Below are 55,884 nucleotides of genomic sequence, written 5' to 3'. Positions count from 1 at the left end.
GTTAGGCCCTGCCTGCGATCTGAGATCGGCTGATATCCGCGCAATTCTATCGGCCAGATTGGTTTTCGTGTTTTCCCGACGCAGCTCTTCCTCGAGCGCCTGAATGACGGCGGTCGTCATCGTGATATTGCGCCTTTCCGCCAGCTTCCGCGCAAGTTCGCGGGCTCGGGCGTCGCGGATTTGAAGTGTCATGACCATGCTCCGTTCGTCCCTAGATCGTATCATTACAGGAACGGAAAGTCATCCATACAGCAAGGAGGACATATTGAACGTCACGGCGCCTTCGCAGCCGAAATCAGCACCTTGGCATCCTCACTGTCCCACGCCGCCGGACCGTTCATGGCCGAGATCAGGCAGCCTTCCCTGTCCATGATGAGCGTGACGGGCAGGCCGAAAGCAAGCCCTTCCTTCTTGAGCGCATTGAACACGCCCATGGAACTGTCGCGATAATAGCCCAGCGCATCGACGCCGGTTTCGGCGAGAAAAGCCTTCGGCTTTTCGTCGCTGCCGGTATCGATATTGACGGCGACCACTTCGAAATCTTCGCCGCCCATCTCCTTCTCGAGCGCGTTGAGCGCCGGCATCTCTTCCCGGCAGGGGCCGCACCAGGTGGCCCAGAGATTGAGGAGTACGGTCTTGCCCGCAAAGTCGGCGGTCTTGAGATCCTGGCCCTCCGGTCCCTTGAAGGAAAGCTCGAGCGGGCGGGGCGGCTCGGCGGCCACCATGGCGGCGACCTGCCCCTTGGCGAACTCCGAAACGGATTTCACCCTGGCGACCGCTCCTTCGCATATGCCTGCGGTTTGCGCCGAGGTGACCTCCTCGCCATTGCCAGACCCCATGCTCCTCACGTATACCGCCACGGCGCCGGCGAGCACTCCGGCTACGGCGGCGATCAAGATCAGTCTGGCGGAAGGAAGGCCGAAAGGTCTTTTGGTCGTCATCAACTACTCCAGGACAGGCATCATGGCAGACGGTACGAAGGACGCGGTTTCCTCCAACCAGATGTGGGGCGGTCGCTTCGCTTCCGGACCCGATGCGATCATGGAGGAGATAAATGCCTCGATCGGCTTCGACAAGAAGTTGTTCGCTCAGGATATCCGCGGCTCAATGGCGCATGCGACCATGCTGGCGGAAAAAGGCATCATTTCCGCCGAAGATAAAGACAAGATCTTATCCGGCCTGAACACGATCATGTCAGAGATCGAAAGCGGCGGGTTCGAGTTCTCCCGCAAGCTGGAAGACATTCATATGAATGTCGAGGCCCGCCTTGCCGCGCTGATCGGCCCGGCCGCCGGCCGGCTTCATACCGCCCGTTCGCGCAACGACCAGGTGGCGCTCGATTTCCGCCTCTGGGTCAAGGAGGAGCTCGCCAAGACGGAAGCGATGCTGACGGGCCTGATCGCGGCCTTCCTCGACCGCGCGGAAGAACACGCCGATACGGTGATGCCGGGCTTCACGCATCTCCAGACCGCTCAGCCGGTGACCTTCGGCCATCACTGCATGGCCTATGTGGAAATGTTCGGACGCGACCGGGCCCGCGTGCGCCACGCTATCGACCACCTCGACGAAAGCCCGATCGGCGCCGCCGCCCTTGCGGGCACGGGCTTTCCGATCGACCGCCACATGACAGCCAAGGCGCTCGGTTTCCGCGAGCCGACCCGCAATTCGATCGATACCGTCTCCGACCGCGATTTTGCGCTGGAATTCCTGTCCGTGGCAGCGATCTGCGCCGTGCATCTGTCGCGCCTGGCCGAAGAGATCGTCATCTGGTCGACGCCGCAATTCGGCTTCGTGCGCTTGTCCGACGCCTTCTCGACCGGCTCCTCCATCATGCCGCAGAAGAAGAATCCGGATGCGGCCGAACTGGTTCGCGCCAAGACCGGCCGCATCAACGGTTCGCTGGTCGCGCTGCTGACCGTCATGAAGGGCCTGCCGCTCGCCTATTCCAAGGACATGCAGGAAGACAAGGAACAGGTCTTCGACGCGGCGGAAAATCTGGAACTCGCCATCGCGGCCATGACCGGCATGATGCGCGACATGACCATCAACAAGGACAGGATGCGCGCCGCGGCCGGCTCCGGATACTCCACCGCGACCGATCTGGCCGATTGGCTGGTGCGCGAGGCGGGCCTTCCCTTCCGCGATGCCCATCACGTCACCGGCCGTGCCGTGGCGCTTGCCGAACAGAAGGGCTGCGACCTTGCGGAGCTTTCGCTCACGGAATTGCAGGCGATCAATTCCGCCATCACCGAGAGCGTGTTCGACGTGCTTTCCGTCGACGCCTCGGTCGCCAGCCGCACGAGCTTCGGCGGCACCGCGCCCACTGAAGTGAGAAAACAGATCGCCTGGTGGCGCGCCAGGAACTGATGGCGCGATTGATTCCGGAATAGTGACTGCACAAGCGGCCGGAACTTCGCTATGACAGAGCCGCCGCCCATGCCGGAGAAGGAAAGAATGTCGAAATCCCTGGTAAACCTTGCCCGCTTTGCTCTGGTGCTGAGCCTCACCGGCTTCGTAGCCGTCGGCTGTGGCCGCAAGGGCGACCTCGACCGGCCGAGCACGCCTGTGGAGCAGCAGAACAAACGCGGTGGACCTGCGAAGGCGCAGCCTGCGCAAGACCAGCCCTTCCTTCTCGACCCGCTTCTCTAGAGCATCGCCGTGAACCATTTTCATTATATCGACGGCGTGCTGCACGCCGAGAACGTACCTATCCCGGAGATCGCCAAGGCGGTCGGGACGCCGTTCTACGTCTATTCGACCGCGACGCTGGAGCGACACTACAAGGTCTTCGCCAAGGCCTTCGCCGATGTGGACACCATGGTCTGCTATGCCATGAAGGCGAATTCCAACCAGGCGGTGCTGAAGACGCTCGGGCGGCTGGGCGCCGGTGTCGACGTGGTTTCGGGCGGCGAACTCCGCCGCGCGCTTTCGGCCGGCATTCCGGCAAGCCGCATCATGTTCTCCGGCGTCGGCAAGACGGCCGGTGAGATGGACCTCGCTCTCGAAGCCGGCATCTACTGCTTCAACGTGGAATCCGAGCCGGAACTGGAAGTGCTGAACGCCCGCGCGGTAAAGGCGGGAAAGAAGGCGCATGTCTCCTTCCGCATCAATCCGGATGTCGATGCCGGAACCCATGCGAAGATTTCGACGGGCAAGAAGGAAAACAAGTTCGGCATCTCCTACGAGCGCGCACGTGACGTGTATGCCCATGCCGCGACCCTGCCCGGGATCGAGGTGACCGGCATCGACATGCATATCGGCAGCCAGATCACCGAGCTGCAGCCCTTCGAGGATGCCTTCCGGCTGCTCAGGGAACTCGTGGACACGCTACGCGGCGATGGCCACCGCATCGACCATGTGGATATCGGCGGCGGGCTGGGCATTCCCTACAAGGACGACAATACGCCGCCTCCGCTGCCGGATGCCTATGCGGATACGGTCAAGCGCCAGCTCCGCTCGCTGAATTGCAAGATCGTCACCGAGCCTGGCCGGCTGATCGTCGGCAATGCCGGAATTCTCGTCACCGAAGTCATCTATGTGAAGGATGCCGGCGAGAAGCACTTCGTGATCGTTGACGGCGCCATGAACGACCTCATTCGCCCGACGCTTTATGACGCCTACCACATGATCCGCCCTGTCGTTACACCGTCGACGGACACGCCGCGCATCAGGGGCGACGTGGTCGGCCCCGTCTGCGAAACCGGCGATTACCTGGCGCTGGACCGGGAGATGGCCGAACCGCAGCCCGGCGACCTGATCGCCATCGCTTCGGCGGGCGCCTATGGCGCGGTTCAGGCCGGAACCTACAACTCGCGCCTGCTGGTGCCGGAGGTTCTGGTGAAGGGCGGCGACTTCCATGTGGTGCGCCCGCGCGGCACCTATGAGCAGCTTATCGGCCTCGATTCCCTGCCCGCATGGCTCGACTGACCGGCTGACGCCGCGTTCACTTTTGCGGGAAACGGCGCAAATAATGGGAACGGAAAGCTCCCTGCCCTCGTCTTCGCCATAAAGATCGCTATCCTTAAGCTGGATTTGCGCCGCCACGATCGGAGACGGACCGCATGAGCTTAACCCGCAAAGGTGCATTCGAAACGCATCCCTTGCTTGCGCGCCGCGTGGCGCTGAAGCGCTCCTTTGCGCGGGTCGTGCTGTTCTTCGAGCGGCTTTTGCCGCGCCTCCTGCCGCCGCTCGGCATTGCCGCACTCTTTCTTTCCGTCGCCTGGTTCGGCATTTTCCGCTTCTCGCCGGATTGGCTTCGTTGGCTTCTGGCAGCCGGCTTCGGTATTGCCTTCCTCTACACGCTTCTTCCGCTGACCCGGCTGCGCTGGCCGGAGCCCCATGAGGCGGACCGACTTCTGGAGGAGCGTAACGACCTGCCGCACCAGCCGGTGGCGGTGCAGGAAGACGAGCCAGCCTTCGAAACGCCCTTCTCGCGGGCGCTCTGGAAGGAACACCAGATCCGCATGGCGGAGCGCATCGCCGCGCTCGATGCCGGCCTGCCGCAGCCGGATATAGCCCGGCATGACCGTTTCGCGCTGCGCGCCATTCCCGCCCTCGTGTTCGTGGTGGCGCTCGGCTATTCCTTCTCGAACGGCGGCGGCTCGCTCAGCGACATCTTCCGCGCCTCAGCGCCGGCTGCCAGCACCAATCCGGACCTGCGCATCGACGCCTGGCTGACGCCGCCCTCCTATACCGGCCGCGCACCGGTGTTTCTCACGGGGAACGACGTCGCCCAGAACAAAACCTTCTCGCTTCCGCAACACTCGGACCTGACGGTGAGATTGACCGGAGGTGATGGGCTCGAGGCAGTGGAATTTGCGCCAAGCGCGGGCGAAGGCCCGGTCGCGCTGGTAAGCCAGGAAGCTCTTGCCTTGCAGAAGAAGGCCCAGCAGGAAGGCGCCGAGAATGTCGACGCCGCCCCGGCAAAAGGGGAGGACGACGGCAAGCCGTTACCCCGCCGCACCTACTCCATGAAACTGGAAGAGAACGGAGAGCTGACGGTCAACGGCCAGCTTTGGACGTTTGAAGCCATCCCGGATCGTCCACCTGAGATCAGCTTCGACAAGCCCCCGCGCAGGGCAATCAATGGGGCGCTTGAAATTGGCTTCATCGGCAAGGACGACTACGGGATCCGTGAAGCTCACGCCGTCATCGAACCGATGGACGTCAACGATCCGACGGCAACGCCGCTTTATCCGCCCCCGACCTTTCCTTTGGAGCTTCCCCGTCGGAGCGGTTCCGAGGTCAAGGGACTGACCGGACGCGACTTGACCGATCATCCGCTGGCGGGACAGAGGGTCCGTGTAACGCTGGTGGCGAAGGACGGCGCGGGACAGACGGGTCAAAGCCCGCCTCAGGAGATAGTCCTACCGTCGCGGCCATTCTCCGAACCCCTGGCTGCGGCAGTCGCCGAAGAGCGCCAGGTCTTCGCGCTCGACACGCGTCAAATGCCCCGCGCCATCGAGCTCAATGAAGCGCTTGCGCTGCGCCCCGACGAGACGATCCCCAACCTGAAGCATTTTCTGCTGATCCGCTCGGCACTCGGCCGCATGCAGCAGGCTCGTGGCGAAGAACAATTGAAGGAGACTGCCGAATATCTCTGGCAGATCGCGCGGGGCATCGAGGATGGCGATCTTTCGGCGGCGGAGCAACGGTTGCGCGACGCGCAGAACGCACTCAACGAGGCGCTGAAAAACGGTGCCTCCGATCAGGAGATCGCGCGGCTGATGAAGGAGCTGCGCGATGCCATGCAGCAGTTCATGACCGAGCTTGCCCAGCGGCTGCAGAACAATCCGCAAGCCTCGCAGAACATGCAGGCCCAGAACATGCTTCGCCAACAGGACCTGCAGAACATGATGGACCAGATCGAGAATCTGGCCCGTTCGGGCAACCGCGATGCCGCCCAGCAACTCCTCTCCGAACTGCAGCGGATGATGAACAACCTTCAGGCAGGCCGCATGCAGCGAGGCCAACAGGGCCAGCAGCAGAACAGCCCGATGCGCGAACAGATCGACCGGCTCGGCGACATCATGCAGGAACAGCAGCGGCTCATGGATCAGACGTTCGGGCTGGACCAGGCTCTGCGCGACCGCATGCAGCGCGGCAATCCCGATCAACCCTATGAACAGGGGCAGCCCGGACAGCCACAGCAGGGCCAACAGGGCCAGCAGCAAGGGCAGCAACAGGGGCAGCAACAGGGGCAGCAAGGGCAGCAGCCCACCGATCAGATGACCGCCGAACAGTTGCGCGAGGCGCTGCGGAACCTGCGCGCCCAGCAGGAAGGCCTCGGCCAGAAGCTGCAGGAGCTCCAGAAAGCCCTTGAAGGGCTCGGCATGCAGCCCAGTGAAGGCTTCGGCCAGGCGGAGCGGGAAATGGGCAATGCCGGCCGCGCTCTCGGCCAGGGCCAGGGCGAGCAGGCCGTGCAGGGTCAGGGCAATGCGCTCAACGCGCTACGCCAGGGCGCCCAGAACATGATGCAGCAGATGATGCAGGCCATGCAGCAGAGCGGCGAGGGCCAAGGCCCCGAGCAGGGCATGGCGGGCCAAGGCGGACAGGACGACCGCGACCCTCTTGGCCGTCCGCGTGCAACAGACCCCGGGATTGACGGCGGAGGACCGAAAGTACCCGACGAGATCGACGTACAGCAAGCGCGGCGAATTCTCGACGCCATCCGTGAGAAGCTGGGCACGGCCATACAGGAAAGACTTATGAACCCCTCGGCAAGCGAAACCGAGCGGCAGTATCTGGAGCGTCTCCTGGAGATCCGCTGACGCCAGCCGCTGCGGCCGGCAAGACTATGGCCTCAGGCAGCAAGCGCCATGGCGACCGCCTTGCGGATATCAGGCAGCGCGAAGGGCTTTTGAACCACATCCACGATCTTCGACTGGAGATCGTCGGCGCGTTCGCGCTGCTCGGCATAGCCGGTCATCAGCAGGATCTTGAGGCCGGGAAACCGCTCCGCGGCCTGATGCGCCAGTTCGATGCCGTCCATCACCGGCATGCGGATATCGGAGAGCAGAAGATCGAAATCCGTTTCGCCGAGCCTCTCCAGCCCTTCGGCGCCATCGCCGGCCTCATAAGTCTCATGACCATCGAGGCGAAGCGCCCGGGCAACGAAGCTGCGCAGCGTATCCTCATCCTCGGTAATCAAGATCTTGGCCATAGCGATCATCGCTCCCTGTATGTGTCAAATCGGGAGCAACTCACCAGAGTTTTCTTGTCGAGGAGTAAACGCCGGGGCCCTCAGGACCGGCATGGTTAACACCTTACGACTTTTGCGCTTCCTCATCCACGTCGCCGGTGACGACGCCGACGAAGGGAAGCTCGCGAAAGGCATAGGCAACGTCCATGCCGTAGCCCACGACGAAATAGTCCGGACACTCGAACCCGACATAATCCGCCTCCAGCGCCTCCTTGCGCTTGACACTCTTGTCCAACAGGACGGCGACCGAGACGTTGCGCGCGCCGCGCTCGTAGAGAATTTCCTTGGCGAATTTGAGCGTGCGGCCGGATTCGAGGATGTCGTCGATCAGGAGTACGTCGCGATCCTTCACATCGCTGTCGATGTCCTTGACGATGCGCACCCCTTGCGAGACCGTGCCGCTGCCGTAGCTCGACAGCGTGATGAACTCGACTTCCGGAGCGAGCCCCGTTTCGTGCAAAGCACGAAGAAGATCGGCTGCGAAGATGAAGGAGCCCTTGAGGATGGCGATGACCAGGAGGTCCTTGGTCGGCCCATTGGCGATTTCGGCCGCTATGGTGCGATTGCGCTCGGCGATCTGTTCGGCGGTGAAAAGCGGCTCGATGATCTTGCCGCGCACGACGGGCATGACGTTCTCCTGCGTGTCCTAAAGATGCGCGCTTAGCACAACCGCGCAGCTTTAGGCACCCTGCGCCGCAAAGGAAAGGCGAAGATCAGGCAGTTTTCCACCGGGGTGAGGCACGCGGGCCGAAAAACCGTGGCTGCGTCCGCCTTCGATGGCGACAACGGGTGCGCCGATGAGAGTGCTCGTCAGCACCTTTTCATCGACCATCAATTCCGCCCGGATGGAGGGCATTGCAAGCCTTCCTTCCCCGCGGTTTTCCACGATACCGTTGATCAGGAGCACGCGCATGCCATCGGCATCCTGCGGCGTCAGGCTCACATGCGTTATGTCGAGGGCGGGGCCGGCATCGGCTTCGGCCGCCCCGCTGAACAGCGAGAAACCGCCGGCAAGCCCGAAGACCGCGACGAAGATCGCGGCCAGCACGGCCGAAAACATATCGGCCGAAAGCCGCATCAGCGCCGTCTCGATCCGATTGACGGCGCTAACGATGCCATCCCGGATCGGATTTCGGGCGATCTTGCGGCGGGGCATTGCCTTGCTATTGTCGTTCTGGAAGCCGTGGCGACCGCGCTGGCCCGCGCCAAGCGTCACGAACTCGGCATCGTCCGCATCCCGGCGCGGAGCAGGCCTACGGGCGGAACGGCTTGCCTGACGTTCCGGCGGCAGGATGTCCACGATCCTCACGACTTTCTCCTGCCGTGCGCCGGATGTGCTCATGGAGGCCTCCTTCTGCCGTTTTCCCGGGTTTCAGGGAAAACGGGGCATTGAAACGAACCCCTCCCAGTCGTAAATTCGAATGGTTAATGCTTCGCAAAAATGGCCCGAAAATCGCCCTTTTCCGCGCGCGATTTGCAATTCGTTTACCCGCGTCGTTAACAGATGGCGGGACTTGAAAAACCAGAGACTGGGTTCTCCGTTGATCCATTTCGAAAATGTCGGCCTGCGGTACGGGATGGGCCCGGAAATCCTCCGGGACATGACCTTCGACATACCGAAGCGATCGTTTCAGTTCCTCACCGGCCCTTCCGGCGCCGGCAAGACGACGCTGTTGCGCCTGATGCTGATGTCGCTGCATCCGACCCGCGGCCTGATCCACATGTTCGGGCGCGACCTTTCGCAAATCCCCCGCACCGAACTGCCGATGCTACGCCGCCGGGTCGGCATCGTCTTCCAGGATTTCCGCCTGCTCGACCACCTCACGACCTACGAGAATGTCGCTCTGCCGCTGAGGGTCCGCGGCAAGGACGAGGGTGCCTACCGAAACGATGTGATCGAGCTTCTGAAATGGGTGGGGCTCGGCGAGCGCATCAACGTGCTGCCGCCGGTGCTATCGGGCGGGGAAAAGCAGCGCGCCGCGATCGCCCGCGCGCTGATCGACCGGCCGGAAATCCTGCTGGCGGACGAGCCAACGGGCAATGTCGATCCTCCCATGGCAAGACGCCTGCTCAATCTCTTCCTCGAACTCAACCGGCTCGGGACCGCCGTCGTCATCGCCACGCATGACCTTGGCCTCATGGATCAGGTCAATGCCCGGCGGATGATCCTGACCGAAGGACGCCTCGATATATATGAATGAGCTGAGCCGCCTCAGAGCCCGCAAGGTCGGGAAGCCATCAGCCACGGAGCAGCAGCCGCGGCGGACGGAGATGCATGTGCGGCCGACCGCGCCCATCCTGCCGGCCTCCAACATCCAGGGCAATGCGCTGATGGTGGTGATCGCCATCATGGCCTTCCTCGCCTGCCTGACGCTCGGCGCCGTCAGCATGGTGCGCGCAACCGCCGCGAGCTGGCAGAGCCAGATTTCCCGCGAGATCACCATACAGATCAAACCCGAGGAAGGGCTGGACATGGATGCGACGCTCCAAAAGGCGCGCGAGCTGGCGCTGACCTTCGTCGGCACGCGTTCCGGCACGATCATGGACGACGACGCCACTGCGCGCCTGCTCGAACCCTGGCTCGGCACCGGCCTGGACCTGAGCGAGCTGCCGGTTCCCCGCCTCGTCATCATCACCATCGATGAGCAGAACCCACCGGATTTCGCAGCAATGCGCGACCTACTGGCGAGCGAGGTTCCGCAAGCCTTTCTCGACGACCATCGCACCTGGGTGGACCGGCTGGTCTCCATGGCGCATACCACAGTGCTGATCGGCATCGGCGTTCTCGTGCTGGTCTTCACGGCGATGATCCTGACCGTGATCTTCGCCACGCGCGGGGCGCTCTCCGGCAACCGCCACATCGTGGAAGTGCTGCATTTCGTCGGAGCCGAACGCTCATTCGTGGCGACCGAGTTTCAGAAGCATTTCCTGAAGATCAGCCTCAAGGGCTCGGCCGCGGGAAGCGCGCTTGCCGCCCTCTTGTTTGCCACGGCAAACCTCTGGCAATCGCGCTCGCTGGCGACCCCCGAGAGCGATCAGGCGACCGCCCTGTTCGGCACATTCACCATAGGGTTCGGGGGCTATCTCGGCATCTTTGCCACCATGATCGTGATCGCCCTGCTGACGACACTCACGGCGCGTTTCACCGTCATGCGCACGATCGACGAGATCGATTTCATCCGCTCCGATCCCGCACGCTCGGAAGGAGCACCGCCTTCCTGAACCCGTCCATCGTTTTGCTGCGAGGAAGCCCTGTTCTCGCCACGAATCTCCGGCTATGGACTTTGATATGAATTCGGGCCCGACCATGCGCAGGACACCGACGCCGCGCCCGCCCCAGGGGGGCTGGCTTTCGCGGGACGGCTGGTTGCGCTGGTCGGCGAGGCGGCTCATCATGGCATGCGTGCTGATAATCGCCGGCCTGTTCGGCGGCTTTCTCTGGTATGCCGATACCGTGACCTCGCTCAAGGCGCCGGATGGAGTCAAGGCGGACGCCATCGTCGTCCTGACCGGGGGCTACCAGCGCATCGAGCAGGCGCTCGGCCTTCTGCGGGACGGCGCCGGACACCGGCTCCTGATCTCCGGCGCCCATCCTTCCACCACGCCGGCGCAGATCCGCAAGGTGACCCAGGGCTCGGCAGATCTCTTCGATTGCTGCGTCGATATCGGGTACGATGCGATCGACACCATCGGCAATGCCAATGAGACCGCCCGCTGGATACACGATCACGGCTACAAGTCGGTGCTGGTCGTCACCAACAACTACCACATGATCCGCAGCCTTCATGAGCTGCGCCGCGCCGACCCCGAAACGGAATTCATTGGCTATCCGGTGATCAATTCCGACCTCAGCAGAAAAGCCTGGTTCACCGAGCCGGACGTGCTGCGCACCATGCTCAGCGAATACGGCAAGGTGGTCCTCGCAACTCTCCGCGACTGGATCGGGTTCCACCACGGCAGCGGGCTGCGCACCGGCGACACTTCGCAGCGGACGGCAAGCAGGACCTCTCCGGAAGATTGACGGAGCGCCTGGCGCGGAAGAAGAGCTTTTTTCATGCCGCGATCTCGTGTAGGCAACGCCTGTCCACTGGGAACTGTTTCTTCATGCTGCTGGCGCGCTCGATCCTTTTCAACATCGCCTTCTATACGAATCTCATCGTCCGGATGATCGTGCTGAGCCCGATCTATTTCCTGATGCCGCGCAGGGCCGCCTATCGGATTCCCAAGGCATGGGCCGCCTCCTCCAACTGGCTGATGGCGAAGATCGTCGGCGCCACATTCGAGATCGAGGGGATGGAGAACGTGCCGGAAGGCGGCTGTATCTTCGCGCCCAAGCATCAATCCGCCTGGGATACGATCGCCCTCCTGCCCTTTCAGAAGGACCCGGTCTATATCCTCAAGCGTGAACTGACGTGGATTCCGCTCTTCGGCTGGTACGCGATGAAGCAGCGGATGATACCCGTCAATCGCGGCGCCCGCGGCAAGGTCATGGTGGATGTCATGATCCGCACCAAGGAGGAGATGGCCAAGGGCCGCCAGCTCATCATCTATCCCGAGGGCACCCGCCATCCGCCCGGCGCCGAGCCCGAATACCGCTACGGAATTGCCCGCATCTATCGTGACGTGCAGGTGCCGGTGGTACCCATCGTCGGGCACTGGGGACTGTTCTGGGGCCGCCGCAAGCTGATCAAATATCCCGGCCATTTCAAGGTACGCATCCTGCCGCCGATCGAGCCGGGCCTCGATCCCGACATCTTTTTCCAGACGCTGAAAGACCGGATGGAGAAGGCGAGCGACGAGCTTCTGATCGAGACCGTGGAAGCCAATCCGCATCTGCCGTTGCCGCCGACGGCGGTGAAGCGGCTGGCGGAGCTGCGGGCTCAGAACGCCGCCTGAACTCCGCGAGCCGACGCGGCCACCCCGGCCCCGACCCCCTCAAGCCAGAGATCGCGTATGCCCATTTCCCGCAAATGGGCGAGCGTATTGAAAAGATAGGCATCGTTTGGCCCGGATTGACCGGAGGAGCGGCGCACGATTTCGGCAGCTTCCTCGATGCCGAGCGCCCCTGCATATTGCACATGCGACCGGTCGACGACGTAGCCCACCGCCTTCACGTAGCGGCCATCGCTGAGCATGACGGCAAGCATTCTTTCCTTGTAGACATTGGTGACCAGTTCCCGCTTGCGCAGGTATTCGAGAACCTCGCCGCGGTCTTCAAGGCTCACCCGGAACGCCATGCCGCGGCACGAGCCGCCGCGGTCGAGCCCAAGCACGAGACCGGGATTTTCAGGCGTGCCGCGATGCACGTAGGATCGGATGCAAAGCGAGCGGCGATAGCCGAAGGCGCGCGCGGCTTGCGTCTCCTCATGCGGGAAGCCGGGGTTCCACATGAGCGAGCCGTAGCCAAATACCCAAAATTCGTCCATATCCCAAGCCAAGCCGTATTCGAGATTCGCAGTCACCATTGGAGAACATCATGGCAGCGTCAAGCCGGTCCGGTGTCAGCCGAAAACTTTGGTTCCTGGCCAGCGCGGTGCTGGTCGTCATCGCGCTATATACCGCCGGATGGTTCTATGCCGCATCGGTGCTCAAAGAAAAGACGCTGGCCCTGCTCGGCAGCCAGGAGACGAAAGGCGTGAGCGCCGCCTGCGCGGACGCCGAATATCGCGGCTATCCCTTCCGTATCGGCCTCTTCTGCTCCCAGGTTGCGGTCGACGATCGCAACAACGGCATTTCCGCCACCTTCGGGCAATTGCGTTCCGCAGCCCAGATATACAATCCAGGCCATATTGTCTGGGAACTCGATTCACCGGCGGTGTTCCGTACTGGCCATGGGCTGACCGTATCCAGCACCTGGGAAAACTTCCAGTCGAGCCTGGTCACCAAGCTCAAAGGTGTCGAGCGGACCTCTGCCGTTCTCGACAATCTGAAAACCAGCATCGTCTCGGCGGCCACCGGCCAGTCTTTCGACATCAACGCCGCGCATACCGAAATCCATATGCGCCAGAACGGGCAGGATCTGGACGCCGCCCTTTCCATCCGCGACACCGATACGACGGCCAAGGGTATACCCGCGCTGCTGCCGAGGCTTTCCGCGACGCTCGACCTGACGCTCGTCGGCCGCGCCGGCATGATCGACGGGAGCGATCCGAACGGCATGGCGCTCTACGGGACGCAAGGCGAGATGCGGAGATTGACGGCCGATCTCGGCGAGGGGCGGCTGATCACCGTCACCGGGCCCTTCTCCTTTGATGGCGAGGGATATCTTTCCGGCCGGCTGAAGCTCCAGGTCGAAAAGATCGATGCCTGGCGCGACGGCCTGTCTCAGGCCTTTCCCGACATGGCTCGCACGATCGAAACCGCGACGAAAATGCTCTCGGCTCTCAGCGGTGGAGAAAACGCCTCGCTCGACCTGACGATCAATCGCGGCAAGGTTCTGGCAGGCGGCTTCATTCCGATCGGCGAGATTCCGCCGATCTGAGACTAACCGATCTGCTTTACAAAGAAGATTTCCCGAGCGGACTGGATGCCAGGAAACGTCAGGGACCCGGCTTCGACGAATCCATTGCGGCGATGCCACTCCTGCGGCTCGAACTCGTCCAACTCGCTTGAGGTCATCAGCAAGCGGACGCCGCGGGCGCGCATCTGATCTTCCCAGGCGCGGAAAAGTGCCGTGCCCGCACCCAATCGACGGCATCCAGGCTCCACCTTGATCATGTCCATGTAGGGGATGCGACCCCAGAAAAGCGAGAAACGGAGAAACCCGACGACTTCGCCCTCGCGACGCGCAAGCAGATACTCTCCAAGCTCAATGCAACGGAGCACCCATTGCGCATCCACATGCGGGTCGTGTCGAAGCAGCCAGTCGAAATCCTCCGGGCTCGCCTTCGCTACCTCCACCATAGCGGCGTACTATTTCTTGGCGTCCAGCGCGTGGCGGCCGAAGTCGGGCGCATCCACATCCTGGCCCGCCTGGACGATCGAGCGGCGGATCGCACGGGTGCGGGTGAAGAGCTCGAACAGCTTGTCGCCCTCCCCCCAGCGGATCGCCCGCTGCAGATAGGCGAGATCCTCCGAGAAGCGCGCCAGCATTTCCAGGATCGCATCCTTGTTATGCAGGCAGACGTCGCGCCACATGGTGGGATCGGATGCCGCAAGACGGGTGAAATCGCGGAAGCCCGATGCGGAATATTTGATGACTTCCGATTCCGTCACCGTCTCAAGGTCGTCGGCTGTGCCGACGATATTGTAGGCGATAATGTGCGGCAGGTGGGAGACGATCGCCAGCACCTTGTCATGATGCTCGGCATCCATCTCGTCGATCCTAGAACCGAGCGCGGTCCAGAAATCCTTCAGCCGCTGGAGAGCGTCCGCATCCGTGCCGGGCAAGGGCGTGAAGATGCACCAACGATCGCGGAAAAGCCCTGCAAATCCCGCATCGGGTCCCGACTTTTCCGTTCCCGCCAACGGATGGCCGGGAATGAAATGCACGCCTTTCGGCATATGCGGCGCCATCTGCGCGATGACCGAGGCCTTGGTGGAACCAACGTCGGTGACGATGGCGCCGGCTTTGAGCGCCGGAGCAATCTGCCTGGCGACCTCCTCGGAAGCGCCGACCGGCACGGAGACGATGACGAGATCGGCATCCCTCACCGCGTCCTCAGCAGACGCGACGTAATGCGTGCCGAGCGCAAGCTCCTCCGCGCGCTTCAGGGTCTCGGCGCTGCGGGTGGAAACCACCACATCGCGCGCCAGCTTGAGTTCCTTGACGTCGCGGGCGATGGAAGAGCCGATAAGGCCGATCCCGATCAGCGCGATCCGCTCGAAATGCGGTTCACTCATGCCGTTTTTCCCATGAATTCGCCGAGCGCTTCGATGACGCCGCGATTGGCCTCTTCCGGACCGACCGACATGCGCAGCGAATTGGCAAAGCCGTAGCCTTTCACGGCGCGCAGGATATAGCCGCGGCTGGTGAGGAAGGCATCCGCATCCGCCGCGCGCTTGCCTTCGACCTCGGGAAAGTGGATCAGCACGAAATTGGTGACCGACGGCGTAACCGCAAGACCGATCGCCTCGAAGGCCTGCGTCAGCTTGCCGATCCAGAGATTGTTATATTCGACCGCCTTTTCGATGAAGGCCTGGTCCTGGATCGCGGCAGCACCTGCAGCGATCGCGGGCGCGTTCATGTTGAAGGGGCCGCGCACGCGGTTCAGCGCGTCGAGTATGCCGGCGGGGCCGTACATCCAGCCGATGCGGAGTGCGGCAAGCCCATAGACCTTGGAAAAGGTGCGGGTCATGACGACGTTGCGGTTGCCCGAAACGAGCTCCAGCCCCGCCTCATAATCATTGCGGCGGACATATTCCGCATAGGCCGCATCCAGCACGAGGATGACGTGCTTCGGCAGGCCGGCATGCAGGCGGCGGATTTCCGAAACCGGCACATAGGTGCCCGTTGGGTTGCCCGGATTGGCGATGAAGACCATCTTGGTCCTGGGCGTGACCGCGGCAAGGATCGCATCGATATCGACCGTGCAATCCTTCTCCTTCACCGTGACCGGAGCGGCGCCGGCGGCCATGATCTGGATCTTGTAGACCAGAAAGCCATGTTCGGTGATGATCGCCTCGTCACCGGCACCGAGATAGACATGGCAAAGCAGACCGAGCAATTCATCCGATCCGTTGCCGCACATGATATTGGCGGGGTTGAGCCCGTGAACGGCGGCGATCGCCTCGCGCAGTTCGCTGGCCTGTCCGTCCGGATAAAGCTCCAGATGGTCGGCCGCATGCCGGAAGGCCTCACGCGCCTTCGGGCTCGGCCCGAGCGGCGTTTCGTTGGCGGAGAGCTTGAAGACGCGCGCCACGCCCGGCGCGTGGTCCTTACCCGGAACATAGGCGGCGATATCCAGGACACCCGGACGCGGAGCGGGCTCATTCATGACGATGCTCATCGATCGACCTTTTGGAATACCAGGACGGCAGTTGATCCAGTGGCATTAAAGCCGAAAGAACCCTTTGTCGAGGGTAGCCCGTTTATGGATGCGATCAGATTGTTTGAAGCGAAATTGTCGGAACGCAATCGCGCCAAACGTCTTCAACTTGTTCAAAACGTCAAGGGAGCAGAGCAATGAGCATTGGCGACTACGAGGATGTCAAAGCGCTGTTGGGAAATTGGGCGGAGGCCCTACGCACGAAAAATGCCGATGCGATCATCGGATGCCAGTCCGCGACGATCCGGCAATTCACCCTTGCCCCTCCCCTGGAGGAAAGCGGAAACGACAGGGCCGGCCTGCAGGCCTGGCTCGATACCTGGGAGGGCGACCTCGATTTCGAGATCACGAATACCGACCTGCGCGTCGGGGGCGACATCGGCTGGTGCAGCGCTCTCGCCAAGCTCGGCGGCCAAAAAATCGACCAGGGCAAGCAGAGCTTCTGGTTTCGCCTGACGGTCACCTTTGCCCGAGAGAACGGCCGCTGGCTGATCGTCCATACGCACGAATCGGTGCCCTTCGCCATGCACGGTCAGCCGCTCGGGATCTTCGATCTCGAGCCGTGATCAGCGGCTGCGAGTGGTCGGCACGCCCTGCGGCGCAAGTACCGGCACGAAGACCCGGCGCGAAGCGCGGGAGGCAACGGGCAGGCCTTGATAAAGCCGCTTCTGGGCTTCCACCACGATCACACCGGAAAAGACCGGCCAAAACCTGCGCCCCATCCTCTCGAAACCGTGCCGGAGCTTCAACACCGCGCGGATCTTCGAGGGAGGGAAGAACAGCGCCTCGGCGCTGGCGCCGGGCGTGAAGTTCGCCTCCCTGAGCAGGGAGGTGAGCTGCCCGCGCGAATAGGGCCGGCCGGAACCGAAGGGCGTGTGCTCCATGCGGGCCCATACACCGCGGCGGTTCGGCACGACGATGACGAGGCGTCCGCCGGGCGCTAGCACCCGCCAAACTTCCTTCAGCGTCTCACGAGGATTTTCGGCAAATTCCAGCGAATGCACCATCAGCACGCGGTCGATGGACGAGTCCGGCAACGGCAGCTCCTCATCGAAGACGAGGGCTGTTGAGGAAAGCTCGCCGACAGGCCAGTTCACCGCCCCCTGGCCTGCCGGCATGAAGGCGAAGCTGCGCTCCGTATCCGCACGGAACCGTTCGAGATAGGGAACCGCATAGCCGAGCCCCACCAGCCGCTCCTCCGGCAACCGCGCCCAGAGGGAGGAAAGCGCCATCAGGATCGACTGCTCGGCAAAGCGTCCGAGCTGCGAGTGGTAGAATTCACGGAGATCAACGATATCGGTGTGCATTGATAGGGTCTCTGTTTTCAATGCTATCAGAGAGTGGTTGGACTTCAAAGCGCAACCCCCTACATTGTTTCCAAACACATTTTCGGAAAATACGAGGCCTCTGATGAAACCTTTGGAAATCGAAGTCTTTTCATGTCGAAGCGATAACTATGGCGTCCTGGTGCATGACCCCGAAAGCGGGCTGACGGCCTCCATCGACGCTCCCGAGGAAAAACCCATTGTGGAGGCCGCGGACCGGCGCGGCTGGAAGATCACCCACATTTTCACCACCCATCACCACACCGATCATGTCGAGGCCAATCTCGCGCTGAAGGAAAGGTTCCATCTCGAAATCATCGGGCCGTTCAACGAGGCAGTCGCCATCCCCGGCCTCGACAAGACCATGGCCGATGGAGACGAGTTCCAGTTCGGCGAGCATCTGGTGAGGGTCATCGAGACGCCCGGGCATACCGCCGGCCATATCTGCTACCATTTTCCCGACGACAAGCTCCTGTTTGCTGCCGACACACTCTTTGCGCTTGGCTGCGGGCGGCTGTTCGAGCGCCCCGCCGCTGACATGTGGCATTCGCTGCAGAAGCTCGCCGTGCTGCCGGACGAGACGGCGATCTATTTCGGCCACGAATATACGCTTTCCAATGCCAGGTTCGCGCTCACCGTCGATCCCGGCAACGAACGCCTGAAGGCGCGGGCGGCGGAGATCGAGGCTCAGCGCGCCGAAGGCAAGTTCACCATCCCGACGATGATGGGGCTGGAGAAGGAAACCAATCCCTTCCTGCGGGCCAACGACCCGGCCATCCGCCGCAACCTTGTGATGGAATCGAAGACCAATGAAGAAGTCTTCGCCGAAATCCGCAAGCGCAAGGACAATTTCTAGGTCGTCTGCTCATCACAGGAAAACACCATGTCTCTTTCGAATTCGAAGGCCGAGGAGATCATCCGCACGCTTGGCTTGCAGCCTCATCCGGAAGGAGGCTGGTATGTGCAGACGTTTCGCGACGGGAATGGCACCGACCGAGGCCCTTCGACCGCAATCTACTATCTGCTGCAGGCCGGCGAACGATCCCACTGGCATCGCGTCTGGGACGCGGCGGAGGTCTGGCATTTTTATGCGGGCGATCCCTTGCTCCTGCGCATCTCCAGGGACGGGCGGAATATCGAAACGGTGACGCTCGGCATTGATCTGACGAAGGGCGAGCGCCCGCAGGCGGTCGTTCCGGCAGACGCATGGCAATCGGCGGAACCGGCGGGCAGTTTCACGCTGGTCGGCTGCACGGTGGCGCCCGGCTTCGAATTCTCGAGTTTCGAAATGGCCCCTCCCGGCTGGGAGCCGTCAGCCGGCGAGTAGAGGAAGGCCGGCGATCGCGAGCGTCAGGATCAATTGGGCGGCGTAATAGCTGCCCCAGATCAACGGCCTCAGCTTTCCCGCCGCAGGTGACTTTGGGCCGACAAGGAAGGTCTGGATCGCCAGCGCCATATCCGAAACGGTAAAAAGCGCCGCTCCGGCAAAAAGCGAGACCCCGCCCACCGCAAGCGCAGAGAGCGCCATGGCGATGATCGCCAGCGCGTATGCTGCGACCGGCGGAGCAAGCGCGCCCGCCGGCTTCCACAGTACGAAGAGCATCATGGAAAATACGATGACGAGCGTCCAGGCGGCGGCATAGCGCCAGGCCTCGGTGATGATGATTTCGGGTTCGAGCGCCGGCCAGAAGAGCCCGACATAAGCGAGATGGGCAAGAAGAAATGCCGCAAGGCCGCGGATGAAGGCGGGCTTACCGTCATAGGCGAGAAAGGCATCCCCAATGGCACCGAGCAGCAGGGCGGCGAGCAACAATGCGGGCGCACCCGAAAGGGCGGCATAGCCTGCGAGCAGGAGGACCGGAAGCGTCTTGAATATCGCGCGGTAATGGCTCGCCGGCCTTTCCAGCCAACGGAAATAACCGAGCGCAAGCACGATTGAGGCGGCAAGCACCGCCAGAGCCAGAAAATCCACGATGTCCCCCCAAACACATCCGCCCCCCGGATGCGCCCTATTCCACCAAGACTGTCTCCGCCCGCCTCGGCCGCAGCATGTCCCGCGCCGCCAGCACCGCGCCGCCGGTGATCAGCAGGCATGCGACCAGGATGCGCCAATCGGCCTCCGCAAAGCCGGAAGCGACAAGGATGAGCGTCGAGAGAAGCGGCGCCGCATAGCTTGCCGCGCCGATGATCTGGATATCACCGTTCTTCACGCCGTAGTCCCATGCATAGAAGGCCGCTCCGACCGGCAGGAGGCCGAGCCCCACGACCGCCAGCCACTCACCGCCATTCTCCGGCCAGACGGTGGTTTCCAGAGCCAGATGGCAGGCGAGCGAGAGAACCGAGGTCGCCAGGCAGAAACCCGTCACGACATCCGTCGAAACGCGCTCGAACCGGCGCGTCAGCAGCGAATAGCCTGACCAGGTGAAGGCGCAGAGGAAGGCTGCGCCGTATCCGACCGCATAGGCATCGTCGAAGGACAGGCCGTTTCGCGAGACGATCGTCACCGTGCCGGCAAGGCCCGCCAGCGCGCCGGCGACGTGATACCAGCGCAGCCTCTCGCCCGGCAGCAGCGCCGAGCCGACGACGATCAAGAGCGGCCAGAGATAGGCGATGAGCCCGGCTTCGACAGCCGGCGCATTCCTGAGCGCGGTGAAATAGAGAAAATGATAGCCGAACAATCCGCCGATACCGGTGAGCCAGACCTTCGGCGACTGGCGAAGGAGCGCGATGCGCTGCGGCTTCAAGAGAAACAGGATGATGCCGGGAAGACTGCCGATCGCAAAGGTGACGGCCGAAAGCTGGAATGGCGGCATCTTGCCGGAGGCAGCCGTCATCAATGCCAGCAGCGACCACATGAGGATCGCCGTGAAGCCGATCAAGGTGCCTCGGATTTTCAACTTTGCCCCCTCGACATCGTGACGGGCGTCAGTCCCCGTATTTGACGGCCGTCACGTAAACCTGCCCCATCCTCGTTGGGATGCGGGCATAGACAGGAGCATATACATTCACCGATTGGGCCTTGGCAAACCAGATTTCCATCGACGTCTTGCGCAGAAACTCGATATCGCTCCGGCCTTGCCGGTAACCCGACTTCGGCACATAGCGAATATCGCAGACGATGGCTTCTCCCTTGAAGCCTTTGGTGGAGAACTGCCTGGTTCCCTTCGGCGTGAGGACGAGATCCATGCGCGATTCGCCGTCATAGATCGGCAGCCGGTTCGGGCAGACCTTCGCATCCGCCGGGAAGACGAGGCCGCTCAGAGGATCGAGCACCGCCTGCAGGTCCTTTTCCGTCACCGGAACCCAATTCTCCGGTCGCCTCGGCTCGGGCTTTACCGTCGTCTCCGTAACATTGCCGTTGCGGTAGGTGACATCGTAGATGCGGGTGCGCTTGCCGTTGCGGTAGACGAGATTGTAACGCTGCGCCTCCAGCCGATCCCCGCGCTTTCTGCCGCTCACGGTCGTCTGGGCCGAGATCCTCGTGATGATATCGACAAGACCGGATGACCTGAAGGTGCCGGAAATCTTATAGTCGCTGCTGCCGAATTCGCTGGCGAAGGAGGCCTTCGCAATCGGCAGGACGCCAAGAGAGATATCGTATTCGCTCACATGGCGGATTTCGGCCGTGCCGGCCGAAACGGGCGCGAGAGCCACGGCCACGACGAGGGCGAGAACGGAACGAGCGCGAAGAACCATGATGGCCACCTGCCTGACTTCAAGCGGAGGAACCGCCCTTTACAACCATATAGAGCCTGCACTATGGCAAGAAAATAGCGGCTTATCCGGGGATGAAGGGAAGGCTTGCCAGACCCGAAGACGGATTTTGGCTTGACGAGGGGAACCTCACTGACTATAGGGAGCCCAACTTTCCAATCAGGACCAATTGGATCGGCGCACCGGACATTGTCCGGAAGTACCATTCGATTGAATAAGAACAAAGGTGTATCCATGTCCCGTGTGTGCGAACTGACCGGCAAGGGCGTTCAGACCGGCAACAATGTAAGCCACGCCAACAACAAGACCCGCCGCCGGTTCCTGCCGAACCTGTGCCAGGTTACCCTGATTTCCGACGTCCTCGGCCAGCGCTACCGCCTGCGCGTATCCGCCCATGCCCTGCGCTCGGTGGAGCATCGCGGCGGTCTCGACGCTTTCCTGCTGAAGGCCCATGAAAACGAACTGTCGATGCGCGCTCGCCTGCTGCGCCGCCAGATCGTCAAGAAGACCGCTGAAGCCGCCTGAGCTTCACGTCTCACATCCGGCTCTTGAAGAAGGCTTGAACGGATATTCCGGGCAAGCCTTTTCTCTTGAGGCTTCATAGAACTCCAACTGGTGGCATCTCCCAGGATAAAAAAATGCGATACGCCCGCTATACCGCAATCTACGCAGCCCTGATGACGGCCGTCGTCGTCGCCTCGAACTTCCTGGTGCAGTTCCCGCTTTCGGGCTCGTTCCTCGGCATCCAGCTCGGCGACCTTCTGACCTGGGGTGCCTTCACCTACCCGGTCGCCTTCCTCGTCACCGATCTCACCAATCGCCAGTTCGGGCCTGCAATTGCCCGCCGCGTGGTATTCGCGGGTTTCGTGGCCGGCGTGATTCTTTCGTTCTGGACGGCCATGCCGCGTATCGCGGTCGCCTCCGGAACCGCATTCCTGATCGGCCAGCTGCTCGACATCTCGGTTTTCAACAGGCTGCGCCGGCAGACCTGGTGGCACGCGCCGCTCGCGGGTTCCGTCCTCGGCTCCATCATGGACACGGCGCTGTTCTTCTCGCTTGCCTTCGCATCCTTCTTCGTCTTCATCGGCCCGAATGACGAGTTCGCGATCGAATGGGCGCCGGTCCTCGGCATATTCGCCACGGAAGCGCCGCGCTGGATTTCCTGGGCGCTGGGCGATCTCGGCGTGAAGATTCTGGCGGGTGTCGTGCTGTTGATGCCCTATGGCGCGCTGATGAGCGTGCTGAAGCCGATGCCGCCGACAAAGGCGGCCTGATCCCCTCCGCCTGCCGGCTGATCATTCCGTCAGGCGGAATTCCAGCATCAGATTGCGCTGCAGGAAGGATGTGTTGTCGTCCGAGACAAGGATGATGCGCGTCGATCCGTCCGGGCCTTCGATGATATCCAGCCCTTCCATATTGTCGATTGCGTAACCCATGTCCGCCTGGAGAAGCACCTCGCCATCCACCAGCGCGCCGGGGCGGATGCTGTCGCCCTTGATCCTGCGCAGCCGCATGCCGACGCCGCTCGTGAAGCTGAAGCTCCGCTCTAAGAGGAGAAGGTCTCCATTCGGCAGGAATACGCCATCCGTCACGTCGAAGGGATCGTGCCTCGCCACCTTGAAAATGCCCTTGAGCGGCCCTTCGAGAACGGCAGCAAACAGATTGCCGTCGGTATCGATGCTTCTCTCCGCAATCGTCACCACCGCTCCTACAAGCGGGCCGTCGACAGGCGAGACCGCCACCGTCTCCAAGCCTCCATTCCCCCTGAGCTCCTCCCGGGGAATGACGAAATCCATGGACTTCGATGGCCTTGAGATCTGGAAGCCCGGGTCGGGGTAGATGTCGATCCGGTGACGGCCCTCGTAGCTCACGATCGCCTCACCTTGCCGGAGGGCAAGCCCTTCCGCATCCATTTCGGACTTGGAGATCTTCCTGTAGCCTCGTGCGTCGATCATCGGGGCCACGCGAACCTCGCTGAGACCTGTAAGCCTGCCCTCGGCGTTTCTGACGATCGAACCGGTGATCCAATCGCCATTGTCCGAGATGGCGACGAAGGATCGGGCATCGGCGCGAAACCGGACGCTGGATATACCGCCGACCCTCGGGTCAGACGAGCGGAAATCAATCCCTCCCAGGAATTCGAGCTTGCCGAACTCCCGCTGCTCGGAACCGGATTTGAAGGTCGTGATAGGCCTCGCCGTGACGGGCGAAAACTCCATCGCGGGAGCCAGGGGCGATGCCGTGCCACAGAACAAGAGCGCGGCGCAGACCGCAAACCGCAAGGGAACGGCCCTGGATGCGGCCATTATCCTGCCCGGCGCGCGCGGCCCTGCCGGGCGGCATTTTCCTCGAAAAGAGCGGCCAACTGCTCGGTCATGGCGCCGGCAAGCTCATCCGCATCGACGATCGTCACCGCCTTGCGATAGTAACGGGTCACGTCGTGCCCGATGCCGATCGCCAGCAGCTCGACAGGAGACCGCGTCTCGATCTGCTCGATCACCGCACGCAGGTGCCGCTCCAGATAGTTGCCGGGATTGACCGACAGCGTCGAGTCGTCCACCGGCGCGCCATCCGAGATCATCATGAGGATCTTGCGCTGCTCGCGCCGGTGAATGAGGCGCTGATGCGCCCACATCAAAGCTTCGCCGTCGATGTTTTCCTTGAGCAGCCCCTCGCGCATCATCAGGCCGAGATTGCGCCGCGAGCGCCGCCAGGGCGCATCGGCCGACTTGTAGACGATGTGGCGCAGGTCGTTGAGACGGCCGGGCGTGCCGGGCTTGCCGCCGGCGAGCCACTTCTCGCGCGATTGCCCGCCCTTCCACGCCTTGGTGGTGAAGCCGAGGATTTCGACCTTGACGCCGCAGCGTTCCAGCGTGCGGGCAAGAATGTCCGCGCAGGTGGCCGCGACCGTGATCGGCCGCCCGCGCATCGAGCCCGAATTGTCGATGACGAGCGAAACCACAGTGTCGCGGAACTGCGTGTCGCGCTCCTTCTTGAAGGAGAGCGGCTGCATGGGATCGATGATGAGGCGGGAAAGCCGCGCCGGATCGAGGTAGCCTTCTTCCAGATCGAAGTCCCAGGAACGGTTCTGTTGCGCCATCAGGCGGCGCTGCAAGCGGTTCGCAAGACGTCCCACCGCTCCTTGCAGGTGGGCGAGCTGCTTGTCGAGGAAGGCCCGCAACCGGTCGAGTTCGGTCTCGTCGCAAAGCTCCTCGGCGAGGACCTCCTCGTCGAATTCCTGCGTGAAAATCTTGTAGTCGACCTTCTCGTTGAAATCGTCGAAGGGGCTGTTCGGACGGCGGGTCTCACCCGGCGTTTCGGAGTGATCGGCGTCGTCGTCCGACATGTCGTCGTCCGACATTTCGGCGCCATCCATCTCGCCTTCGTCGAGTTCCTCGTCGGCGGCTTCGCTCTGCTCGGCCGGCGCGGCGTCGGACCCCGCCTCTTCCTCGACTTCCTCGTTTTCGGTCTCGCCGCTGCTAGGCTGATCCTCCTCGCTCGGATTTTCCATCTCCTCGGGCTCGGTATCCTCGCCGTCGAGGTCCTCGGCCATCTGCATCGAGGAAAGCATGTGCCGGACCAGACGGGCAAAGGCCTGCTGGTCGTCGATGACGTTCTTCAGGTTGTCGAGATCGCCGGCGGCCTTTTCCTCGATGAAGGGGCGCCACAGATCGAGCACCTTGCCGGCACTTTCCGGTGGACTGACGCCGGTCAGCTTTTCGCGCACCAGCATGGCAACGGCCTCGCCGACCGGCGCATCCTCCTGGCGCTCGATGCCGGAGAAATTCGCCTTGGCGTATTTCTCCGTATGCATGGAGTTGAGGTTGGCAGCAACGCCGGCCATCCGGTTGGCGCCGATCGACTCCACGCGCGCCTGCTCCACGGCGTCGAAGATGACGCGGGCGTCGGTCCCTTGAGGCGAGAGGCTGGCATGCAGGTTGGTGTCGTGGCAGGCAAGGCGCAGCGCCATCGAATCGCCGAGGCCGCGCGTTACCGCGAGCTCATGGGCCGTCGGCCTCTTGGAGATTTCCGGCAGGCGGACGCGTTCGCCCGCAAGCCCCGGCCGCTCGTTAGCGAAAGTGACCTCCACCTCGCCACTGCCGGCAATCGACCGGACACAGCCGGTTATCGCCTGACGCAACGGCTCGGTATCGACCGGTCCGCCGGCCTTAGTTCTCGAATTGTCTCCGCGGCCTGCCATTTGCGATGCCGTATTCCTTATGCGCTCAGTACGATACTGGCGGCGCTTTCCTTCAGTTCGACACCGAAGGCGCGCTGATACTGTTCGGCAACCAGCGTGCGCTCCAGTTCGTCGCACTTGTTGAGGAAGGTGATGCGGAAGGCAAAGGCGAGATCACCGAAGATCTCCGCATTCTCGGCCCAGGTGATGACGGTACGCGGGCTCATGACGGTCGAGAGATCGCCGTTGATGAAGGCCGAACGGGTCAGATCGGCAACGCGCACCATCTTGGAAACCGTTTCGCGGCCTTCCGCCGTCGCGCCGAAGCTCTTCACCTTGGCGGCGACGATATCGACTTCCTTCTCGTGCGGCAGATAATTCAGCGTGGTCACGATCGACCAGCGGTCCATCTGCGCCTGGTTGATCTGCTGCGTGCCGTGATAGAGACCCGTCGTATCGCCGAGGCCGACGGTATTGGCGGTCGCGAACAACCGGAATGCCGGATGCGGGCGGATGACGCGGCTCTGGTCAAGAAGCGTCAGGCGGCCGGAGGATTCCAGCACCCGCTGTATGACGAACATCACGTCAGGGCGGCCGGCATCGTATTCGTCGAACACGAGCGCGACATTGTGCTGGTAGGCCCAGGGCAGGATGCCGTCCTTGAACTCGGTGACCTGCTTGCCGTCCTTCAGAACGATCGCATCCTTGCCGACGAGATCGATACGGCTGACATGGCTGTCGAGATTGACGCGCACGCAAGGCCAGTTGAGCCGCGCGGCGACCTGCTCGATATGCGTGGATTTGCCGGTGCCGTGAAAGCCCGACACCATGACGCGGCGGTTATGGGCGAAGCCCGCCAGGATCGCAAGCGTGGTATCGCGGTCGAAAAGGTAATCGGGATCGAGATCGGGCACATAGGGGTCGCCGCTGCTGTAGGCCGGGACCCTGAGGTCGGTATCGATGCCGAAGACTTCCCGTACTGAAACGGTGGTGTCGGGAAGGTTGGAAATATCAAGATCAATCTTACTCATCATCTCTCCAAGGCACGGACCGCCGCCCGGCCGCAATTCCATTCCGCTTTCATTCTATCGCTTAGCAGAAACCGGCTTGCTTCAACAACTGATATGCTTGGATCACAGCGCGAAAACGTTCCTCCGATCCACGATCCCCGCCATTGGCATCCGGGTGGTGTTTCTTGACCAGTTCCTTGTAGCGGCTCTTGATTTCGGACGATGTCGCGCTGGCGGCAAGCCCCATCGTATCGAAGGCCTTTGCCTCCAGCGCCTTCAGCTTGCGGCCCTGCGTCTGGAAGCGTCCGCCGCCACCTGCTCGCGCCTGCGACACGAAGCCGAACGGATCCTTGTAGCGCTGCTGCGTATAGGCAGACCCGGAGCGTGCCGTGGAATGGAGCGGCGCATCCTTGGCGGCCTTGTTGACGCCGACGGTCCAGGTGGGCCGATGACCGGTGATTGCTTCCTTCTGGTAGCGGGCGATCTCGTTGTCTGAAAGGCCGGAAAAGTAATTGTAGCCCTTGTTGTATTCCTTGACGTGCTCGAAGCAGAGCAGGAAGAACTGGCCCTCCGCATTGCGCCCGACGGGGGCGCGATGAGCACCGGGCTTGTCGCAGCCGTCCCACTGGCAGGTGGGGGCCTGGGCCACGGTTTCCTGCTCCCTTTTCCGGCGGGTCCGGATGCGGTCGAAATATTTGGAGTCGAGCTTCATAAGGCCCTCATTATGGGTTGCCGGCATGGGCACGACAAGAATTGACAAAGTGCTTTCTTACTGGTTTTTGGGTTGCCCCTTTCGCGACGCAACGGAGACCGAAATGTCCGTCAAAGCACGCATCGAAGCCCGGCTGGCCGAAGAACTCGAACCCGAGCGCCTGATCGTCATCAACGAGAGCAGCCAGCATGCCGGCCATCAGCCGAGCATGACGGGAGACGGCGAGACGCATATGCGGGTGCGCATCGTTTCGAAGAAGTTCGAAGGCCTGAGCCGCCTTGAACGGCACCGGACGGTGAATGCGCTCCTGAAGGAAGAATTCGACGCCGGCCTTCATGCTCTCGCGGTCGAGGCGGCGGCACCCGGCGAAGCGACGCGGTGGTAGCACGAGGACATATATGGGATTCCTCTCTCGGCAGCCAAGTCTCGCGAGTGCTGCCGAGGAAGAAAAAACGGCTACTCCCCAGGCAGCGTGGCCTCTTCCGCCGGCCGGATGCGCAATCGGGTGATGCGGTTCTTCTCCCGCTTCATGACGATGAAGCGCTTGCCGTAGAAGGTGAAGGCCTGGCGCTCTTCCGGAATGAGCTTCGATTCGTGGATGACGAGGCCGGCGATCGTGGTCGCCTCCTCGTCCGGCAACGACCAGTCCAGAGCGCGGTTGAGGTCGCGGATCGGCACCGAGCCATCGACCACGATCGAGCCATCGGCCTCCTGGCGAACGCCTTGGATGTCGATGTCGTGCTCGTCGGCGATGTCGCCCACGATCTCCTCCAGGATATCCTCCAGCGTGAGGATGCCCTGCACCTCGCCATACTCGTCCACAACGACGGCGAAATGCACCTTGCGCCGGAGGAAGGCGTTGAGCTGATCCTTGAGGCTGGTGCTGTCGGGCACGAACCAGGGCTTCTGCGCCAGCTTCACGATGTCCAATGTCTGGGGCTCGACTCCCGGCTCCGCAAGCGCGCGCAGAAGGTCCTTGGCATGGATCACGCCGATGATGTTTTCGGTCGAGTTCCGCCAGAGCGGCATGCGGGTATAGGGGCTTTCAAGGATGGTGCGGACAGCCACTTCGGGCGGATCGTCTGCATTGACCGCCCGCATGGCGGTGCGGTGACGCATGACGTCGGAGACTTCCAGCTCCTCCAGATCGAAAAGGCCGCTTAGGCGGTCGCGGTCGGCGGACTTGTCGAAATTACCCTCGCGATGAATGAGATCGAGCGCCTCGTGCAAATCGTCGTGGCTTGAACGCGCCAGGGTTTCCGGAGAAAGGCGCGTGCCCGACGAGCGCAGGAGACCGCGGATCAGCGCGTTGACGAAGCGTGAAAGGAAACCTCCTGCAGATGTCATTTCGGCCGCTTTTCCTCCAGGAAACTCAGAACTTCCGAAGCAGGAACGTCGTCGGCAACGAAGGACTGGCCGATGCCGCGGGTGAGAATGAAGGTGAGCTTACCGCCCTTGACCTTCTTGTCCTGCGCGATCGCGTCGAGCAATTTTTCGGTCGGCGGCAGCTTGCCGGGAATGTCGCTCATCAAAGTCGGAAGGCCGACGGCTTTCAAGTGAGCTGCGACTCTCTCGGCATCGTCCGGGCTTGCGAGGTTCAGCCGCGCGGAGAACTGGTGAGCGAGCACCATGCCGATCGCGACCCCTTCCCCATGTACCAGACGGCGGCTGTCATATTCCGTCGCCGCTTCCAGCGCATGCCCAAAGGTATGGCCGAGATTGAGGAGTGCGCGCCTTCCGGTCTCCCGCTCGTCCTCCACTACCACGTCCGCCTTGGCCTGGCAGCTTACCGCGATCGCCTCGATCCGCTCCGGCCCGCCGGCAAAGACCTGGCCCCAGTTCTTCTCGAGCCAGGCGAAGAAATCCGGCTTGTCGATCAGCCCGTATTTCGCCACCTCGGCATAGCCGGCACGGAATTCGCGCTCGGAGAGACTGTCGAGCGCAGCCGTATCGGCAAGCACGAGATCCGGCTGATGGAAGACGCCGAGCAGGTTCTTGCCATGGCGGCTGTTGATGCCGGTCTTACCGCCGACGGAGGAATCGACCTGCGCCAGGAGCGAGGTCGGAATCTGCACGAAACGGACGCCGCGGCGCACGATGCCGGCCGCAAACCCAGCGAGATCGCCGATCACGCCGCCGCCGAGCGCGATCACCGCATCGTTGCGCTCTATGCGGGCCGACAGCACCATGTCGGTCACGGTCGCCAGATGCTCCAGGCTCTTGGTCTTCTCGCCCGCCGGCAGCGTCAGCGAAACCGCTTCGATACCGTCCGTTTGCAGGCTGTCCATGAGAGCTTCGAGATAAAGCGGCGCCACATGTTCGTCGGTGACGATGGCTGCGCGGCGGCCTTTCAGCCGCGTGGTGATCTCTCCGCCGGCCCGCGAAATCAGCCCAGGGCCGATGAGGATATCATAGGCGCGCTCGCCGAGCGGCACATGCACCAGACGTTCCGGATGCCGGGAGGAAATGTTCATCGTCTCTCACCTTCGCCGGCAAGGCCTACGACGGCCGCCAACACATTCTTGACCATGACGTCCTTGCGGACGTCTTCCGACTCGACCGTGAGATCCGCCTCCGCATAGATCGGATAGCGCTGGATCATCAGGTTCTCGAGCGTCTGCTTCGGGTTCTCGGTTTTCAGAAGCGGCCGGTGGTCGCGCCTGCTCACCCTCTCCCAGAGAATGTCGAGATCGGCCTTCAGCCAGATCGAGACACCGCCGAGCTTGATCTGCCGCCTTGTGTTCTCGTTGATGAAAGCGCCCCCGCCGGTGGAGACGACCCGCGGTCCGCCCTTCAGCAGCCGTTCGATCACCCGGGTCTCCAGCGCCCTGAACTCCTGCTCCCCATAGGCGGCGAACAGCTCGCTGATCGTCATGCGCGAAACCCGCTCGATTTCGGCATCCGTATCGATGAACGGTATCGAAAGCGCCTGGGCGACGAGCCTGCCGATCACCGATTTGCCGGCACCCATGAGACCGACGAAGACGAGGTTGCGCTTGCCGAGCGCAGCGCGCGCCTGTTCGCTCAGGTTTTGGGCGACGGATGTTGCAGCTTCGTTCATTGTCCGGTTCCGTTTCAAAAAACGGTATCGACAAATGCACCGGCAGCGTCAAGGGTAGCTTCTTGCGCACTTGCGAGGCTTTCCGCATATAGTCGGCGGTCAACGTTCCGGAAACGCCGAAGAAAGCCCGCGCATGCCCACCCTCTTTCGCTTCCTGTTCGTGCTCGCGGCGATCGCCGGCCTGATCTATGGAAGCATGCAGGCCCTGGTGATGCTCGTCGAGCCGCGCGAGCGGGACGTAACCGTGCGGGTGCCCTCGGAGCGGCTCAACCCGCCGGCAAAGGAGTGAGTGGCTCATGGCCGATCTTTCCCGCGCCCATATCGAAGCTTTTCTGGAGATGATGAGCGCCGAGCGCGGTGCGGCGGGCAATACGCTTGCCTCCTACGAGCACGACCTGGAAGACCTGCATTCCTTTCTCGTCAATCGCAAGACCTCGCCGCTCAATGCCGAGAGCGCCGATCTCTCCGCCTATCTCGCTCATCTGGGAAGGCAGGGATTTGCCGCATCATCCCAGGCGCGGCGGCTTTCGGCGATGCGACAATTCTACAAGTTCCTCTATGCCGAGGGGCTGCGTACGGACGATCCGACCGCTATTCTCGATGCACCGAAGAAAGGCAGGGCGCTGCCGAAGATCATGAGCGAAGCCGACGTGACCCGCCTTCTTGAACAGGCGGCGCGAGAAGCGGCCGAGCCGGGGCCTGACCAGCTTTCGCGCCTCAGGATGCTCGCGCTCCTCGAATTGCTGTATGCCACGGGAATGCGTGTCAGCGAACTCGTCTCCCTGCCGGCGAAAGTACTCGACCAGGAAGGCCGTTTCCTGATGATCCGGGGCAAGGGCAACAAGGATCGGCTTGTGCCGCTCTCCCGCTCGGCAATCGAGGCGATGCGGAACTATGGCGCGGCAAGAGAGAAGACCTCGGAGCATATCGCCGATAGTCCCTGGCTCTTCCCCTCTTCCGGCAAGGAGGGCTATCTGCCCCGACAGGTCTTTGCCCGAGACCTGAAGGGACTTGCCGCGCGAGCCGGACTTAGAGCCGCCGCAATCTCCCCGCATGTGATGCGCCATGCATTCGCAAGCCATCTTCTGCACAATGGAGCGGACCTTCGCGTGGTTCAGGAACTGCTCGGCCATTCGGACATTTCCACAACCCAGATCTATACGCATGTGCAGGAAGAAAGGCTTCATGAGCTGGTGCAAACGCACCACCCTCTTGCAAAACAGGCCAAAAACCGGGATTAGAGGCCGCAAACAAAGAATGGGAACACCGCGTCCCTGAGATAATAAAGATCGGAAGCCGGATCTCATGCAGACTTATCTTGATTTCGAAAAGCCAATTTCTGACCTCGAAGGCAAGATCCACGAGTTGAAGAAACTCGCGGCCGAGGACGAGAGCATCGACACCTCCGACGAGATCAACCGGCTCGAAACGCGCGTTCGCGAGGCGACGAAGGAAATCTACGCCAAGCTCGGCGCCTGGGAAAAGACGCAGGTCGCGCGCCATCCGCAGCGCCCGCATTTCGTCCATTACGCCGCACAGCTCTTCACCGATTTCACGCCGCTCGCCGGCGACCGCAATTTCGGCGAGGACGCGGCGATCCAGGCAGGTCTCGCGCGCTTCAACGGCACCGCCGTCGCCGTGATCGGCCAGGAAAAAGGCCATGACACCAAATCGCGGCTGAAGCACAATTTCGGCAGCCCGCGCCCCGAAGGATACCGCAAGGCGATCCGCATCATGGAAATGGCTGACCGTTTTGGCCTGCCTATCATCTCGCTGATCGATACCGCGGGCGCCTATCCCGGCGTCGGAGCGGAAGAACGCGGACAGGCGGAAGCGATTGCCCGCTCGACCGAGACCTGCCTTGCGGTGCGGGTCCCGATGGTTTCCGTCGTGATCGGCGAAGGCGGCTCGGGCGGGGCGATCGCGATTGCTACCGGCAACCGCGTCTACATGCTCGAGCACGCGATCTATTCCGTCATTTCGCCGGAAGGCGCCGCCTCCATTCTCTGGCGTGATTCGACCCGCGCCCGCGAGGCCGCCACCAACATGAAGATCACCTCCGATGATCTGAAGGCTCTCGGCATTATCGACGACATCATCCCCGAACCGCTCGGCGGAGCTCATCGCGATCCGCAGACCGTGATCGCCGCCACCGGCAAGGTAATCACCTCCGCGCTGCAGGATCTCGGGAAACTTTCGGGAGACCAGGTGCGCGCCGCGCGGCGGCAGAAATTCCTCGATATCGGCCGGAATCTCTGATTCGAACAGGCTGCGCCTGAAAAATAGCCAATTTTGGCCACATTGCTGATAAGAGTGAGTCGCGGTCGCGATTTGCTGGACAGACGGGGACAAGCGGTTAAGACGATATAAAGATTACCGCTTTATTATCGAGTTTCGTGCCGACCTATTCGCAGCCCAACTGGTTTGTACCGATGCGCTTGAAAAATATCGCTTTCATCCTGCTCTTGGCCACGACTCTTGCGGGCTGCAACGACACCTTGGATTCGGTCGATATCTCCACCGTCAAGAACAAGGTCGAGCATCCTCTGCCTGCCCGCCGGATTGCGGAAATGCAGAAGAAGAACATGCCGCGCACCTCGCCGATCATGATCCGCATATTCAAGGAAGAGGGCGTTCTCGAGGTCTGGAAGGCGAAGGCCGATAATCGATTCGACGTGATCGCGAGCTATCAGATCTGCGCCTGGTCCGGCAAGCTTGGCCCCAAGGTGAAAGAAGGCGACCGCCAGGCGCCCGAGGGCTTCTACAACCTCACGCCCGCACATCTCAACCCGAATTCAAAATATTATCTCGCCATCAATACCGGTTTTCCGAACCGCTTCGATCAGGCGATGGGCCGCACCGGCTCGAACCTGATGATTCACGGCGCTTGCTCTTCCTCCGGCTGCTATTCGATGACCGACGAGCAGGTTCTGGAAATCTATGCCTTTGCGCGAGACGCCTTCAAAGGCGGCCAGACATCGGTGCAGCTGCAGGCCTTCCCATTCCGCATGACGGCGGAAAACATGGCCCGCCACCGCAACAGCGAGCACCATGACTTCTGGAAGATGCTGAAGGTCGGCTACGATAACTTCGAGGTCACCAAGCGGCCGCCGGAGGTGAATGTCTGCGAGAAGAAATATGTCTTCAACCAGCAGACGGACGCCAGCGGCAAGCTGGGATCGGCCGAAGCCTGCCCGCCGATGTCGACCCCGCCGGCGCTGGCAATGGCCCTTGCCTCCTATGAAAAAACCTACGACGTCGCCTACGAAAAGGCTGTGAAGAAACTCGACGGCATGGTCTGGTACGAGCCGAGCGAAGCCGAACGCAAGGCGATCGTCGCCGACAAGCGCAAGGGCCGCGACCTTGCCTATGCGCCGACCGGCACCTCGCTCGCCGCCGGTAAGCTGATGAAGGAAGAAGAGTTCGCCGCCCTGATGCAGAAGCGCACGGCAACTCCCAACAAACCCGCTCAACCCGCCGTCGCCGCCGTATCCTCACGTCCAGGCACCGCCGCCGAACGCATGAAGCAGGATCGCCTGCCTCAGGCTGCAGGCAGCCCGGCGCCGGCACAGGCTCCGGCTCCCGCCGAAACGCAGGTGGCGAACACGGAAGGAACGGCCACCACGGTACCGATCCCGGCGCAAAATCCGCTCGCCTATGCCGCGCCGCAGATTCCAGACGACAGGAAGAAGCCTTTCTGGAAGTTCTGGGCCAAGGAATGACTTTTCCCGCCGACAGCCTCTATGACCTCAGAGGCTTGAAGTGCCCGCTGCCGGTTTTGAAAACCCGCAAGCGGCTGACGACTCTGCCGAGCGGGACGGAACTCGCGATCGAAACCAGCGATCCGATGGCAGCGATCGACATCCCGCATTTCTGCCGGCAGGAAGGGCACGAGCTCTTGCGTTCTGAAAAGACCGAAACCGGCCACCTTTTCCTGATCCGGAAAGGCTGATCCAGTTACATCTTCATGCCGGGCACGGCGAGCGGATTATCCTCCAGCGCCGCCCGGTCAGGGCGATCCACCTGCGGCTGGCCGGTAAAGGCGGCGAAGAGATCCGCAACGAAGCTTTCCGGCAGGTCCTGCGTGATGAGCACCATGCGCGTGCGCCGGTCGGAACCCTCCGGCCACTTCGGCAGGCGCTGTGGCGGATGAAAGATGCTCTGGACCCCGTGCAGGATGAGCGGCCGCTCGGGATTATCGGCAAGCGCCACCACCGCCTTCATGCGCAGCAGCTTCTCTCCATGGGCCGAGCGCAGCAGATCCACGAACATTTCCAGCGCCATCGGATCGATCGGTTCGTCGTGGATGATCGAGAAGGAACGGATGTTCTCGCCATGACGGCTGATGTCATGGTGATGGTGAGCGTGGTGATGATGGTGATGGCCGTGAGCATGCTCATGATGGTGGTCATGGTGATGCACCTCATCATGATGATGCTCGTGATCGTGCGCGATTTCATCGCGCAGCCAGCGATCGACATCGGCGATCTTCGTGGCCGGATCATAGAGGCCGTTTTCGAGGATCGCGGCAGTGCCTGCTTCCGCGCGGTCGCCATCCACCATTGGTGCGCGGGGATTGAGCGCGGCAAGGCGTGATTTCAGGGCGGCAACTTCCGCGGCTTCCGCCATCGCCTGCTTCGAGATCACCAGCCGGTCGGCAACCGCGACCTGCTTCACGGCTTCCTGGTGCCGGTCGAGCGTGGCAAGTCCATTGACCGCATCCACGAGGGTGACGACGCCGTCCAGCTCGAAATTCTGTGCGACGACCGGATTGCCCATGACCGACTGCATGACAGGCGCGGGATCGGCAAGGCCGGTCGTCTCGATCACCACGCGGCGGATCGGCTTCAGCCGGCCGGTCTGGATGCTATCCATAAGCCCCGCGAGCGTTTCCACCAATTCGCCGCGCACGGTGCAGCAAAGGCAGCCGTTCGAAAGCTCGACCAGCGTGTCGCCCGAGGTCTCGACCAGGAAATTGTCGATGCCGACCTCGCCGAACTCGTTGATGATGACGGCCGTGTCGCTCGTATCCGGGTCCCTGAGAATGCGGTTGAGCAGGGTCGATTTCCCCGCACCGAGAAAACCGGTGAGAATGGAGACCGGAATGCGACCGCGCGGGTGAGACATGGGACTTTCCCGTTCAAAAAGTGGGACGTGGCAAGGGGATCGGCACGTTAGCGATCTCTTCCCCGCCCTTGTTGCCTGCAACAGTCTCGGGACCCGGGATGAGCCCGGCGAAGCTATAGACCGGCGGGCGGGCCATTTCCTTGATATAGGGCGAATGCACGACCATGCGACCGGCATCGTCCCGCCCTTCGCTGCGGACCTTGGCAGCTTCCCGATTGCAGATTTGGTCGCTGAGATCGTTGATCGTGGCGGTATCGCCATAGGGAGCAAGCGAGGCAAGTGGCACGCCGCGGTTTGCCGCGATCGTCAGCCCCTTCTGAAGCAAATCGGCGGAATCGTCGGCGCGGCCGGCAAGGCTGTCGGAGCCGAGCACGACTGAAATCACTGTTCGTCCGTTGCGGGTCGCCGAAGAAACCTGATTGAAGCCGGCTGCGCAGATGAAGCCGGTCTTCATTCCGTCCGCACCCTCGAAACGGCCGATCAGCATGTTGAAATTAGGATAGTTCTTCTTGCCGGTATTGATGCCTTCGAGCGAGAAATAACCCGCGAATTCAGGAAATTCGCGCTTCAACTGCAGCGCCAGGATGGCAAGATCGCGCGCCGTCGTATACTGCCCCTGCCCCGGCAAGCCATGCGGATTGATGAAATGCGTGGACGTCATGCCGAGGCGCTGAGCCTCAGAATTCATCATCGCCACGAACTGGTCGAGCGAGCCGCCCACGGTTTCGCCGACGGCGACCGCGACGTCATTCGCCGATTTGACGAGGAGGATCTTCAGCGCGCTGTCCATGGTGAGCCTGGAGCCGGGCTTGAAATACATCTTGCTCGGCGGCTGATCGGCCGCCCTCTTGCTCATCACTACCTCGCTATCGAGCGAAAGCCGGCCGCTCTTCAGCGCCTTGAAGGTCACATAAGCCGTCATCAGCTTGGTGAGCGAGGCCGGATACCATTTCCGGAAGGCATCCTCGTGTTCAAGAACACGGCCTGTCCTGACATCGATCACGATCTTCGGATTGGCGGCTGCATGGCCGGCGGAGCCAAGGAGTGCCAGAGCCGTCAAGGCTGAGATCAGCCGAGTGGCGGACGGCAGACGGGGCTTCGATAGAGGCAAGATAGTTCCTCGTTGTTCCTGGATTAACGAGTAGGGCGGATAGTTGGCCTATGTGGCCAAGCAATGGCAAAGAAGATTGATTGCGTCAATCGTGAGGGGCAGTATCGTCTGGGGAGGACGAGTCATAACCGCGTGAGCGAAAAATAAGGGAACAATATGCCGATTTTGAACCGGGCCGCCGAACTGCAGGACGAAGTCAGCGGCTGGCGACGATATCTTCATGAAAACCCTGAAATTCTTTATGACGTCGAAAATACCGCCGCCTTCGTGGCAGCGAAACTGAAGGAATTCGGTATCGACGAAATCGTGACGGGCATCGGCCGCACCGGCGTCGTGGGCATCATCCGCGGACAAGGGGCCGGCCGCACCATCGGCCTGCGTGCCGACATGGATGCCTTGCCGCTGACCGAGATCACCGGCAAACCCTGGACTTCCAATACGGCCGGCAGGATGCATGCCTGCGGCCATGACGGGCACACGGCCATGCTCCTGGGTGCGGCCAGATATCTTTCCGAAACCCGCCGGTTCAACGGCGCCGTGGCGCTGATCTTCCAGCCCGCCGAAGAAGGCGGGGCCGGCGCGCTCGCGATGATCGAGGACGGCATGATGGAACGCTTCGGCATCGAGGAAGTCTACGGCATGCACAACATGCCCGGAATTCCCGTCGGCCGTTTCGCGATCCGCAAGGGCGGCATCATGGCCGCCCCCGACCGCTTCACCATTACCGTCAAGGGACGCGGCGGCCATGCCGCTCAGCCGCACCGGACGATCGACCCCATCTTCATCGGGTCGCAGATCGTCGGCAGCCTGCAGGCGATCGCCGCCCGCAATGCCGATCCGCTGCGCTCTGTCGTTATCTCGGTTACGCGTTTCGATGCCGGCACCACCCACAACATCATTCCGGACGAGGCGATGCTCGGCGGCACGGTGCGCACGCTCAGCGAAGAGATCCGTGATCTTGCCGAGAACCGTATCCGCCAGATCGTCGCGGGTATCGCCGGCGCTCATGGCGCGGAAGCCGCGATCGAATACGAGCGGAACTGCCCCGTGACCGTGAACCACGATCGGGAAACGCTCCATGCAGCCGGTATCGCGCAGGAAGTGGCCGGAACGGCAAACGTCGACACCGACGTCGACCCGAGCATGGCGGGCGAGGACTTCGCCTATATGCTGAAAGCCCGGCCGGGCGCCTTCATCTTCATCGGCAACGGCGATAGCGCCCCTCTCCACAATCCCGGCTACGACTTCAACGACGAAGCGATCGCCTTTGGCATTTCCTACTGGGTGAGGTTGGCCGAACAGCGGCTGAGCGAGTGATCCCGGCATCCGCCGAGGAAAAGACTTGGCTTCGGCAGACGCCTTTTGTATGGATGTGCCAAGTGGTCCCGTAGCTCAGCAGGATAGAGCACCAGATTCCTAATCTGGGGGTCGCGCGTTCGAATCGCGCCGGGATCACCATCAAGCCCTGGTCGATTGCGGCGCTATCTTATCTCACCTTGACGAGCGAACCTTCGGGCAATGTCAGGCAGATGCCGACACCCGCTCGAAGAGATGCTCGTATCGCAGTATCAATCCCTCTTCGTCGACCACCAGATCCGCCTCAAAACCCGAAGACAGCCCCAGGTCGACATAGCGGAGCTTCCCGGGACCTTGCCGGTCGTAGCGCTGCCTTGAACGCGCAACAGTCAGCGCCGGCCCATCGATGAAGGCGACGTCAAGCGTGAAGCTCTCACTTCCGGTCTTCGCCATCTCACGGATAGGTAAAGTGTTGCAGAAAGGGGTGATCGACAGATCCGGCTCTGCAGCGCCTTCGAGATCGGCCCGCGGCTTGCCGTCTACCTGCCAGCCGGCTCCAGCTCGCTCCAGCCTCAGCATCCCGTGGCCCTCCGCGTTCCAGCGTTCGACAACGACGGACTGCGCATGCCAATCGGGGTCGAGCCGCCAACGATGATCCACCCGGCAACCGCCGGATTGAAGGCAAATGACGGTTGACGTGGCCTTTATTCCCTCGGGCTCCACAACAAGCTCCAGGCGCTCCAAGCCTTCGGTATCCGCGCCTCGCCAGAAAAGGACCGATTTGCTCATGATGAGCTCCTTGATTTCGACCAGGATGCAAGCTGTCTCTAGAGGGCTCCCACCGAATCGCGGGGATCGGCTCACGGAGTCACGAGAAATCTTCAGCCTAAATGAATGGTCCTCAATCACGTCCTAGGCCGTCAGAATACCTGTGAATCACTGACCTGCAAAGCCCCTCTGCTCTTGCCCGTGACTACTTCGCAGCACAGCAGCACTTCCGCTTTTCCACCACTCCAGAAACGATTTTTCGCCGCAATTCACCCTCCCCGCCGACTTACTGGATGCGGGCTTGATCTAAGTTCCACCGTGGAGTAATTATTTCCCCGCCGAAGTGATTTGTGGAATTTTATCGCGGGGACGATTCTCATGACGGCGATTCGCTGCGCCCGGATTCGCGGGCTGACTTTGCTGACTGGCCTGCTGCTTCTGGCAGGCTGCACGTCATCCCAGACAACTTCCTCCATCGACGCCGACGCGATCAAGGCAAGCGCCGTTCCGGCAGGAGCTTCGAAGAAACGGGTCTACAACTACACGTCCGCCGACCGCGAATGCCTGAAAAGGGCAATGTATTTCGAATCCGAGCGATCGAGCAAGAACGGCTTCATGGCCGTCGGCAGCGTGGTGATGAACAGGCTGACCTCCGGCGCCTATCCCGGCACGATTTGCGGCGTGGTTTCCCAGGAGAAACAATTCGCCCCGGGCGTGATGACGCGGAAAATGGAAGAGGAAACGGCCCCTGAACTCGAACTAGCCGCCGACGCCATCCTTCGGGGCGAGCGGCACCCGCAGGTGAAGAATGCCATGTTCTTTCATCAGAGCGGATTGAAGTTTCCCTATCGGAACATGCACTACGTGACCGTTGCCGGCGGCAACGCCTTCTACGAAAAGCGTGGCCGGGACGGCGATCTGCAAACCCCCGCCCCAAGACAATCCGGCGAATACGTTCTGAGCTTTGCTCAGCCCTCACCGGCCTCCCAGGGCCTGACGGAGATTACCGACCTGGCGCAGGCAACCGCGCCAACCGCTTCACCGGCAACGGATGTGGCATCATCTCCCGTACAGGCCGATACATCTGCAATTGCGGCTGCTGCATCTCCTGCGGAGACATCGATTTCGGTTGAGGATCCTATCCTGCCGTCGATAGTTCCAGTTCCAATCCGACGGCCTGAACTGCCCGGCGCGTCGGCCGCGGAAGTTGCAGCGGTAAATACCGGCACGGGGCCACTTCGCTCCGGGACCAATACGCTGCAGTAAAGCCACCGGTCGCTTGGGCAAAAAAATGGTCAGCGCGGCCTGACGTGCTCCATGCGAAAGCCGAGGCCGATCAGGCGGCCGGCGAGATGGGCGAGCAACGGCCAGCGGGCGATGCCGCGGACGAAAGCCGGCGGCCCTTGGCGTTTCCGCTCATCCACCTGATCGGCGCGACGGCTGCTCCGCATCATCAATTGCAGCTTCTGCGTGGCTCTGGTGGGAAAACCGCGGCGCTTCTCCACGGCGGCAAGGTCCGCATCGGAAAGCCTCCCCTCACGAAGCGGCCGTGACAGGATATTGGCGGCCGCGACTGCATCCTGGATCGCGAGATTCACGCCGACGCCGCCGATCGGCGACATGGCATGCGCAGCATCGCCTATGCAGATCAGGCCTGGCCGCCACCATTGCTTCAATCGATCGATGCGCACCGTCAGAAGGCTCGTATCGTCGAAGCTGCGGATTTCCTGTACGCGATCCGCCGGCAAGGGCGAAACCTCGATCACCATTTGCCGAAACGCTTCGATCCCCTTCCCGCGGATTTCGGCGAAGGTGCTTCGGCGAATGACATAGCCGCATTGCCAGTAATCGCCGCGATCGATCAGCACGAAACCCTGGCGCGGGCCGGCATGGCCCATCGCTTCCTGCGGATCACCCGATTGTTTCGACAGCCGCATCCAGACGACTTCGCTCGGAGCTCCGAAGCTTTCAACTTCAAGCCCGGCCTTTTCGCGCACGACGGAATTGCGGCCATCGGCACCGATGAGCAGCTTGGAGCGGATGGAAAGCGGCCCATCCGGCGTCTCGGCGACAAGGCCGGCAACTCTCCCCTCTTCCTCCAAGAGCCCATCCACCCTTGCCTGCATCACCAGCCGAAAATTCGGATAAAGCTTCGCCTGTCCGGCAAGGAAGCTCAGGAAATCCCATTGCGGCATGAAGGCGATGAAACGATTGCCGACCGGCAGGCGGGAGAAATCGGCGATCGTCACCGTCCGGCCACCCATTTCGGCCGAGAGTTTCGGCGCGCGAGTATGCGGCAACTTCAGGAATTCCTCGATCAGGCCCAGTTCGCGCATCACCTCCAAGGTGGAAGGATGGATCGTATCGCCACGAAAATCCCTCAGGAAATCGCCGTGCTTTTCCACCACGACGACATCCACGCCAGCGCGCGCCAGCAATAAGCCGAGCATCAGCCCAGCCGGCCCGGCTCCAGCAATGGCGCAAGTAGCGCTGATTTCCGTTTTTTCGCTCATGGCTCTATTTGGCTTCGATCCCGATCGCCGATCAAGCAGCACATGGTCGCAGCCGGATCGAATTCAAGGCTGCTCTTGTGAGCCGCCGCTTTCGCTTGTAGACCAGCGGCAGTTTCATGAACGAGGAATTTCATGGCCGCTGACAAACGTCGCATCAGCATTCTCGGCTCCACCGGCTCGATCGGCGTCAACACCCTCGACGTCGTCAACCAGCTCGGCGGGCGCGATGCCTACGACGTCGTCGCGATCACCGGCAGCAGCAATATCACGCTGCTTGCCGAGCAGGCTCGCAGCTCAGGCGCCCGGCTGGCGGTGACGGCGGACGAGAGCCGCTACGCCGAATTGAAGGAGGCGCTCGCCGGCAGCGGAACGGAGGTTGCGGCGGGGCGCGAAGCGCTGATCGAGGCAGCCTCCATGGAGGCTGACTGGGTGATGGCGGCGATCGTCGGCACCGCCGGCCTTGCTCCCACGCTGGCCGCAGCAAGACGCGGTGCGGATATCGCGCTTGCCAACAAGGAATGCCTTGTCTCGGCAGGCGAACTCTTCGTGAAGGCGGTGGCCGAAGGCGGCGGGCGGCTGATCCCGGTCGACAGCGAGCATAGCGCGATCTTCCAGTCGCTCGAGGATGACCAGCACCACGCGGTGGAGCGTATCGTATTGACCGCTTCCGGCGGGCCGTTCCGCACCTGGACGCGGGAACGGATGGCGGGCGTGACGGCCGATATTGCTCGGGCGCACCCCAATTGGTCGATGGGGTTGAAGATTTCGATCGGCAGCGCCTCCATGTTCAACAAGGCGCTGGAGATGATCGAGGCGAAACATCTCTTCGATCTCCGTCCCGAACAGATCGAGGTGATCGTCCATCCCCAATCGATCATCCATTCCATGGTCGGCTACACGGACGGCTCGGTGCTGGCCCAACTCGGCTGTCCCGACATGCGCACCGCGATCGGCTATGCGCTGACCTATCCGAACCGGCCGAAGCTTGACGTGGAACGGCTCGACTTCGCCAAGCTCGCCCGACTGGACTTCGAGGCACCCGATGAAATCCGCTTTCCGGCGCTCAGACTTGCGCGGACGGCACTCGAGCGCGGGGGCGTGCAGGGCGCGGTGATGAACGGAGCGGAAGAAACCGCTTTCCATGCCTTCTGCGATGGACGCATCGGTTTTCTCTCGATGGCTGATGTCGTCGAACGGGTGATGGAAGACATGGTGCAGTTCAGCGCCGCCTCGACCATGGAGGAGGTCTTTGCCGCCGATGCCGAAGCACGCCGGCGGGCCAGAGAGGTTATCGCGCGGGGAGAGATGGTGGCTTAAGCGGCTATTCCAACTGCGAGCGTCATTCAACACTCCGCCGTCATGCTCGGGCTTGTCCGGAGCATCTATCCACGTCGATGGTGCTGAAATGGCTTAGATCCTCGGGACAAGCCCGAGGATGACGAAGGCGGCGGCGAGCCTTCAGACTAATCACGCCACGTGGCGCGCCAGCGCGCAGCGCGACCAGAGCTGATGCAGCGAGCCGACGAGATGCTCGAGATCGGCATCCGAATGCAGCGGCGTCGGTGTGATGCGCAGGCGTTCCGTCTTGCGCGGCACGGTCGGGTAGTTGATCGGCTGCACATAGATATTGCAGGTATCGAGCAGGATATCCGAGATCCACTTGCACTTCGCAGCATCACCGACCAAGACCGGAACGATATGGCTCGGATTGTTCATGTGCGGAATGCCGCGCTGGTCGAGCATGGCGCGCAGCTTGCGCACCCGGTCCTGATGGCGGACGCGCTCGAAGGGGCTTGCCTTCAGATGCTGGATCGAGGCGACCGCGCCCGCGGCAAGCGCCGGCGGCAGCGCCGTGGTGAAGATGAAGCCGGAAGCGAAGGAGCGAATGAAGTCGCAGAGCGCGGCCGAGGCGGCGATATAGCCACCCATGACGCCGAATGCCTTGCCGAGCGTGCCTTCGATGACCGTCAGGCGGTCCATCAGGCCTTCCCGTTCGGCAATACCACCGCCGCGCGGGCCGTACATACCGACCGCGTGGACTTCGTCGAGATAGGTCATGGCGCCGTATTTGTCGGCGAGATCGCAGATCTCCTTGATCGGCGCAATATCACCATCCATGGAATAGACGGATTCGAAGGCGATCAGCTTCGGCGCGTTCAGATCGGCCGCCGCGAGCCTGGCTTCGAGATCGGCCAGATCGTTGTGCTTCCAGATCACCCGCTCGCACTTGGCATAGCGGATGCCTTCGATCATCGAGGCGTGGTTCAGCGCATCGGAGAAGATGATCAGGCCGGGGATCTTGGCGCCCAGCGTGCCGAGCGTCGCCCAGTTGGAGATGTACCCGGAGGTGAAGACGAGCGCGGCTTCCTTGCCGTGCAGATCGGCAAGCTCGCGCTCGAGCAGAACATGGTGGTGGGTGGTGCCAGAGATATTCCGGGTGCCTCCCGCACCCGCGCCACAGTGATCTATGGCTTCCTTCATGGCCGCGATCACAGCCGGATGCTGGCCCATGCCGAGATAGTCGTTGGAACACCAGACGGTCACTTCCTTCGGACCATCGGGGGTGTGACGCGTGGCACGCGGAAAATTGCCGCGATGCCGCTCAAGATCGGCGAACACCCGATAACGGCCTTCCTGATGAAGCCCGTCCAGCTCGCTCTTGAAAAACGCCTCGAAATCCATGTCACACTCCAGAACCTTGCTTGGTTTTGGTTTGTAGGCCGCTTTTCGTCAACCCTGCTGCGAGAGAATAAAAGCCGCCTGCGGCATTTGGCCCGACTTTTTTGAATTATTCCAATGAACAGCTAGCGAAAATCTGAAACTGATTATTTGATTTGCGTCAAGCCGGCACGAAAAAGGCGGCCCTAAAGCCGCCCTGTTCAGAATGCGGCGTGAACCAAGGCTCATCCCGCCGCGGCCATAGCTCGCTTCGCCATTACCTTCACGAGATTGGCCCGGTATTCGGCATCGGCGTGCAAGTCAGACAACATGCCGGCTGAATCGACCGCTATGTTTGCCAGAGCGTCGGACGACCAGGATGAAGCGAGTGCCGCCTCCATGCCGTTATGGCGGAAAACGCCATCGGCGCCTGCCCCGGTCACGGCAACACGCACCCCATCGGCACCGCGAGAAACGAAGACACCGGCCATCGCGAACCGGGAGGCTGGGTTGTCGAACTTGGCATAACCCGCCTTTTCCGGCGCCTCGAAAGTCACCGCGGTTATCATCTCCCCTTCTTCCAGCGCAGTCTCGAAGAGGCCGGTAAAGAAGTCGTCCGCCGGGATCGAGCGACGATCGGTAACGACGGTTGCACCAAGACCAAGGACCACGGCCGGATAGTCCGCGGCGGGATCGTTGTTGGCGATGGAGCCCCCGATCGTGCCCATGTGCCGAACGTGGGGATCGCCGATCCGGCCGGCCAGATGGCAGATCGCCGGACAGACCGCCTGCAGCGCCGCCGAGCCTGCCACATCCGAATGCGGGGTTGCCGCGCCGATCCTGACCTTACGGCCCTCGACCGCAATTCCCTTGAGATCGGGAATATGACGAAGATCGACGAGATCGCTCGGGGCGGCAAGCCGCTGTTTCATGGTGGCGATCAACGTCATTCCGCCGGCAAGATACTTTCCTACGGGCCGCGAGGAGAGAAGATTGACCGCTTCCTGGACGGAGGAAGCGCGATGATAGTCGGTTGCGTACATGTCCCTTCCTCCTCAATGGGCAGCGTGCAGTGCGTGCCAGACCTTCATCGGTGTCGCCGGCATGGCGAGCCGGTCGTGGCCGATCGCGTCCGTGATGGCGTTGATCAGCGCCGGAGGCGAGCCGATAGCGCCGGCTTCGCCGCAACCTTTGACGCCGAGCGGATTGTTGGGGCACGGCGTGTTCTGATGCGACAGCTTGAACGAGGGCAGGTCGTCGGCGCGCGGCATGGTATAATCCATGTAGCTCGCCGTCAGAAGCTGGCCTGTCTCGGGATCGTAGTGAACCCCTTCGAGCAGCGCCTGACCGATGCCTTGCGCAAGGCCGCCATGCACCTGGCCCTCGACGATCATGGGATTGATGATGTTTCCGAAGTCGTCTGCCGCGACGAACTGGACGATGTCGGTCTCGCCAGTTTCCGGGTCCACCTCGACTTCGGCGATGTAACAGCCGGCCGGGAAGGTGAAGTTGGAGGGGTCGTAGAAGGCGCTTTCCTTCAAACCGGGCTCCATGCCGGACGGCAGGTTGTGAGCGGTATAGGCGGCCAGCGCCACCTGAGGCCAGGGCAGGGTCTTATCCGTGCCGGCAACCTTCAGCTCGCCGTTTTCGACGACGATGTCGCTCTCGTCGGCTTCCATCAGATGCGCGGCGATCTTCTTCGCCTTGGCCTCGACCTTGTCGAGCGCCTTGACGACTGCCGACATGCCGACCGCGCCCGACCGGGACCCGTAGGTACCCATTCCCATCTGCACCTTGTCGGTATCGCCATGCACGATGTTGATGCTGTCGATCGGCACGCCGAGACGATCAGCGACGACTTGGGCGAACGTGGTTTCGTGCCCCTGGCCGTGGCTGTGCGAACCGGTGAAGACCTCGATGGTGCCGACGGCGTTCACCCGCACTTCCGCCGATTCCCAAAGGCCGACACCGGCACCGAGCGAGCCGACCGCCGAAGAGGGAGCAAGGCCGCAGGCTTCAATATAGCAGCTCATGCCGATGCCGCGTTTTCTGCCGCGCGCTTCCGATTGCGCCCGCCGTTCAGCAAATCCGCTCCAATCGGCGGCCTGCATCGCTGCATTCAGCGAGGCTTCGTAATCGCCCGCGTCATAATTCATGATGACTGGCGTCTGGTGCGGGAAGGACCGGATGAAATTCTTTCGCCGAAGCTCCGCCGGCGACATGCCGAGTTCCCGCGCGGCGATTTCCATCGTCCGCTCCAGCAGGTAGGTCGCTTCCGGACGCCCGGCGCCGCGGTAGGCATCCACCGGCGCCGTGTTGGTATAGACGGTGCGGACATTCGCGTGGATCGCCGGGATATCGTACTGGCCCGAAAGCAGCGTGGCATAGAGATAGGTCGGCACGCAGGATGAGAAGAGCGACATGTATGCGCCGAGATTGGCGATCGTATCCACCTTGAGACCGATAATGCGATGATCGGCGTCAAAAGCCATCTTCACCTTGGAGACATGATCGCGCCCATGCGCATCCGTGAGGAAAGCCTCCGTGCGGTCGCTCGTCCATTTGACCGGGACACCGGTCTTCTTGGAAGCCCAGAGACAGACGATTTCTTCCGGATAAATGAAGATCTTGGAGCCGAACCCGCCGCCGACATCCGGCGCGATGACGCGCAACTTGTTTTCGGGCGCGACATTGTAGAAGGCGCTCATAACGAGACGCGCGACATGCGGGTTCTGGCTCGTCGTGTAGCACGTATAGTGATCCTCGGCCGCATCATAGATGCCGAGCGTCGCTCTCGGCTCCATCGCGTTCGGGGAAAGGCGGTTGTTGACGATATCGACCTCGGTCACATGCGCGGCCGACGCAATCGCCCGATCGGTTGCTTCGGGATCGCCTAGCTGCCAATCGAAAATCAGGTTTCCGGGTGCTTCCGGATGGAGCTGCGGGGCGCCCGGCTCCAGCGTCGCAAGCACCTCCGTCACGGCCGGCAACTCCTCGTAGTCCACCTCGACGGCTTCGGCCGCATCCCGCGCCTCCACAGCCGAATCGGCAACGACGATCGCCACCGCGTCTCCCACATAGCGGACGGTATCGACCGCGAGCGGACGCCAGGCGCCCATCTTCATCGGCGAGCCGTCTTTCGAATGGATCATCCAGCCGCAGATCAGATTGCCGATGCCATCCGCCTGGAGCTGCTTGCCGTCCAGCACATCGATGACGCCGGGCATGGCCTTGGCGGCGGAAGCGTCGATGCCCCTGATTTTCGCGTGTGCATGCGGGCTTCGCACGAAGCAGGCATGTTTCATGCCGGGAACGACCATGTCGTCCGTATAGCGGCCTTTGCCGGTCAGGAAACGCTTGTCTTCCTTGCGAGCAACGCGGGCACCGATTCCTTCAACACCCATTTTCGATCTCCTCCAGAAACGAGTGAATAGTGAGTAGGAACTAGTCGGTAGTGAGTAGTGTAGAAGCTAGACTACGAGGTCCCGCCTGAACCGCTAATCACTAACGACTGCTCACTACTCACTTACTCCGCTGCCTGCCTCCTGCCAGCACCGGCCATTTCGGCATCGGCGGCAAGAACGGCTTTGACGATGTTATGATAGCCGGTGCATCGACAGATATTGCCTTCGAGCCCGGCTCGAATGCTCGCTTCGTCGAGATTTCCACCATGGTGGTTGATCATGTCGACGGCGGTCATCACCATGCCCGGCGTGCAGAACCCGCATTGGAGGCCGTGATGTTCCTTGAAGGCCGCTTGTACGGGATGCAGTTCGCCCTGCGGCGCCAGGCCTTCGATGGTCGTGACGGTCGAGCCCGAGGCCTGGACCGCCAGGATGGAACAGCTCTTTACCGAGCGCCCGTCCATATGGACGACACAGGCACCGCATTGTGTCGTGTCGCAGCCGACATGCGTACCCGTCAGCCCGAGTTTCTCGCGAATGAAATGCACGAGAAGCATGCGGTCTTCGCATTCGCCGCTCACCGTGCGGCCATTCACCACCAGCGTCACTTTCGCCATCTTATTCCTCCCAGTGCCTCCTCAAGCACTCGGGTATCATTTGCTTTTTTGCCCAGGGGATCAACAGCTAGTTTCCACGCAAAGCGCTTTTACCGGGCCGATGACGCATCATTGAACGCACGTCAGCACAGGCAAGGGAAGCAGAAATCCCTTCCTGAACCGGCTCGCGCAGCGCCCGAAACCTGGCCGAAATCTGATTGTCGATTGGTTCTAGACTTCCACATTTCAGCGGTTATTGTTCCCGCCCGTTAGGTAGCCTACAAAAGTAGCGATCAGGGCGAGGTCGCGGGCTTGGGTCGGACACCGACATTAGTCTCAATCCTGGAGGATTTTCATGAAGAAAGCCCTGGTGCTTCTTTTGGCCAGCTTGACGCTCGCAAGCTGCACGCAGACCGAGAAGGGAGCCGGCATCGGTGCCGCTTCCGGCGCCGTGATCGGCGGATTGGTCAGCGGTAACGTACGAGGCGCCGCCGTAGGTGCTGCGATCGGCGGGGTCTCCGGCGCGCTCATCGGCTCTGTTTCCGAACAGCCCGGCCAATGCTACTACCGCGACCGGTACGGTCGCCGGTATATCGACGATTGCCCGCGTCGCTACTGACACATTGCTCGGACAACACACCGAGGATTGTGGCCCCGGAGCACGCTCCGGGGCTTTTTCGTCGCAAAAACAAGAAGGACAACCGGAAAGGGGTACCCCGTTTACTCATTTGCGGTTAGATACGTAGCCCTGACGAGGGTCGTAAGGCCCGGAGGGGTCAATATTAGTTAGTTGAGTATGCGAAACGAAGACGCCGGGTGGAAAAACGAGAGGACGTTTCGCGGAGCAGGTAGTGTCGCGCTTGCCCTCGCTCTCCTGTCTTGGCCCGGGCTCGCCGACAATGCCTACGCCCTGAAGATCTTCGGGATCACGCTTTTCGGCGAGGACGAAGAGACCATCGAGGTCATCAACCCGGTACGATATGACGCGACGCTTTCAGCAGGCGATGCCGATAAAGATCTAACGAAACGGCTGGAAAACGCTGCATCGCTGGTAGCCGACGAGGAAGAGCCGGTTTCCGGCGACCTCGGCATCGTCATCAAAGCCCGCGAGGATCGAGACCGGCTCGTGGCGGTCCTTTACGAGGAGGCGCGCTACGGCGGCACGGTCGACATCTCGATCGCCGGCACCGATATCGACCAACTGCCTCCAAACCCGACCTTCGATCATTCGGGACCGGTGCCGGTTACAGTCACCGTCAATCCCGGCCCGGTTTTCCGCCTTGGCACGGTGCGTCTCGAAGGCGATGCAGCAGGGCGTGATCCTTCCGCCTACGATCTCACTCCCGGTGGAGAGGCAGGCTCGCTGCTGATCATCAAGGCGGGAGAAAGAATGCTTGCCGATCTGAAGGAAGAGGGCCGCCCGCTCGCACGGCTGACCGAACGCCAGGTAACGGCCGATCACGCGACCCAAACCGTGGACGTGGTCATGGGTGCCGTTTCGGGGCCGGTCGCTCCTTTCGGCCAGGTTGCCGTAAAGGGAGCGCGCACGGTCGACGCCAATTTCATCAGTCGCTATTCGCGGCTCGACAAGGGCGGCCGCTATTCGCCGGAACAGCTGAAAAAGGCCTCAGAGCGGCTGAGGGAACTCGGCGTGTTTTCCAGCGTCAACATCCGCGAGGCGAATGCACTGGCTCCCGATGGTTCGCTGCCGCTGACCATCGAGATATCGGAAGGCAAGCATCGCTATTTCGGTTTCGGAGCGGAATATTCCTCGATCGACGGCACGGGCATCCAGGGCTATTGGGGACATCGAAACCTGTTCGGACAGGCGGAGTCGCTCCGGATCGAAGGCAAGGTTTCGGGGCTTGGAACCAATACCGACCTCGACGGTCTCAACTATTCGGCCGGCATCATCTTTACCAAGCCGGGCGCCTTCGTGCCCGAAGCGACCTTCGAATCGCGACTTGAGGCAAAAAGCGAGAACCCCGACGATATCTATAAAGCCCAGTCCGTGACGGCATCCGCCGGCTTCGCCTATGAACTCAATGAGACGGACAAGCTGACGGCGGGCGGAGAAATCGCCTGGATCAGAGCGGACGATGCTTTCGGAGAAAACGAATACCTGACCTTCAGCGTGCCGGTGGGTTTCGAGCGAGATAAGCGCGACAACAAGCTGGAGCCGACCGAGGGCTATTATGCGACCCTTGCCGCCAAACCGAGCTATGAAGCTCTCGGCAGCAGTTTCTTCTCCTCCTTCGAGGGGTCGCTCTCCGGCTATCTCGGGCTCGGCGAGGAAAACAGGACCGTGCTTGCGGCAAAGATTGCCGGCGGGATTCTCGCCGGTGGCGATGATCTCGTCAGCATCCCCGTGACGCGGCGCTTCTTTGCCGGGGGCGGCGGTTCGGTGCGCGGTTACGGCTATCGGGAAATCTCGCCTTACAATGATGACGACGAGGCGCTCGGCGGCCGCTCCTACACGCTTGCCTCCTTCGAAGTGCGGATGAAGCTGACCGATTCGATTGGTATCGTGCCGTTTATTGACGTCGGCACCGTTTCCACCGAAATAGTGCCTGATTTCTCTGATATACGCGCGGGCGCCGGGATCGGCATACGGTACGCCACGCCTTTCGGCCCGCTGCGATTGGACGTCGCCGTCCCGTTGAAGCGCTATGACGGCGGCAGCCAATACGGTATCTATGCAGGTATAGGCCAGGCATTCTAATAGGGGCTTGCGAGCCGGCTGAAAGGTATGATCTCGGGCATGATGCTGATGATTCGCCTGCTGAAATGGGTTGTGGCGCTGGCGCTTGGTGCGACTGCGATCCTGCTCGTCATGGCGGTGGGCATTGCACTGTTCGTCGCATTCACGCCGGTCGGCGGACGGATCGCGGCAGACCGTATCTCTGCGATCGTCTCGACCCCTGATCGCATCGTCACCATCTCGCCGCCAGAGGGCTTGCTGACGGGCAACCTGCGCATCGGCGCCCTGACCCTTGCCGACGAAGCGGGCACCTATGCCGAGATCGACGGCATCACGGTCGACTGGTCTCCGGCCGCCCTCGTCAACGGCGTCTTCCGTGCGGATCGCATTTCCGCCGAAAGCATCGACTTCCTGCGCCCTCCGGTCCCCAGCCCACCTGCCCAGCCGCAACCGGCTTCTCAATCGGGCTTTTCGCTTCCGGTTGGGATAGAGGTTAAAGAGATCGATCTGCCGGACATCAATCTTTCTCCAGCACTTTCGGGCCGCGATTTCTCCCTGTCGCTTCGGGGCTCCATCAACGCCGCCGGACCGAACATCGCGCTTGATCTCGAAGCGACCCGCAAGGACGAGCCCAACGCCCGCGCGCTCGCCGATGTCCTCTACGCTCCGGCCGAAAACCGGCTCACGTTGAAAGCTTCCATATCGGAGCCGCAAGGCGGTCTGCTTGCCCGCCTCCTCCGCCTGCCTGGCGCTCCGGCCGTCGATCTGGCGCTGGACGGCGCAGGTCCGCTTTCCAACTGGGCCGGCAAGCTCGACGGCAGCGTCGGGGGCGTTCCGGTCATCGCCGTCAACGGCACGCATGTGCTCGAAGAGAGGGACGCCCATCGCATAGAGGTGACGGGTGGCGGCCAGCTCGCGACCCTGCTCCCACCTGCCTTCCGGCCGCTTTTCGACGGTACGACGGACATCGACATTTCCGCCAGATACGGCAAATCGGGCCGCGTCGACATAGAGCGCGGAGACCTCACATCCGGCGCGGTGCGCATTACGGCCAAGGGCGCATGGGATCCGGCCGGCGATAACAGCCTGACCGCGAGCCTTGCCGGCACCAACGGCCCGGTGGATGTCGTCTGGCCGATCAATGGACAGGAGAGCCGCTTCTCCTTCGAGACGATCAACTTTACCCTGAACGGTGCTGCGACCGCAGCCCGCTTCAACGCGACCGCAGCCCTCAGCTCCGCGGAGGTGCCGCAGGGTCGTTTCGAGCAGATCCGCCTTCAGGCGGAAAGCGAGGATCTGAACCTGATCGAGCGGAGCGGCAGCGTGAGAAGCCGGCTCACCTTGGGGCAGACACATTTCGAGAATGCAGAGATCAACCGGGTGATCCGTGCGCCGGTGACCCTGGATGCCCCGATCCGACTTGCACCGCCTGCGGTTGGCCTCGATGCGGCAACTTTTGAAAGCGCCGGGCTCAGCGGCACGGTCAGCGGCGCCTACGACCTTTCCAAACAGGGTGTGACCGGCAACTTCCGCGTTTTCGCCGATCCTTCCGTGCTGCCCCCGGCGCTAGCGCCGAAGTTTGAAGGCAAGGTCGCGGCCGAAGGATATGTCGACGCGGTATCCGGTGGCCGCGTGAGCCTCGAGAACATCGTCCTCAAATCGAATGCGGTCGAAGCCCACGGGAATGTTCTCATCGAAAAGGAGGCCATATCCGGCCGCCTCGCAGGCCGAGTGCCGGAACTCAAGCGCTGGCTTGCCGATGCCGAGGGAGCGGCAGGCTTCGACATCTCCGCCGAGGGGCCGCTGAACGCTCCGGCGGTCAAGGCGGTCGTCAACTCCGCCGAAGCGCGCCTTGCCGGCCGGTTGCTGGAGGACCTGAGCCTCACGGTGAACGGAACCGCCAACCCGTCCGCTCCGACGGGACACGTCGCGGCGACCGGATCGCTGGACGGTCAGCCGATCCGCGTGAATGCGGACGTGACCTCCGCCAATGGACAGACCTCCGCTCCCGATATCAGCGCCGAGATCGGCCCCAACCGGCTGACCGGTTCCCTGAACTTCTCGCCGGACATGCTGCCGGAAGGCATGATCTCCTTCGAATTTCCGGATGTATCGCTTCTCGCAGCGCTTGCGGCCCAGCAGGCGCAGGGCGACCTGAAAGGCACGGTAACGCTGAGCAATGCCGACGGACGGGCCGGCGCCGTTATCCGCGCCAACGGCTCGGGGCTCACGCGCGGCAATCTCACGATCGCCGGCCCCGCCATCGACCTTACAATACCCGATATCAAGGCGCTTGCCGCGGAAGGCACGATCCGCGCGGCCCGCATCGGAAGCGGCGCCTTCGGCGTGACGAATGTCGATCTCGGACTTACTCACGGCGAGGGCACTACCACCTTCAATCTCACTGCCGGCTACGACAATGCCCCCTTGACCGCCGCCGGCAATCTTCGCACGGGCGAGGAGATCGTAATCTCCCTCGACAGCTTCTCCGCCGCCCCGCGCAACATTCCGGTCCGGCTTGCCAACCCGACGCGGATCGCCGTCGTGGATGGCAACGCGCGGCTCTCCGATCTCACCATCGCGACAGGCAACGGCAGCGTCACGGTCAACGGCACGGCCGGTTCGACGCTCACGCTCAACGCGCGCATCGCCGCTCTGCCGGCCAATCTGATCAACACCTTCGTCCCAGCCCTCAACGCCGCCGGGACGATTTCCGGAACGGTCGACGCCACCGGCCCCGCCACGTCACCGTCGATACGCTACGATCTGGAATGGAGCGACGCGCAGTTCCGCCAAACGCGGGATGCCGGCGTCGCGCCGTTTCAACTCAGGGCCAGCGGCAAATTCGAGAATGGGACGGTAGCGCTCGATGCCACCCGCCTCTCCGGCGCGGATGGCCTCGATCTTTCCGCCACCGGACGAGTGATCCTCGATCAGAACGGCGCTCCCGCGCTCGACGTCAACGCCGACGCGCGATCCGTCCCGGCAAGCCTCGTCAACGCCTTCGTACCCGACCTCGGCACTCGAGGCACGATCAGCGGCAAGGTAACCGCGACCGGAACACCGAACGCCCCGGCTATCCGCTATGACCTGACCTGGGCGAATGCCGGCGTGCGGCAGACGGTGGATGCGGGACTTTCCGCGCTGCAGGTGACGGCCGGCGGACCTTTCGGCAACGGTGGGGTCACGCTCGATACCCGCCTCACCGGCCAGGGCGGCCTCTCCCTTTCCGGCGGCGGCTCCGTCTCGCTATCGGGGGAAAAAGCGCTCGACCTGAACTTCGATGGTCAGCTCCCCTTCTCCATTCTCTCGGGCCAATTGGCCGCCCAAGGCTTCGTGCTGGAAGGAAACGCCAATCTCGACCTTGCAATTCGCGGCACGGCCGCCGCTCCCGCGATCACCGGGACGGCATCCGCTTCCGGCGCGCGGCTCATCGACGTACGACGCAATCTCGCGATCAACAATCTCGCCGCGAACGTCCCCTTCGACGGTAATCGGGCTACGATCTCGAATCTTGGCGGCGCGCTTTCGACCGGCGGCCGCGTCACCGTGGATGGTACAGTCGGCATCACGCCCGGCTCCGGCTTTCCCGCCGATCTCCGGATCAATCTGGCGCAGGCGACTTATGCCGACGGCACGCTTGTCGCCGCGACCGCGGACGGCACGCTGACCCTGACCGGTCCACTGGTGTCAGGTCCGGCGCTCGGCGGCCGGCTGACATTGACCAAGGCCGCGATCACCGTACCGGCCAAGCTGCCGACCTCGCTGACCGAGATCGACATACGCCACCGCAACGCCCCTGCCGACGTGCTGCGCCAGATGGAGGAATTACGTCCGAAGGAAGCGCAGGGCAATTCCCGCCCGATCGCCCTCGATCTCATCATCAGCGCGCCGAACGGTATCTTCGTGCGTGGCCGGGGCATCGATGCCGAATTGGGCGGTGAACTAACCGTGCGCGGTACGGCCGTGGCACCGGAGGTTTCCGGCGGTTTCGAGATGCGCCGCGGGCGCATCGTCATTCTCACGAAACGCCTGGATTTCACCGAAGGCGACATCACGTTCGGCGGCGGGCTGATTCCCGTGCTCAACATGGAAGCCAGCACGACATCCGCCCAGACGACGATTACGGTCAACGTGACGGGCATTGCCAACGACCCGCAGATATCCTTCTCCTCTTCTCCTGCCCTTCCGCAGGATGAGGTTCTGGCGCGATTGATCTTCGGTCAGTCCATGTCGCGCCTCTCGCCGGTGCAGATCGCCCAGCTTGCCGATGCAGTCAGTCAGTTGGCCGGTGGCGGCTCTAACTCGCTGCTGGAAACGCTGCGAAGCAATCTCGGCGTCGACGATATCGACATCAACACCGACGATACCGGCCAGACGACCGTTTCTGTCGGCCGCTACATCAACAATCGCACCTACCTTCAGGTCGAGCAGGGCGGTAGCGCCGGGGCAAGAGCCACCATCAATCTCGACGTCGGCCGCGGCGTCAAGCTGAAGGCTGGGGCGGGCACCGAAGGGGGCACTGCCGGCATATTCTACGAACGCGAATACTGACCGCGACTCCAGGGAAAATCGATGGCATCCAGAGAGATCACACTGATCGGCGTACCGCTTGAGGAAGGCTCGGGGCGTGGCGGCTGCGCCATGGGGCCGTCCGCATTCCGGCTGGCGGGCATTGCCAGTACATTGGCCGGGCTCGGCTATACCATTGTCGACAATGGCGATCTGCGCCCCTCCCCCGCCGCCGATCTGGATGACCGGCCCAGTGCGAAAAACCTGCCGATCGTCGGCGCCTTCACCCGGCAGCTCGCCGAACAAACCTATGAAAGCGCTGCCGCCGGCGCCGTCCCGGTTATTCTCGGCGGCGATCACAGCCTTTCCATGGGCAGCGTCTCCGGCATGGCACGTTACGCATGGGAGGCCGGCCGGCCGCTCTTCGTGCTCTGGCTCGATGCCCATGCCGATTTCAACACACCGGAAACCTCGCCCTCCGGAAACATCCACGGCATGCCGGTGGCCTTTTTTACCGGCCAGGCGGAGTTCGCGCCGATCCTCGATCCAAAACGGCCCTTCGTGGACCCGAGGAATGTCTTCCAGGTCGGCATCCGCTCGGTCGACGAGGAGGAGCGGGCGCTAATCGCCAGGCACGGCGTCAATGTCTTCGACATGCGCGCCATCGACGAGCACGGGATGGCCGCGATCATGCGGCAGGTCATCGCCGCCGTCGAGAAGGTGAACGGATTGCTCCATGTCAGTCTCGATGTGGACTTTCTCGATCCCGACATCGCCCCCGGCGTCGGCACCACCGTGCCGGGAGGTGCGACTTTCCGTGAAGCGCATCTCATCATGGAAATGCTGCACGACAGCGGCCTCGTGCGCTCACTCGATCTGGTGGAGCTGAATCCGTTCCTGGATGATCGCGGCAAGAGCGCCCGCATCATGGTGGAACTCACCGCAAGCCTGTTCGGCAAACGCGTGCTCGACCGCCCGACCCGTGCGGCTTGATCTCCCGCGGCAAGC

General features: G+C 62.2%; 54 protein-coding genes, 1 tRNA gene and 1 pseudogene (1 of these 56 cut by a window edge). 28 read left to right on the top strand and 28 right to left on the bottom strand.

The window, feature by feature from the left end:
* On the bottom strand, positions 1 to 192 hold the 5' portion of the coding sequence (locus YH62_RS21750; protein WP_046796360.1) for a type II toxin-antitoxin system VapB family antitoxin. It extends 51 nt beyond the left edge of the window; only the first 192 of its 243 coding nucleotides appear in the window; the start codon lies at positions 190 to 192; its stop codon lies off the left edge, out of view.
* An 80-nt stretch (positions 193 to 272) separates the two neighbouring features.
* Complete coding sequence (locus tag YH62_RS21745) at positions 273 to 941, bottom strand: TlpA disulfide reductase family protein (RefSeq protein ID WP_046796359.1); 669 nt, start codon at positions 939 to 941, stop codon at positions 273 to 275.
* Between the two features lie 22 nt (positions 942 to 963).
* Here YH62_RS21745 and argH point away from each other — a divergent pair, with 22 nt between their 5' ends.
* From argH to YH62_RS21725, 4 genes are all read left to right on the top strand, one after another.
* Positions 964 to 2,367 carry an argininosuccinate lyase gene (gene argH, locus YH62_RS21740; RefSeq protein WP_046796432.1) on the top strand — a complete coding sequence of 468 codons (1,404 nt, stop codon included), beginning with the start codon at positions 964 to 966 and terminating at the stop codon, positions 2,365 to 2,367.
* Between the two features lie 87 nt (positions 2,368 to 2,454).
* Entirely contained in the window at positions 2,455 to 2,649 is a 195-nt protein-coding gene (locus YH62_RS21735; protein WP_046796358.1) for a hypothetical protein, read from the top strand.
* Positions 2,650 to 2,658: 9 nt separating this feature from the next.
* Positions 2,659 to 3,927: a diaminopimelate decarboxylase gene (gene lysA, locus YH62_RS21730; protein ID WP_046796357.1), complete on the top strand. Its 1,269-nt coding sequence runs from the start codon at positions 2,659 to 2,661 to the stop codon at positions 3,925 to 3,927.
* Between the two features lie 134 nt (positions 3,928 to 4,061).
* The gene (locus YH62_RS21725; protein WP_046796356.1) at positions 4,062 to 6,770 is read left to right on the top strand and encodes a TIGR02302 family protein; all 2,709 of its coding nucleotides are present in this window, start codon (positions 4,062 to 4,064) and stop codon (positions 6,768 to 6,770) included.
* A 32-nt stretch (positions 6,771 to 6,802) separates the two neighbouring features.
* Here the strand turns inward: YH62_RS21725 and YH62_RS21720 are convergent, their stop codons facing one another.
* From YH62_RS21720 to YH62_RS21710, 3 genes are all read right to left on the bottom strand, one after another.
* Entirely contained in the window at positions 6,803 to 7,162 is a 360-nt protein-coding gene (locus tag YH62_RS21720) for a response regulator (RefSeq protein WP_046796355.1), read from the bottom strand.
* 103 nt (positions 7,163 to 7,265) lie between these two features.
* Complete coding sequence (hpt, locus tag YH62_RS21715; RefSeq protein ID WP_046796354.1) at positions 7,266 to 7,829, bottom strand: hypoxanthine phosphoribosyltransferase; 564 nt, start codon at positions 7,827 to 7,829, stop codon at positions 7,266 to 7,268.
* Between the two features lie 51 nt (positions 7,830 to 7,880).
* Positions 7,881 to 8,543 carry a hypothetical protein gene (locus tag YH62_RS21710; RefSeq protein WP_046796353.1) on the bottom strand — a complete coding sequence of 221 codons (663 nt, stop codon included), beginning with the start codon at positions 8,541 to 8,543 and terminating at the stop codon, positions 7,881 to 7,883.
* 199 nt (positions 8,544 to 8,742) lie between these two features.
* On the opposite strand from YH62_RS21710, the gene ftsE reads away from it, so the two are divergent.
* From ftsE to YH62_RS21690, 4 genes are all read left to right on the top strand, one after another.
* A complete protein-coding gene (gene ftsE / locus YH62_RS21705; RefSeq protein WP_046796352.1) occupies positions 8,743 to 9,402 on the top strand; it encodes a cell division ATP-binding protein FtsE in 660 nt (219 codons plus the stop codon).
* On the top strand, positions 9,395 to 10,423 hold the full coding sequence (locus YH62_RS21700) for an ABC transporter permease (RefSeq protein ID WP_046796351.1): 1,029 nt from the start codon (positions 9,395 to 9,397) through the stop codon (positions 10,421 to 10,423). Before ftsE ends, YH62_RS21700 begins: the two co-directional genes overlap by 8 nt.
* Before the next feature lie 67 nt (positions 10,424 to 10,490).
* Positions 10,491 to 11,222, top strand: coding sequence for a YdcF family protein (locus YH62_RS21695; RefSeq protein ID WP_082118454.1), 732 nt, complete (start codon positions 10,491 to 10,493; stop codon positions 11,220 to 11,222).
* An 83-nt stretch (positions 11,223 to 11,305) separates the two neighbouring features.
* Positions 11,306 to 12,097 carry a 1-acyl-sn-glycerol-3-phosphate acyltransferase gene (locus tag YH62_RS21690; protein ID WP_046796350.1) on the top strand — a complete coding sequence of 264 codons (792 nt, stop codon included), beginning with the start codon at positions 11,306 to 11,308 and terminating at the stop codon, positions 12,095 to 12,097.
* Here the strand turns inward: YH62_RS21690 and YH62_RS21685 are convergent.
* A complete protein-coding gene (locus YH62_RS21685; RefSeq protein ID WP_046796349.1) occupies positions 12,082 to 12,666 on the bottom strand; it encodes a gamma-glutamylcyclotransferase in 585 nt (194 codons plus the stop codon). The two genes, YH62_RS21690 and YH62_RS21685, sit on opposite strands and share 16 nt — an antisense overlap.
* Before the next feature lie 11 nt (positions 12,667 to 12,677).
* Between YH62_RS21685 and YH62_RS21680 the strand changes: the two genes are divergently transcribed.
* A complete protein-coding gene (locus YH62_RS21680) occupies positions 12,678 to 13,682 on the top strand; it encodes a DUF2125 domain-containing protein (protein ID WP_046796348.1) in 1,005 nt (334 codons plus the stop codon).
* Positions 13,683 to 13,684: 2 nt separating this feature from the next.
* On the opposite strand, the gene YH62_RS21675 is transcribed toward YH62_RS21680, so the two are convergent.
* From YH62_RS21675 to hisC, 3 genes are read right to left on the bottom strand one after another with little or no spacing between them, the layout of a single operon-like run.
* Positions 13,685 to 14,104: a GNAT family N-acetyltransferase gene (locus YH62_RS21675; RefSeq protein WP_046796347.1), complete on the bottom strand. Its 420-nt coding sequence runs from the start codon at positions 14,102 to 14,104 to the stop codon at positions 13,685 to 13,687.
* Between the two features lie 9 nt (positions 14,105 to 14,113).
* The gene (locus YH62_RS21670) at positions 14,114 to 15,043 is read right to left on the bottom strand and encodes a prephenate/arogenate dehydrogenase family protein (protein WP_046796346.1); all 930 of its coding nucleotides are present in this window, start codon (positions 15,041 to 15,043) and stop codon (positions 14,114 to 14,116) included.
* Positions 15,040 to 16,149 (bottom strand): histidinol-phosphate transaminase, encoded by a 1,110-nt coding sequence (hisC, locus tag YH62_RS21665; protein ID WP_046796345.1) that lies wholly within the window; start codon positions 16,147 to 16,149, stop codon positions 15,040 to 15,042. Before hisC ends, YH62_RS21670 begins: the two co-directional genes overlap by 4 nt.
* Positions 16,150 to 16,325: 176 nt before the next feature.
* Here hisC and YH62_RS21660 point away from each other — a divergent pair, with 176 nt between their 5' ends.
* Positions 16,326 to 16,754 (top strand): nuclear transport factor 2 family protein, encoded by a 429-nt coding sequence (locus tag YH62_RS21660; RefSeq protein ID WP_046796344.1) that lies wholly within the window; start codon positions 16,326 to 16,328, stop codon positions 16,752 to 16,754.
* Here YH62_RS21660 and YH62_RS21655 read toward each other — a convergent pair whose 3' ends face one another.
* Positions 16,755 to 17,495, bottom strand: coding sequence for a class I SAM-dependent methyltransferase (locus tag YH62_RS21655; protein ID WP_046796343.1), 741 nt, complete (start codon positions 17,493 to 17,495; stop codon positions 16,755 to 16,757).
* 103 nt (positions 17,496 to 17,598) lie between these two features.
* Here YH62_RS21655 and gloB point away from each other — a divergent pair, with 103 nt between their 5' ends.
* Together gloB and YH62_RS21645 are read left to right on the top strand one after the other, a co-directional pair.
* A complete protein-coding gene (gloB, locus tag YH62_RS21650; protein ID WP_046796342.1) occupies positions 17,599 to 18,369 on the top strand; it encodes a hydroxyacylglutathione hydrolase in 771 nt (256 codons plus the stop codon).
* Between the two features lie 27 nt (positions 18,370 to 18,396).
* Positions 18,397 to 18,840, top strand: coding sequence for a cupin domain-containing protein (locus tag YH62_RS21645; protein ID WP_046796341.1), 444 nt, complete (start codon positions 18,397 to 18,399; stop codon positions 18,838 to 18,840).
* On the opposite strand, the gene YH62_RS21640 is transcribed toward YH62_RS21645, so the two are convergent.
* The 3 genes from YH62_RS21640 to YH62_RS21630 are packed head-to-tail and all read right to left on the bottom strand — an operon-like array spanning position 18,826 to position 21,209.
* On the bottom strand, positions 18,826 to 19,485 hold the full coding sequence (locus YH62_RS21640; protein ID WP_052760477.1) for a lysoplasmalogenase family protein: 660 nt from the start codon (positions 19,483 to 19,485) through the stop codon (positions 18,826 to 18,828). The two genes, YH62_RS21645 and YH62_RS21640, sit on opposite strands and share 15 nt — an antisense overlap.
* A 37-nt stretch (positions 19,486 to 19,522) precedes the next feature.
* Positions 19,523 to 20,410 carry an EamA family transporter gene (locus YH62_RS21635; RefSeq protein WP_046796339.1) on the bottom strand — a complete coding sequence of 296 codons (888 nt, stop codon included), beginning with the start codon at positions 20,408 to 20,410 and terminating at the stop codon, positions 19,523 to 19,525.
* 28 nt (positions 20,411 to 20,438) lie between these two features.
* On the bottom strand, positions 20,439 to 21,209 hold the full coding sequence (locus tag YH62_RS21630; protein WP_046796430.1) for a DUF3108 domain-containing protein: 771 nt from the start codon (positions 21,207 to 21,209) through the stop codon (positions 20,439 to 20,441).
* A 252-nt stretch (positions 21,210 to 21,461) separates the two neighbouring features.
* On the opposite strand from YH62_RS21630, the gene rpmB reads away from it, so the two are divergent.
* Both rpmB and YH62_RS21620 read left to right on the top strand, forming a co-directional pair.
* Entirely contained in the window at positions 21,462 to 21,752 is a 291-nt protein-coding gene (rpmB, locus tag YH62_RS21625) for a 50S ribosomal protein L28 (protein ID WP_046796338.1), read from the top strand.
* Positions 21,753 to 21,865: 113 nt separating this feature from the next.
* Complete coding sequence (locus tag YH62_RS21620) at positions 21,866 to 22,501, top strand: queuosine precursor transporter (protein ID WP_046796337.1); 636 nt, start codon at positions 21,866 to 21,868, stop codon at positions 22,499 to 22,501.
* Positions 22,502 to 22,522: 21 nt separating this feature from the next.
* On the opposite strand, the gene YH62_RS21615 is transcribed toward YH62_RS21620, so the two are convergent.
* The 4 genes from YH62_RS21615 to YH62_RS21600 form a co-directional block, all read right to left on the bottom strand.
* Positions 22,523 to 23,533, bottom strand: a complete 1,011-nt coding sequence (locus YH62_RS21615; RefSeq protein ID WP_052760476.1) for an esterase-like activity of phytase family protein — start codon at positions 23,531 to 23,533, stop codon at positions 22,523 to 22,525.
* Positions 23,533 to 25,428 (bottom strand): cobaltochelatase subunit CobT, encoded by a 1,896-nt coding sequence (gene cobT / locus YH62_RS21610; protein ID WP_046796336.1) that lies wholly within the window; start codon positions 25,426 to 25,428, stop codon positions 23,533 to 23,535. The genes YH62_RS21615 and cobT overlap by 1 nt, the downstream gene beginning before the upstream one ends.
* 17 nt (positions 25,429 to 25,445) lie before the next feature.
* Positions 25,446 to 26,438: a cobaltochelatase subunit CobS gene (gene cobS / locus YH62_RS21605; protein ID WP_046796428.1), complete on the bottom strand. Its 993-nt coding sequence runs from the start codon at positions 26,436 to 26,438 to the stop codon at positions 25,446 to 25,448.
* A 61-nt stretch (positions 26,439 to 26,499) separates the two neighbouring features.
* On the bottom strand, positions 26,500 to 27,129 hold the full coding sequence (locus tag YH62_RS21600; RefSeq protein ID WP_046796335.1) for a J domain-containing protein: 630 nt from the start codon (positions 27,127 to 27,129) through the stop codon (positions 26,500 to 26,502).
* A gap of 103 nt (positions 27,130 to 27,232) precedes the next feature.
* On the opposite strand from YH62_RS21600, the gene YH62_RS21595 reads away from it, so the two are divergent.
* Positions 27,233 to 27,514 carry a BolA family protein gene (locus YH62_RS21595; protein WP_046796334.1) on the top strand — a complete coding sequence of 94 codons (282 nt, stop codon included), beginning with the start codon at positions 27,233 to 27,235 and terminating at the stop codon, positions 27,512 to 27,514.
* A 71-nt stretch (positions 27,515 to 27,585) separates the two neighbouring features.
* Here the strand turns inward: YH62_RS21595 and YH62_RS21590 are convergent.
* The 3 genes and pseudogenes from YH62_RS21590 to YH62_RS21580 all read right to left on the bottom strand — a co-directional run.
* A pseudogene (locus YH62_RS21590) lies at positions 27,586 to 28,461 on the bottom strand (transporter associated domain-containing protein); the annotation flags it as partial.
* Positions 28,462 to 28,472: 11 nt separating this feature from the next.
* Entirely contained in the window at positions 28,473 to 29,603 is a 1,131-nt protein-coding gene (gene aroB, locus YH62_RS21585) for a 3-dehydroquinate synthase (RefSeq protein ID WP_046796332.1), read from the bottom strand.
* A complete protein-coding gene (locus YH62_RS21580) occupies positions 29,600 to 30,190 on the bottom strand; it encodes a shikimate kinase (RefSeq protein ID WP_046796331.1) in 591 nt (196 codons plus the stop codon). Before YH62_RS21580 ends, aroB begins: the two co-directional genes overlap by 4 nt.
* Positions 30,191 to 30,323: 133 nt before the next feature.
* Between YH62_RS21580 and YH62_RS30540 the strand changes: the two genes are divergently transcribed.
* The 5 genes from YH62_RS30540 (at position 30,324) to YH62_RS21560 (ending at position 34,142) form a co-directional block, all read left to right on the top strand.
* Entirely contained in the window at positions 30,324 to 30,479 is a 156-nt protein-coding gene (locus YH62_RS30540; RefSeq protein WP_170986323.1) for a hypothetical protein, read from the top strand.
* A gap of 7 nt (positions 30,480 to 30,486) precedes the next feature.
* Entirely contained in the window at positions 30,487 to 31,431 is a 945-nt protein-coding gene (gene xerD / locus YH62_RS21575; RefSeq protein WP_046796330.1) for a site-specific tyrosine recombinase XerD, read from the top strand.
* Positions 31,432 to 31,495: 64 nt separating this feature from the next.
* On the top strand, positions 31,496 to 32,449 hold the full coding sequence (locus YH62_RS21570; protein ID WP_046796329.1) for an acetyl-CoA carboxylase carboxyltransferase subunit alpha: 954 nt from the start codon (positions 31,496 to 31,498) through the stop codon (positions 32,447 to 32,449).
* A 173-nt stretch (positions 32,450 to 32,622) separates the two neighbouring features.
* Entirely contained in the window at positions 32,623 to 33,912 is a 1,290-nt protein-coding gene (locus YH62_RS21565) for a murein L,D-transpeptidase family protein (RefSeq protein WP_046796427.1), read from the top strand.
* Positions 33,909 to 34,142, top strand: coding sequence for a sulfurtransferase TusA family protein (locus tag YH62_RS21560; protein WP_046796328.1), 234 nt, complete (start codon positions 33,909 to 33,911; stop codon positions 34,140 to 34,142). The genes YH62_RS21565 and YH62_RS21560 overlap by 4 nt, the downstream gene beginning before the upstream one ends.
* A 5-nt stretch (positions 34,143 to 34,147) precedes the next feature.
* Here YH62_RS21560 and YH62_RS21555 read toward each other — a convergent pair whose 3' ends face one another.
* Together YH62_RS21555 and YH62_RS21550 are read right to left on the bottom strand one after the other, a co-directional pair.
* Complete coding sequence (locus YH62_RS21555; protein ID WP_046796327.1) at positions 34,148 to 35,317, bottom strand: GTP-binding protein; 1,170 nt, start codon at positions 35,315 to 35,317, stop codon at positions 34,148 to 34,150.
* A 13-nt stretch (positions 35,318 to 35,330) separates the two neighbouring features.
* Complete coding sequence (locus tag YH62_RS21550; RefSeq protein WP_245282146.1) at positions 35,331 to 36,428, bottom strand: D-alanyl-D-alanine carboxypeptidase family protein; 1,098 nt, start codon at positions 36,426 to 36,428, stop codon at positions 35,331 to 35,333.
* Between the two features lie 156 nt (positions 36,429 to 36,584).
* On the opposite strand from YH62_RS21550, the gene YH62_RS21545 reads away from it, so the two are divergent.
* Together YH62_RS21545 and YH62_RS21540 are read left to right on the top strand one after the other, a co-directional pair.
* Positions 36,585 to 37,745 (top strand): M20 aminoacylase family protein, encoded by a 1,161-nt coding sequence (locus YH62_RS21545; RefSeq protein WP_046796325.1) that lies wholly within the window; start codon positions 36,585 to 36,587, stop codon positions 37,743 to 37,745.
* A gap of 64 nt (positions 37,746 to 37,809) precedes the next feature.
* A tRNA-Arg gene (locus YH62_RS21540) sits at positions 37,810 to 37,886 on the top strand.
* 63 nt (positions 37,887 to 37,949) lie between these two features.
* Here the strand turns inward: YH62_RS21540 and YH62_RS21535 are convergent.
* Positions 37,950 to 38,513: a putative glycolipid-binding domain-containing protein gene (locus YH62_RS21535; protein WP_046796324.1), complete on the bottom strand. Its 564-nt coding sequence runs from the start codon at positions 38,511 to 38,513 to the stop codon at positions 37,950 to 37,952.
* Positions 38,514 to 38,870: 357 nt separating this feature from the next.
* Between YH62_RS21535 and YH62_RS21530 the strand changes: the two genes are divergently transcribed.
* Positions 38,871 to 39,758, top strand: a complete 888-nt coding sequence (locus YH62_RS21530; RefSeq protein WP_082118445.1) for a cell wall hydrolase — start codon at positions 38,871 to 38,873, stop codon at positions 39,756 to 39,758.
* Between the two features lie 29 nt (positions 39,759 to 39,787).
* Here the strand turns inward: YH62_RS21530 and YH62_RS21525 are convergent, their stop codons facing one another.
* Complete coding sequence (locus tag YH62_RS21525; RefSeq protein WP_046796323.1) at positions 39,788 to 41,005, bottom strand: FAD-dependent oxidoreductase; 1,218 nt, start codon at positions 41,003 to 41,005, stop codon at positions 39,788 to 39,790.
* Between the two features lie 132 nt (positions 41,006 to 41,137).
* Here YH62_RS21525 and dxr point away from each other — a divergent pair, with 132 nt between their 5' ends.
* Positions 41,138 to 42,322 (top strand): 1-deoxy-D-xylulose-5-phosphate reductoisomerase, encoded by a 1,185-nt coding sequence (gene dxr / locus YH62_RS21520; protein WP_046796322.1) that lies wholly within the window; start codon positions 41,138 to 41,140, stop codon positions 42,320 to 42,322.
* 150 nt (positions 42,323 to 42,472) lie between these two features.
* Here dxr and hemA read toward each other — a convergent pair whose 3' ends face one another.
* The 4 genes from hemA to YH62_RS21500 all read right to left on the bottom strand — a co-directional run bounded on the left by hemA (position 42,473) and on the right by YH62_RS21500 (position 47,684).
* Positions 42,473 to 43,687, bottom strand: a complete 1,215-nt coding sequence (hemA, locus tag YH62_RS21515; protein ID WP_046796321.1) for a 5-aminolevulinate synthase — start codon at positions 43,685 to 43,687, stop codon at positions 42,473 to 42,475.
* A gap of 221 nt (positions 43,688 to 43,908) precedes the next feature.
* Entirely contained in the window at positions 43,909 to 44,706 is a 798-nt protein-coding gene (locus YH62_RS21510) for a xanthine dehydrogenase family protein subunit M (RefSeq protein WP_046796320.1), read from the bottom strand.
* A gap of 12 nt (positions 44,707 to 44,718) precedes the next feature.
* On the bottom strand, positions 44,719 to 47,067 hold the full coding sequence (locus YH62_RS21505) for a xanthine dehydrogenase family protein molybdopterin-binding subunit (protein WP_046796319.1): 2,349 nt from the start codon (positions 47,065 to 47,067) through the stop codon (positions 44,719 to 44,721).
* 122 nt (positions 47,068 to 47,189) lie between these two features.
* Positions 47,190 to 47,684, bottom strand: a complete 495-nt coding sequence (locus YH62_RS21500; protein ID WP_046796318.1) for a (2Fe-2S)-binding protein — start codon at positions 47,682 to 47,684, stop codon at positions 47,190 to 47,192.
* A 334-nt stretch (positions 47,685 to 48,018) separates the two neighbouring features.
* Between YH62_RS21500 and YH62_RS21495 the strand changes: the two genes are divergently transcribed.
* The 4 genes from YH62_RS21495 (at position 48,019) to rocF (ending at position 55,869) form a co-directional block, all read left to right on the top strand.
* Positions 48,019 to 48,282 carry a YMGG-like glycine zipper-containing protein gene (locus tag YH62_RS21495; protein ID WP_046796317.1) on the top strand — a complete coding sequence of 88 codons (264 nt, stop codon included), beginning with the start codon at positions 48,019 to 48,021 and terminating at the stop codon, positions 48,280 to 48,282.
* A gap of 177 nt (positions 48,283 to 48,459) precedes the next feature.
* The gene (locus tag YH62_RS21490) at positions 48,460 to 50,385 is read left to right on the top strand and encodes an autotransporter assembly complex family protein (protein WP_046796316.1); all 1,926 of its coding nucleotides are present in this window, start codon (positions 48,460 to 48,462) and stop codon (positions 50,383 to 50,385) included.
* Between the two features lie 39 nt (positions 50,386 to 50,424).
* Positions 50,425 to 54,918 carry a translocation/assembly module TamB domain-containing protein gene (locus tag YH62_RS21485; RefSeq protein WP_046796425.1) on the top strand — a complete coding sequence of 1,498 codons (4,494 nt, stop codon included), beginning with the start codon at positions 50,425 to 50,427 and terminating at the stop codon, positions 54,916 to 54,918.
* A 21-nt stretch (positions 54,919 to 54,939) separates the two neighbouring features.
* Positions 54,940 to 55,869 carry an arginase gene (gene rocF, locus YH62_RS21480; protein ID WP_046796315.1) on the top strand — a complete coding sequence of 310 codons (930 nt, stop codon included), beginning with the start codon at positions 54,940 to 54,942 and terminating at the stop codon, positions 55,867 to 55,869.
* Positions 55,870 to 55,884: the final 15 nt, after the last annotated feature.

Source organism: Rhizobium sp. LC145, assembly GCF_001005825.1.
Lineage (GTDB): Bacteria > Pseudomonadota > Alphaproteobacteria > Rhizobiales > Rhizobiaceae > Neorhizobium.
This window is presented reverse-complemented; position numbering and strand designations above follow the sequence as displayed.

Excerpts from the sequence above, each read along its gene's own strand:
- hemA (WP_046796321.1), bottom strand. The coding sequence starts at position 43,687 with ATGGATTTCGAGGCGTTTTTCAAGAGCGAGCTGGACGGGCTTCATCAG.
- YH62_RS30540 (WP_170986323.1), top strand. The coding sequence starts at position 30,324 with ATGCCCACCCTCTTTCGCTTCCTGTTCGTGCTCGCGGCGATCGCCGGC.
- YH62_RS21680 (WP_046796348.1), top strand. The coding sequence starts at position 12,678 with ATGGCAGCGTCAAGCCGGTCCGGTGTCAGCCGAAAACTTTGGTTCCTG.
- YH62_RS21695 (WP_082118454.1), top strand. The coding sequence starts at position 10,491 with ATGAATTCGGGCCCGACCATGCGCAGGACACCGACGCCGCGCCCGCCC.
- hisC (WP_046796345.1), bottom strand. The coding sequence starts at position 16,149 with ATGAGCATCGTCATGAATGAGCCCGCTCCGCGTCCGGGTGTCCTGGAT.
- hpt (WP_046796354.1), bottom strand. The coding sequence starts at position 7,829 with ATGCCCGTCGTGCGCGGCAAGATCATCGAGCCGCTTTTCACCGCCGAA.
- YH62_RS21615 (WP_052760476.1), bottom strand. The coding sequence starts at position 23,533 with ATGGCCGCATCCAGGGCCGTTCCCTTGCGGTTTGCGGTCTGCGCCGCG.
- argH (WP_046796432.1), top strand. The coding sequence starts at position 964 with ATGGCAGACGGTACGAAGGACGCGGTTTCCTCCAACCAGATGTGGGGC.
- YH62_RS21555 (WP_046796327.1), bottom strand. The coding sequence starts at position 35,317 with ATGTCTCACCCGCGCGGTCGCATTCCGGTCTCCATTCTCACCGGTTTT.
- YH62_RS21670 (WP_046796346.1), bottom strand. The coding sequence starts at position 15,043 with ATGAGTGAACCGCATTTCGAGCGGATCGCGCTGATCGGGATCGGCCTT.
- cobT (WP_046796336.1), bottom strand. The coding sequence starts at position 25,428 with ATGGCAGGCCGCGGAGACAATTCGAGAACTAAGGCCGGCGGACCGGTC.
- YH62_RS21560 (WP_046796328.1), top strand. The coding sequence starts at position 33,909 with ATGACTTTTCCCGCCGACAGCCTCTATGACCTCAGAGGCTTGAAGTGC.
- rocF (WP_046796315.1), top strand. The coding sequence starts at position 54,940 with ATGGCATCCAGAGAGATCACACTGATCGGCGTACCGCTTGAGGAAGGC.
- aroB (WP_046796332.1), bottom strand. The coding sequence starts at position 29,603 with ATGAACATTTCCTCCCGGCATCCGGAACGTCTGGTGCATGTGCCGCTC.
- YH62_RS21490 (WP_046796316.1), top strand. The coding sequence starts at position 48,460 with ATGCGAAACGAAGACGCCGGGTGGAAAAACGAGAGGACGTTTCGCGGA.
- YH62_RS21565 (WP_046796427.1), top strand. The coding sequence starts at position 32,623 with ATGCGCTTGAAAAATATCGCTTTCATCCTGCTCTTGGCCACGACTCTT.
- YH62_RS21735 (WP_046796358.1), top strand. The coding sequence starts at position 2,455 with ATGTCGAAATCCCTGGTAAACCTTGCCCGCTTTGCTCTGGTGCTGAGC.
- YH62_RS21725 (WP_046796356.1), top strand. The coding sequence starts at position 4,062 with ATGAGCTTAACCCGCAAAGGTGCATTCGAAACGCATCCCTTGCTTGCG.
- YH62_RS21645 (WP_046796341.1), top strand. The coding sequence starts at position 18,397 with ATGTCTCTTTCGAATTCGAAGGCCGAGGAGATCATCCGCACGCTTGGC.
- YH62_RS21595 (WP_046796334.1), top strand. The coding sequence starts at position 27,233 with ATGTCCGTCAAAGCACGCATCGAAGCCCGGCTGGCCGAAGAACTCGAA.
- YH62_RS21675 (WP_046796347.1), bottom strand. The coding sequence starts at position 14,104 with ATGGTGGAGGTAGCGAAGGCGAGCCCGGAGGATTTCGACTGGCTGCTT.
- YH62_RS21570 (WP_046796329.1), top strand. The coding sequence starts at position 31,496 with ATGCAGACTTATCTTGATTTCGAAAAGCCAATTTCTGACCTCGAAGGC.
- YH62_RS21685 (WP_046796349.1), bottom strand. The coding sequence starts at position 12,666 with ATGGTGACTGCGAATCTCGAATACGGCTTGGCTTGGGATATGGACGAA.
- dxr (WP_046796322.1), top strand. The coding sequence starts at position 41,138 with ATGGCCGCTGACAAACGTCGCATCAGCATTCTCGGCTCCACCGGCTCG.
- YH62_RS21700 (WP_046796351.1), top strand. The coding sequence starts at position 9,395 with ATGAATGAGCTGAGCCGCCTCAGAGCCCGCAAGGTCGGGAAGCCATCA.
- xerD (WP_046796330.1), top strand. The coding sequence starts at position 30,487 with ATGGCCGATCTTTCCCGCGCCCATATCGAAGCTTTTCTGGAGATGATG.
- YH62_RS21525 (WP_046796323.1), bottom strand. The coding sequence starts at position 41,005 with ATGAGCGAAAAAACGGAAATCAGCGCTACTTGCGCCATTGCTGGAGCC.
- YH62_RS21690 (WP_046796350.1), top strand. The coding sequence starts at position 11,306 with ATGCTGCTGGCGCGCTCGATCCTTTTCAACATCGCCTTCTATACGAAT.
- YH62_RS21580 (WP_046796331.1), bottom strand. The coding sequence starts at position 30,190 with ATGAACGAAGCTGCAACATCCGTCGCCCAAAACCTGAGCGAACAGGCG.
- YH62_RS21535 (WP_046796324.1), bottom strand. The coding sequence starts at position 38,513 with ATGAGCAAATCGGTCCTTTTCTGGCGAGGCGCGGATACCGAAGGCTTG.
- YH62_RS21530 (WP_082118445.1), top strand. The coding sequence starts at position 38,871 with ATGACGGCGATTCGCTGCGCCCGGATTCGCGGGCTGACTTTGCTGACT.
- YH62_RS21630 (WP_046796430.1), bottom strand. The coding sequence starts at position 21,209 with ATGGTTCTTCGCGCTCGTTCCGTTCTCGCCCTCGTCGTGGCCGTGGCT.
- YH62_RS21620 (WP_046796337.1), top strand. The coding sequence starts at position 21,866 with ATGCGATACGCCCGCTATACCGCAATCTACGCAGCCCTGATGACGGCC.
- YH62_RS21720 (WP_046796355.1), bottom strand. The coding sequence starts at position 7,162 with ATGGCCAAGATCTTGATTACCGAGGATGAGGATACGCTGCGCAGCTTC.
- rpmB (WP_046796338.1), top strand. The coding sequence starts at position 21,462 with ATGTCCCGTGTGTGCGAACTGACCGGCAAGGGCGTTCAGACCGGCAAC.
- YH62_RS21495 (WP_046796317.1), top strand. The coding sequence starts at position 48,019 with ATGAAGAAAGCCCTGGTGCTTCTTTTGGCCAGCTTGACGCTCGCAAGC.
- YH62_RS21660 (WP_046796344.1), top strand. The coding sequence starts at position 16,326 with ATGAGCATTGGCGACTACGAGGATGTCAAAGCGCTGTTGGGAAATTGG.
- cobS (WP_046796428.1), bottom strand. The coding sequence starts at position 26,438 with ATGAGTAAGATTGATCTTGATATTTCCAACCTTCCCGACACCACCGTT.
- YH62_RS21545 (WP_046796325.1), top strand. The coding sequence starts at position 36,585 with ATGCCGATTTTGAACCGGGCCGCCGAACTGCAGGACGAAGTCAGCGGC.
- YH62_RS21655 (WP_046796343.1), bottom strand. The coding sequence starts at position 17,495 with ATGCACACCGATATCGTTGATCTCCGTGAATTCTACCACTCGCAGCTC.
- YH62_RS21710 (WP_046796353.1), bottom strand. The coding sequence starts at position 8,543 with ATGAGCACATCCGGCGCACGGCAGGAGAAAGTCGTGAGGATCGTGGAC.
- gloB (WP_046796342.1), top strand. The coding sequence starts at position 17,599 with ATGAAACCTTTGGAAATCGAAGTCTTTTCATGTCGAAGCGATAACTAT.
- YH62_RS21485 (WP_046796425.1), top strand. The coding sequence starts at position 50,425 with ATGATGCTGATGATTCGCCTGCTGAAATGGGTTGTGGCGCTGGCGCTT.
- YH62_RS21600 (WP_046796335.1), bottom strand. The coding sequence starts at position 27,129 with ATGAAGCTCGACTCCAAATATTTCGACCGCATCCGGACCCGCCGGAAA.
- YH62_RS21505 (WP_046796319.1), bottom strand. The coding sequence starts at position 47,067 with ATGGGTGTTGAAGGAATCGGTGCCCGCGTTGCTCGCAAGGAAGACAAG.
- YH62_RS21745 (WP_046796359.1), bottom strand. The coding sequence starts at position 941 with ATGACGACCAAAAGACCTTTCGGCCTTCCTTCCGCCAGACTGATCTTG.
- YH62_RS21500 (WP_046796318.1), bottom strand. The coding sequence starts at position 47,684 with ATGGCGAAAGTGACGCTGGTGGTGAATGGCCGCACGGTGAGCGGCGAA.
- YH62_RS21510 (WP_046796320.1), bottom strand. The coding sequence starts at position 44,706 with ATGTACGCAACCGACTATCATCGCGCTTCCTCCGTCCAGGAAGCGGTC.